52 protein-coding genes, 3 tRNA genes and 1 pseudogene (1 of these 56 only partly in view) are annotated in these 56,913 nt (G+C 56.9%); 27 read left to right on the top strand and 29 right to left on the bottom strand.

From position 1 onward, the window contains the following. The 9 genes from G5315_RS18860 to G5315_RS18820 all read right to left on the bottom strand — a co-directional run. On the bottom strand, positions 1–251 hold the 5' portion of the coding sequence (locus tag G5315_RS18860) for a glycine zipper 2TM domain-containing protein (protein ID WP_201952827.1). It extends 217 nt beyond the left edge of the window; the window shows 251 of its 468 coding nt (coding positions 1–251); it begins with the start codon at positions 249–251; the stop codon falls past the left edge of the window. Positions 252–370: 119 nt separating this feature from the next. After that, complete coding sequence (locus G5315_RS18855; protein WP_139405189.1) at positions 371–847, bottom strand: GNAT family N-acetyltransferase; 477 nt, start codon at positions 845–847, stop codon at positions 371–373. 112 nt (positions 848–959) lie between these two features. Then, the gene (locus tag G5315_RS18850) at positions 960–1,364 is read right to left on the bottom strand and encodes a nitrous oxide-stimulated promoter family protein (protein ID WP_216952788.1); all 405 of its coding nucleotides are present in this window, start codon (positions 1,362–1,364) and stop codon (positions 960–962) included. Between the two features lie 87 nt (positions 1,365–1,451). After that, complete coding sequence (locus tag G5315_RS18845) at positions 1,452–3,254, bottom strand: aminopeptidase P family protein (protein ID WP_421312870.1); 1,803 nt, start codon at positions 3,252–3,254, stop codon at positions 1,452–1,454. A 33-nt stretch (positions 3,255–3,287) separates the two neighbouring features. Further along, positions 3,288–3,953 (bottom strand): GntR family transcriptional regulator, encoded by a 666-nt coding sequence (locus tag G5315_RS18840; protein ID WP_005340138.1) that lies wholly within the window; start codon positions 3,951–3,953, stop codon positions 3,288–3,290. Positions 3,954–4,146: 193 nt separating this feature from the next. After that, complete coding sequence (pckA, locus tag G5315_RS18835) at positions 4,147–5,772, bottom strand: phosphoenolpyruvate carboxykinase (ATP) (protein WP_005340139.1); 1,626 nt, start codon at positions 5,770–5,772, stop codon at positions 4,147–4,149. Between the two features lie 149 nt (positions 5,773–5,921). Further along, entirely contained in the window at positions 5,922–6,806 is an 885-nt protein-coding gene (gene hslO / locus G5315_RS18830; RefSeq protein WP_019445177.1) for an Hsp33 family molecular chaperone HslO, read from the bottom strand. A gap of 77 nt (positions 6,807–6,883) precedes the next feature. Further along, the gene (gene hslR, locus G5315_RS18825; RefSeq protein ID WP_421333703.1) at positions 6,884–7,282 is read right to left on the bottom strand and encodes a ribosome-associated heat shock protein Hsp15; all 399 of its coding nucleotides are present in this window, start codon (positions 7,280–7,282) and stop codon (positions 6,884–6,886) included. 256 nt (positions 7,283–7,538) lie between these two features. Continuing rightward, complete coding sequence (locus tag G5315_RS18820; RefSeq protein WP_005340143.1) at positions 7,539–7,919, bottom strand: hypothetical protein; 381 nt, start codon at positions 7,917–7,919, stop codon at positions 7,539–7,541. Positions 7,920–8,104: 185 nt separating this feature from the next. Between G5315_RS18820 and G5315_RS18815 the strand changes: the two genes are divergently transcribed. Together G5315_RS18815 and ydiK are read left to right on the top strand one after the other, a co-directional pair. Beyond that, positions 8,105–9,493 (top strand): bifunctional NUDIX hydrolase/phosphatase PAP2 family protein, encoded by a 1,389-nt coding sequence (locus G5315_RS18815; protein WP_216979586.1) that lies wholly within the window; start codon positions 8,105–8,107, stop codon positions 9,491–9,493. Further along, positions 9,490–10,581, top strand: coding sequence for an AI-2E family transporter YdiK (gene ydiK, locus G5315_RS18810; protein ID WP_216952793.1), 1,092 nt, complete (start codon positions 9,490–9,492; stop codon positions 10,579–10,581). The genes G5315_RS18815 and ydiK overlap by 4 nt, the downstream gene beginning before the upstream one ends. A gap of 104 nt (positions 10,582–10,685) precedes the next feature. Here the strand turns inward: ydiK and mutS are convergent, their stop codons facing one another. Continuing rightward, positions 10,686–13,241 carry a DNA mismatch repair protein MutS gene (gene mutS, locus G5315_RS18805; protein ID WP_421333701.1) on the bottom strand — a complete coding sequence of 852 codons (2,556 nt, stop codon included), beginning with the start codon at positions 13,239–13,241 and terminating at the stop codon, positions 10,686–10,688. A gap of 202 nt (positions 13,242–13,443) precedes the next feature. Here mutS and G5315_RS18800 point away from each other — a divergent pair, with 202 nt between their 5' ends. Then, a complete protein-coding gene (locus G5315_RS18800; RefSeq protein ID WP_231720623.1) occupies positions 13,444–14,727 on the top strand; it encodes a tyrosine-type recombinase/integrase in 1,284 nt (427 codons plus the stop codon). A 93-nt stretch (positions 14,728–14,820) separates the two neighbouring features. Here G5315_RS18800 and G5315_RS18795 read toward each other — a convergent pair whose 3' ends face one another. After that, complete coding sequence (locus tag G5315_RS18795; protein WP_231720622.1) at positions 14,821–15,864, bottom strand: hypothetical protein; 1,044 nt, start codon at positions 15,862–15,864, stop codon at positions 14,821–14,823. Positions 15,865–16,269: 405 nt separating this feature from the next. On the opposite strand from G5315_RS18795, the gene G5315_RS18790 reads away from it, so the two are divergent. The 3 genes and pseudogenes from G5315_RS18790 to G5315_RS18780 all read left to right on the top strand — a co-directional run. Next, positions 16,270–16,452 carry a helix-turn-helix transcriptional regulator gene (locus G5315_RS18790; protein WP_162517042.1) on the top strand — a complete coding sequence of 61 codons (183 nt, stop codon included), beginning with the start codon at positions 16,270–16,272 and terminating at the stop codon, positions 16,450–16,452. A gap of 632 nt (positions 16,453–17,084) precedes the next feature. Continuing rightward, a complete protein-coding gene (locus tag G5315_RS18785) occupies positions 17,085–17,768 on the top strand; it encodes an inovirus Gp2 family protein (protein ID WP_231720621.1) in 684 nt (227 codons plus the stop codon). A 693-nt stretch (positions 17,769–18,461) separates the two neighbouring features. Then, positions 18,462–18,689: pseudogene (locus G5315_RS18780) on the top strand (transposase); the annotation flags it as partial. A 325-nt stretch (positions 18,690–19,014) separates the two neighbouring features. On the opposite strand, the gene galK reads toward G5315_RS18780, so the two are convergent. Genes galK through galE form a run of 3 tightly spaced genes read right to left on the bottom strand, consistent with a single transcriptional unit; the run spans position 19,015 to position 22,268 of the window. Further along, positions 19,015–20,172 carry a galactokinase gene (gene galK / locus G5315_RS18775; RefSeq protein ID WP_231720620.1) on the bottom strand — a complete coding sequence of 386 codons (1,158 nt, stop codon included), beginning with the start codon at positions 20,170–20,172 and terminating at the stop codon, positions 19,015–19,017. 9 nt (positions 20,173–20,181) lie between these two features. Then, a complete protein-coding gene (gene galT / locus G5315_RS18770; RefSeq protein WP_041213008.1) occupies positions 20,182–21,222 on the bottom strand; it encodes a galactose-1-phosphate uridylyltransferase in 1,041 nt (346 codons plus the stop codon). Positions 21,223–21,248: 26 nt separating this feature from the next. After that, entirely contained in the window at positions 21,249–22,268 is a 1,020-nt protein-coding gene (galE, locus tag G5315_RS18765) for a UDP-glucose 4-epimerase GalE (RefSeq protein WP_041215920.1), read from the bottom strand. A 312-nt stretch (positions 22,269–22,580) separates the two neighbouring features. Between galE and galR the strand changes: the two genes are divergently transcribed. Together galR and G5315_RS18755 are read left to right on the top strand one after the other, a co-directional pair. Then, positions 22,581–23,582: an HTH-type transcriptional regulator GalR gene (gene galR, locus G5315_RS18760; RefSeq protein WP_231720619.1), complete on the top strand. Its 1,002-nt coding sequence runs from the start codon at positions 22,581–22,583 to the stop codon at positions 23,580–23,582. Positions 23,583–24,046: 464 nt separating this feature from the next. Continuing rightward, positions 24,047–25,333 (top strand): maltoporin, encoded by a 1,287-nt coding sequence (locus G5315_RS18755; protein ID WP_100654853.1) that lies wholly within the window; start codon positions 24,047–24,049, stop codon positions 25,331–25,333. Between the two features lie 310 nt (positions 25,334–25,643). Here the strand turns inward: G5315_RS18755 and G5315_RS18750 are convergent, their stop codons facing one another. From G5315_RS18750 to G5315_RS18735, 4 genes are all read right to left on the bottom strand, one after another. Further along, positions 25,644–26,648: a glycoside hydrolase family 53 protein gene (locus G5315_RS18750; protein ID WP_231720618.1), complete on the bottom strand. Its 1,005-nt coding sequence runs from the start codon at positions 26,646–26,648 to the stop codon at positions 25,644–25,646. Positions 26,649–26,771: 123 nt separating this feature from the next. Continuing rightward, positions 26,772–27,191, bottom strand: coding sequence for a hypothetical protein (locus G5315_RS18745; protein ID WP_231720617.1), 420 nt, complete (start codon positions 27,189–27,191; stop codon positions 26,772–26,774). A 25-nt stretch (positions 27,192–27,216) separates the two neighbouring features. Continuing rightward, positions 27,217–29,259, bottom strand: coding sequence for a methyl-accepting chemotaxis protein (locus G5315_RS18740; protein ID WP_042016005.1), 2,043 nt, complete (start codon positions 29,257–29,259; stop codon positions 27,217–27,219). A gap of 297 nt (positions 29,260–29,556) precedes the next feature. After that, positions 29,557–30,639 (bottom strand): ABC transporter ATP-binding protein, encoded by a 1,083-nt coding sequence (locus G5315_RS18735; RefSeq protein WP_041212956.1) that lies wholly within the window; start codon positions 30,637–30,639, stop codon positions 29,557–29,559. A gap of 560 nt (positions 30,640–31,199) precedes the next feature. On the opposite strand from G5315_RS18735, the gene G5315_RS18730 reads away from it, so the two are divergent. The 9 genes from G5315_RS18730 to G5315_RS18690 all read left to right on the top strand — a co-directional run bounded on the left by G5315_RS18730 (position 31,200) and on the right by G5315_RS18690 (position 42,014). Next, positions 31,200–32,429: an extracellular solute-binding protein gene (locus G5315_RS18730; protein WP_041212957.1), complete on the top strand. Its 1,230-nt coding sequence runs from the start codon at positions 31,200–31,202 to the stop codon at positions 32,427–32,429. A gap of 78 nt (positions 32,430–32,507) precedes the next feature. Further along, positions 32,508–33,812 carry a carbohydrate ABC transporter permease gene (locus G5315_RS18725; RefSeq protein ID WP_041212958.1) on the top strand — a complete coding sequence of 435 codons (1,305 nt, stop codon included), beginning with the start codon at positions 32,508–32,510 and terminating at the stop codon, positions 33,810–33,812. Between the two features lie 12 nt (positions 33,813–33,824). Continuing rightward, the gene (locus G5315_RS18720; protein WP_041212959.1) at positions 33,825–34,676 is read left to right on the top strand and encodes a sugar ABC transporter permease; all 852 of its coding nucleotides are present in this window, start codon (positions 33,825–33,827) and stop codon (positions 34,674–34,676) included. Positions 34,677–34,698: 22 nt separating this feature from the next. Continuing rightward, on the top strand, positions 34,699–35,898 hold the full coding sequence (locus G5315_RS18715; RefSeq protein WP_231720616.1) for a glycoside hydrolase family 53 protein: 1,200 nt from the start codon (positions 34,699–34,701) through the stop codon (positions 35,896–35,898). 63 nt (positions 35,899–35,961) lie between these two features. Next, entirely contained in the window at positions 35,962–38,016 is a 2,055-nt protein-coding gene (locus G5315_RS18710) for a beta-galactosidase (RefSeq protein ID WP_042016006.1), read from the top strand. A 54-nt stretch (positions 38,017–38,070) separates the two neighbouring features. Next, positions 38,071–38,418, top strand: coding sequence for a glucose PTS transporter subunit EIIB (locus G5315_RS18705; protein WP_041211339.1), 348 nt, complete (start codon positions 38,071–38,073; stop codon positions 38,416–38,418). Between the two features lies 1 nt (position 38,419). Continuing rightward, the gene (locus G5315_RS18700; protein WP_042863745.1) at positions 38,420–39,598 is read left to right on the top strand and encodes a glycoside hydrolase family 53 protein; all 1,179 of its coding nucleotides are present in this window, start codon (positions 38,420–38,422) and stop codon (positions 39,596–39,598) included. Between the two features lie 44 nt (positions 39,599–39,642). Continuing rightward, positions 39,643–41,055: a pyruvate kinase PykF gene (gene pykF, locus G5315_RS18695; protein WP_231720615.1), complete on the top strand. Its 1,413-nt coding sequence runs from the start codon at positions 39,643–39,645 to the stop codon at positions 41,053–41,055. A gap of 548 nt (positions 41,056–41,603) precedes the next feature. Continuing rightward, positions 41,604–42,014: a S16 family serine protease gene (locus G5315_RS18690; protein WP_266134617.1), complete on the top strand. Its 411-nt coding sequence runs from the start codon at positions 41,604–41,606 to the stop codon at positions 42,012–42,014. Between the two features lie 59 nt (positions 42,015–42,073). Here the strand turns inward: G5315_RS18690 and G5315_RS18685 are convergent, their stop codons facing one another. The 8 genes from G5315_RS18685 to G5315_RS18650 form a co-directional block, all read right to left on the bottom strand. Continuing rightward, a complete protein-coding gene (locus G5315_RS18685) occupies positions 42,074–42,418 on the bottom strand; it encodes a type IV toxin-antitoxin system YeeU family antitoxin (protein WP_076362321.1) in 345 nt (114 codons plus the stop codon). Positions 42,419–42,509: 91 nt separating this feature from the next. Then, the gene (gene radC / locus G5315_RS18680; RefSeq protein WP_231720614.1) at positions 42,510–43,007 is read right to left on the bottom strand and encodes a RadC family protein; all 498 of its coding nucleotides are present in this window, start codon (positions 43,005–43,007) and stop codon (positions 42,510–42,512) included. Between the two features lie 111 nt (positions 43,008–43,118). Next, the gene (locus tag G5315_RS18675; RefSeq protein ID WP_231720613.1) at positions 43,119–43,376 is read right to left on the bottom strand and encodes a hypothetical protein; all 258 of its coding nucleotides are present in this window, start codon (positions 43,374–43,376) and stop codon (positions 43,119–43,121) included. Beyond that, entirely contained in the window at positions 43,369–43,779 is a 411-nt protein-coding gene (locus G5315_RS18670; RefSeq protein ID WP_231720612.1) for a hypothetical protein, read from the bottom strand. The genes G5315_RS18675 and G5315_RS18670 overlap by 8 nt, the downstream gene beginning before the upstream one ends. 9 nt (positions 43,780–43,788) lie before the next feature. Beyond that, positions 43,789–44,214, bottom strand: coding sequence for a DUF2787 domain-containing protein (locus G5315_RS18665; protein WP_100654380.1), 426 nt, complete (start codon positions 44,212–44,214; stop codon positions 43,789–43,791). Between the two features lie 19 nt (positions 44,215–44,233). Next, on the bottom strand, positions 44,234–44,581 hold the full coding sequence (locus tag G5315_RS18660) for a YkvA family protein (RefSeq protein ID WP_100654379.1): 348 nt from the start codon (positions 44,579–44,581) through the stop codon (positions 44,234–44,236). A gap of 83 nt (positions 44,582–44,664) precedes the next feature. Continuing rightward, on the bottom strand, positions 44,665–45,114 hold the full coding sequence (locus G5315_RS18655) for a hypothetical protein (RefSeq protein ID WP_231720611.1): 450 nt from the start codon (positions 45,112–45,114) through the stop codon (positions 44,665–44,667). 48 nt (positions 45,115–45,162) lie between these two features. Continuing rightward, positions 45,163–45,498 (bottom strand): hypothetical protein, encoded by a 336-nt coding sequence (locus tag G5315_RS18650; RefSeq protein ID WP_042658366.1) that lies wholly within the window; start codon positions 45,496–45,498, stop codon positions 45,163–45,165. A gap of 207 nt (positions 45,499–45,705) precedes the next feature. On the opposite strand from G5315_RS18650, the gene G5315_RS18645 reads away from it, so the two are divergent. Then, positions 45,706–46,056 carry a helix-turn-helix domain-containing protein gene (locus G5315_RS18645; protein ID WP_101530889.1) on the top strand — a complete coding sequence of 117 codons (351 nt, stop codon included), beginning with the start codon at positions 45,706–45,708 and terminating at the stop codon, positions 46,054–46,056. Positions 46,057–46,067: 11 nt separating this feature from the next. Here G5315_RS18645 and G5315_RS18640 read toward each other — a convergent pair whose 3' ends face one another. The 3 genes from G5315_RS18640 to G5315_RS18630 all read right to left on the bottom strand — a co-directional run bounded on the left by G5315_RS18640 (position 46,068) and on the right by G5315_RS18630 (position 49,079). Beyond that, positions 46,068–47,048, bottom strand: a complete 981-nt coding sequence (locus tag G5315_RS18640) for a hypothetical protein (protein ID WP_100654376.1) — start codon at positions 47,046–47,048, stop codon at positions 46,068–46,070. Next, complete coding sequence (locus G5315_RS18635; RefSeq protein ID WP_231720610.1) at positions 47,045–48,034, bottom strand: YqaJ viral recombinase family protein; 990 nt, start codon at positions 48,032–48,034, stop codon at positions 47,045–47,047. The genes G5315_RS18640 and G5315_RS18635 overlap by 4 nt, the downstream gene beginning before the upstream one ends. 94 nt (positions 48,035–48,128) lie before the next feature. After that, positions 48,129–49,079 (bottom strand): DUF932 domain-containing protein, encoded by a 951-nt coding sequence (locus G5315_RS18630; protein WP_236358347.1) that lies wholly within the window; start codon positions 49,077–49,079, stop codon positions 48,129–48,131. 612 nt (positions 49,080–49,691) lie between these two features. Between G5315_RS18630 and pncC the strand changes: the two genes are divergently transcribed. The 9 genes from pncC (at position 49,692) to G5315_RS18585 (ending at position 56,912) form a co-directional block, all read left to right on the top strand. After that, the gene (gene pncC / locus G5315_RS18625; RefSeq protein ID WP_139434987.1) at positions 49,692–50,183 is read left to right on the top strand and encodes a nicotinamide-nucleotide amidase; all 492 of its coding nucleotides are present in this window, start codon (positions 49,692–49,694) and stop codon (positions 50,181–50,183) included. Positions 50,184–50,263: 80 nt separating this feature from the next. Continuing rightward, positions 50,264–51,328 (top strand): recombinase RecA, encoded by a 1,065-nt coding sequence (recA, locus tag G5315_RS18620; protein WP_005348744.1) that lies wholly within the window; start codon positions 50,264–50,266, stop codon positions 51,326–51,328. A 44-nt stretch (positions 51,329–51,372) separates the two neighbouring features. Further along, positions 51,373–51,882 carry a regulatory protein RecX gene (locus G5315_RS18615; protein WP_043822097.1) on the top strand — a complete coding sequence of 170 codons (510 nt, stop codon included), beginning with the start codon at positions 51,373–51,375 and terminating at the stop codon, positions 51,880–51,882. A gap of 295 nt (positions 51,883–52,177) precedes the next feature. Beyond that, positions 52,178–54,802, top strand: coding sequence for an alanine--tRNA ligase (gene alaS / locus G5315_RS18610; RefSeq protein WP_005336056.1), 2,625 nt, complete (start codon positions 52,178–52,180; stop codon positions 54,800–54,802). Positions 54,803–54,818: 16 nt separating this feature from the next. Next, a complete protein-coding gene (locus tag G5315_RS18605; protein WP_005336054.1) occupies positions 54,819–56,057 on the top strand; it encodes an aspartate kinase in 1,239 nt (412 codons plus the stop codon). Positions 56,058–56,160: 103 nt separating this feature from the next. Beyond that, the gene (csrA, locus tag G5315_RS18600; protein WP_005336053.1) at positions 56,161–56,349 is read left to right on the top strand and encodes a carbon storage regulator CsrA; all 189 of its coding nucleotides are present in this window, start codon (positions 56,161–56,163) and stop codon (positions 56,347–56,349) included. 213 nt (positions 56,350–56,562) lie between these two features. Beyond that, positions 56,563–56,655, top strand: a tRNA-Ser gene (locus G5315_RS18595). Between the two features lie 3 nt (positions 56,656–56,658). Continuing rightward, a tRNA-Arg gene (locus tag G5315_RS18590) sits at positions 56,659–56,735 on the top strand. 100 nt (positions 56,736–56,835) lie between these two features. After that, positions 56,836–56,912, top strand: a tRNA-Arg gene (locus G5315_RS18585). Position 56,913: the final 1 nt, after the last annotated feature.

The raw sequence follows: 56,913 nt of genomic DNA, 5'->3' as shown, positions 1-56,913 counted from the left end.
CGGCCGGTGCCGCCGCCTATGGTGCTGCCTAGCAGGCCGCCGACCACGGCGCCGCCAATAGTGCCGAGCAGGGAGTTTTCATCAGCCTGGATCTTCACCGGGCGGGTGGAGATGATGGTGCCATAGCTTACGGTTTGTACCTGTTTGGCACGGTCTTTGGTGTAGACATCGCCAGAGTAGACATCGCTGTTGGCGCAACCGGTGACGGTAGTGGCGGCCAGCAGGGCAATAAGGGTCATACGTTTCAACATGATGGGCCTCCAAGGCTGAATAGAATTCAAACAATCAGTTTGATGAATTGAACTTTACTCCAAGCAAGCGGGACATGAAATCGGCAAAATGTAACCAATTATGCGTTCTGTAACCGGTTTTATCCTTGAATCGCAGCTGTACCGGAGAGGGTTTTAACCAGCACAAGCCGATCCTCGCCGGGGCCGAAGTAGTCGGCGACCTCTTCAACCAGTTGATAGCCAAGACGGTAGTAGAGGCGCTGGGCCGGATTGGCCGGATCGACCGTGAGCCGCAGTTCGCTGATCTGCAGCGCCTGCTGGTTGGCCTCCATCTGGCGCATCATCCGCTCCGCGAGGCCGAAACCGCGCGCCTCGGGCAGCACCGCCAGCGAGAGCACCCAGCCTTGCGACCGCTCCTGACCAAAGCCACCCAGCACATAACCCACCAGTTGCCCCTCGTATTCGGCCACCAGCAACAACTCGGGCCATAAATCCATCGCCTGACGGAAGAAGAAGGCGGGATAGACATCTTCACCAAAGACTTTGGCATCGATCTGCCAGATGGCGTGCATGTCATTGTGGGTGGCGGTGCGTAGCAGGGGCGGGTTGTGGTGCATCAGGACTCCATCGGCAGCAAACGGATCGGCAACGCCGCTGACCTTGGGGCCAACGGCAGAAAAGGAGTCATAGGGTAGTGGTCATCCCCTGCCGGATGCAAGGGATTGGCGGTTATGGCGGCAGCGGTCTGCTGTGGGGCAGTTTGGGAGCCTTGCGCAAGCCGTCGAGCAGATGGCGGAGGGTGAGCCAGGGGTGGCGCAGCAACATGCGCGGGCCGCTCCACTTCATCACCTGCTGGATCTGTTTGCGCATCGCCGGTGCGTAGCAGTGGATATTGCAGTTGGCGCAGGTGGGTTTGTGGCCGTGGCCATAACGGCAGCGACGAAGGCGCTGATGGGCGAAATCCCGCAACTGGCGACAGTGGCGGCAATGGGGATCCTGATGATGGTGCTGGCAGTAGAGGCGGATCATGGCGCTGACCGTCTGCTGCTCGCGCATGAGTCTGGGATGGTCACTCGCCTTTTTGCTGGCTGCGGCGTGTGAGCCCCGGGCTGGGTGGGCATGATGACTTTTCATGGCCGCCATTCTCCTGACCCGCTCGCATGGGGTGTTGATACAGGTCAAAAGGGGGGATAAAAAACAGGGCCCGCAGGCCCTGTGTCATCAGATGAGGCTGGTTGCCTGCTCCAGCCAGGCGAGATCCTCGCCCTCGAGCAGCGGGCTCAGGCGGCGGAACACCTCGACGTGGTATTCGTTGATCCAGCGGAATTCGGCCGGGCTCAGCAGGCTGCGGTCGATCAGGCGGGTATCGAACGGCACGTAGGTCAGACGCTCGAAGCCCAGCATCGGCAGCTCGCCAACCTGTTCCAGCTCGGTCACGACTACCAGGTTCTCGCAACGGATGCCGAAGCCATCTTCACGGTAGTAGCCCGGCTCGTTGGAGAGCACCATGCCCGGTTGCAGGGCGACCATGCTCCCTTTCGGCGCGATGCGCTGGGGCCCTTCGTGGACACTCAGGAAGTGGCCGACGCCGTGGCCGGTGCCGTGGTCGTAGTTGTAACCGGCTTGCCACAGCGGCATGCGGGCCAGCACGTCGAGCTGGATACCGGCGGTGCCGCGGGGGAAGCGGGCCTGATCCAGCGCGATATGGCCCTGCAATACGCGGGTAAACATCGCTTTCTGCTCGTCGCTCACCTCACCCACCTTGATGGTGCGGGTGATGTCGGTGGTGCCATCCATGTATTGGCCACCGGAGTCCAGCAGATAGAGGCTGTCCTGACCAAACGCACGGGGAGTGCCGTTGGTGTGGTGGTAGTGGCACATGGCGGCGTTGGGGCCGAGTGCCGAGATGGTGTCGAAGCTCGGCTCGACGTAGTGCTCCTGCTCGCGGCGGAACGCTTCCACCTGATCGGCCAGGGTGCCTTCATCCACTCCCTCGAACTCGCCGGAGGCAACCAGCCGATCCAGCCAGGCGAGGAAGCGGGTCATGGCCACGCCATCGCGCAGGTGAGCGGCACGCATGCCGGTCAGCTCGATCTCGTTCTTGCACGCTTTCGGCAGCATGGTGGGGTCTTGCCCTGCCACCAGAATGGCGCCCGCCTCTTCCATGACGAGCTGGGTCCAGGCGTTGGCGCTGTCCGGATCGGCCAGCACCTTCTGCTGATCTTCACCGATGCGCTGCAACACGTCGCCCAGCTTGTCGATGGGGTAGACGGAGACATCCTGCCCCACGTGTTGGGTGAAGGCGAAGCAGTCAATTTTGTCGGTATCGACGAAGAAATCCATGCTGGTGTTGGCGTAGAGCACCGCAAAGCCCAGCACCACCGGCAGCCGGTCGATGTCGCGGCCGCGCAGGTTGAGCAGCCAGTTGATGGGCTCGGCCTGGGTCAGCAGCACGGCATCCAGCCCGCGCTTGCGCAGGTCGGCCGCCAGCTGTTCACGTTTGGACTGGCTGGACTGGCCCGCCAGCTCCTCGCTGTAGAGGATGACCGGGCTCTTGGTCGGCTCCGGGCGATCGCTCCAGTTCAGGTCGATGGGGTTCTGCTCGACGCGGATCAGCTCGATACCGCGGTCGGCCAGCATGGCCTTGGCATTCTTGTACCAGGTCAGGCTGTGCAGACGGGCATCGAAGCCAACTCGGGAGCCTGACGGCAGCTGCTCGGCCAGCCACTGCACATGGGGATTTTCAATGAGGTGGAGGAATTCGAACAGTTCGGCGGGGGTTTGCATCCGCGCCTGCACCGTATAGCGACCATCGACAAAGAGGGCTGCCCGCTGGGCCATGATGATGGCGACGCCGGCAGAGCCGTTGAAACCGGTGATCCAGTCAAGCCGCTCGGCGTAGGCGGGGATGTACTCGCCGAGGTGCTCATCATCGTGGGGGACGATAAAGGCGTCCAACTCCTGCATGGCCAGCTCGGCCCTGACTTGGGCGACGCGGGTTTCAATTATCTCGAAATTATTCATGTCGTTAGTGCCAGATGGTTGCTATATGAGTGTTCAGTTTTTATGGCCGCTGGCCAGGATCCGCTTGATCGACTGACCCGCCGCTTCGATATGCTGCCTGAGCAGCACCACCGCCTCGTGCTTGCGCCGGGCGCGGCACAGTTCCAGCAATTGGGCGTGTTCACGCTCCGCCTTGTCCACGCCGTCGCTGGCAAACAGCAGCTCGAAGCGGACATAGCGGTCACAGCTCAGATTGATCTGGGCGATCAGTTCAAGTGCCTGGGGGCGACCGGCTGCCTGATAGAGGGTGGCGTGAAAGCTGTGGTTCAACTCGGCCCAATGTTCGATCTGGGTGCCTGACTCCAGGGCGTGATCAAACTGGGCGAGGATCGCCTCCGCTTGCGCGAAGGTGGCTTCCGTCATCTTGTCGACGGCGTGAAACAGGGTATCGGCTTCCAGCAGCGCTCGCAAATAAAAGAGCTCTTCAATGGCCGAGGCGTCCAGCATGGTGACCACGGCGCCGCGATGGGCTTCGAACTTCACCAGCCCCTGCGCTTCCAGCTGCATCAGGGCTTCGCGCACCGGAATGCGGCTCACTGCCAGCTCTTTGGCAATGGCATCCTGACGCAAGGGGGCGCCAGCGGGGAACTCCCCACGGAGGATCCGGCCACGGAGGTTTTCCATCACCATCTGGGTTCGGGTCTTGTAGGGTGGGGTCATGGCCGGGTCACGATTGGGCGTTACAGAATTGTATATTGTATAAAGTTTGGCTGAATCTAACCTGTCACAACAGGCAAAGGCAAGGTTTTGGCCCCTTTAACGGGGGCGATGGCGGCGTTCGGGGCTCCACAAAAACAAAAATGCCGGTCAGCGTGGCTGACCGGCATGATGTCACTGATACGAAGCGAGCCTGTTACAGCTGCGGGCCTGCCGCAACCAGACGTTTGCCTTCATCGTTATCGGTGAAGCGCTCGAAGTTCTTGATGAAGCGCCCTGCCAGATCGACGGCCTTGGCATCCCACTCGGCCTTGTCGGCGTAAGTGTCGCGCGGGTCGAGGATCGCCGGGTTCACATCGTGCAGCGCGGTCGGGATCTCCAGATTGAAGATCGGCAGCACCTTGGTCTCGGCCTTCTCGATGGAGCCATCCAGGATGGCATCGATGATGGCGCGGGTATCCTTGATGGAGATGCGCTTGCCGGTGCCGTTCCAGCCGGTGTTGACCAGATAGGCCTCTGCACCTGCCGCTTCCATCCGTTTTACCAGCTCCTGACCGTACTTGGTCGGATGCAGGGAGAGGAAGGCTGCGCCGAAGCAGGAGGAGAAGGTCGGGGTCGGCTCTGTGATGCCGCGCTCGGTACCGGCCAGTTTGGCGGTGAAGCCAGACAGGAAGTGGTACTTGGTCTGCTCCTTGGTCAGCTTGGAGACCGGGGGCAGCACGCCGAAGGCGTCGGCAGTCAGGAAGATCACCTTGGTGGCGTGACCAGCCTTGGAGACCGGCTTGACGATGTTGTCGATGTGATAGATGGGGTAGGAAACGCGGGTGTTCTCGGTCTTGGAGCCATCATCGAAGTCGATGGTGCCATCGGCAGCAACGGTCACGTTCTCCAGCAGCGCATCGCGGCGGATGGCGTGGTAGATATCCGGCTCGGCCTCTTCGGAGAGCTTGATGGTCTTGGCGTAGCAGCCCCCTTCGAAGTTGAACACGCCGTGGTCATCCCAGCCGTGCTCGTCATCGCCGATCAGCTGGCGCTTCGGATCGGTGGATAGGGTGGTCTTGCCGGTGCCGGAGAGGCCGAAGAAGATGGCAACGTCGCCGTCCTGACCCACGTTGGCGGAACAGTGCATGGAGGCAATGCCGCGCAGGGGCAGGAAGTAGTTCATCATGGAGAACATGCCCTTCTTCATCTCGCCACCGTACCAGGTGCCACCGATGAGCTGCATTTTCTCGGTCATGTTGAAGGCAACAAAGTTCTCGGAGTTGAGACCCTGCTCCTTCCAGTTCGGGTTGGTGCACTTGGCACCGTTCATCACCACGAAGTCAGGCTTGAAGGTTTTCAGCTCTTCATCGCTCGGGCGGATGAACATGTTTTTCACGAAGTGTGCCTGCCAGGCTACCTCGGTGATGATGCGTACGGCCAGGCGGGTATCCGGGTTGGCACCGCAGAAACCGTCGACCACAAACAGGCGCTTGCCGGAGAGCTGTTTGGTGACCAGCCCTTTCAGATGTGACCACACTTCCGGGGTAATCGCTTTGTTATCGTTTTTACCCTGGTCAGACCACCACACAGTATCCTGGGTAGTGGCATCTTTGACGATATATTTATCTTTCGGGGAGCGACCGGTGAAGATACCGGTGTTTACGTTGACGGCGCCCAGCTCGGTCACCACACCGCGCTCGAACCCTTCCAGGTCAGGGCGTGTCTCTTCCGCGAAAAGCTGCTCGTAAGAGGGGTTGCGAACGATTTCTTGGCTGTTTTTGATGCCGTACTGGTCCAGTCCTAATTGTTGGGCCAGGGTGGGTTCTGCCACGATTGTCATTGTATTCTCCTGGGTTCAGAGGTTGGTAGGGTTCTATCTGACGGTCATCCTATCACTTAGGTGGTAGAGTTTAGCGATCGCCATCAAACTTTATAAAATAGGGTATTTTTTTGTTATTAAAGTTAAAGGCGGGTTTTGCCCGCCTTTAATTAGTGTAACTGGTTTGCATCATTGCCGGGAGCCCTGCTGAACAGGGTTTCGACATCGATCCCATTAAATTGGTACTGGGCGCCGCAATAATCACAGTGCATGTCGATCTTGCCGAGCTCCTGCACCATCTCCATGACCTCTTCCTTTTCTATCTGCAGCAGGGCCCCTTCGCAGCGCTCGCGGGAGCAGGTGCAGCGGAACTCGACCGCCTGCGGATCGAACACCCGCACCTTGTCCTGATGGTAGAGACGGTAGAGGATCTCTTCTGCCTGCAGGCCGAACAGCTCTTCATCCTTGATGGTGCTGGTGAGCTGGGTCAGGTGATCGAAATCGTTGCTGTGATCCTCGCTCTGGGCGGGCAGCTCCTGCAGCATGATGCCGGCGGCGCGCGGTTCGCCCTCGTGGTAACCAGTGCGGATCCACAGCTTGGTGGCCAGCTGTTCGGAGCGGGCAAAGTAGTGCTCCAGGCAGCCCGCCAGAGTGTCGGCGTCCAGCGCGATGATGCCCTGATAGCGCTCGCCCTGCTCCGGGGTGATGGTGATGATCAGCTGGCCGTTGCCAATCAGGCTCTGCAGCTTGCCATCGCTCGGCAGCTCGCCTTCATAGCGGGCCACGCCGCGCAGCTGCTGGTTGTTGTCACCGTTGATCACGGCCAGACGCACCGGGCCATCGCCCTGCAGTTGCACTGTGATGGAGCCTTCAAACTTGAGGGTGGCGGTCAGCAGGCTGGTGGCGACCAGCAGCTCGCCCAGCAGTTTTTGCACCTGCACCGGGTAGTTCTGGGCTTCCACCACGTGGCGGTAGGTGTGATCCAGCTGGACCAGCTCGCCACGCACTTCGTACTCTTCAAACAGATAGCGATACAGCAGATCTTGGTTGCTCATCATGTATTCCTGGCTTTTCGGTGAGGTAAATCGGGCGGGCTGGAGTTGATGCCAGCCCGGTATCAAATCGGGGTCGGTCAGTACTGTTTGACCTTGAGCAACTGGCGTCGCTCCTGCTTGTCGGGGCGGCGCTCGGGGCTGGGGGCAAACTGGCTGTTGAAGCGGTGCGCCTCGCTGTTCTCGGCCCGTTTTTTCAGGCTCTCGGCGGTCTCTTCATAGAGCTGCTGGGCCAGCGGGGCCGATTTGCGCTGCTCGCTCAAGGCCAGCACCCGCACTTCGCGTTCGTCCTGCCCCTGCCAGAAGCGGATCAGTGCTCCCACTTCCACCTGTTTGCCCGGTTTGCTGCGCTGACCATTGTAGTGCACCTTGCCCCCGTCTATCTGATCCCGCGCAATGGAGCGGGTCTTGTAGAAACGGGCCGCCCACAACCACTTGTCGAGACGAACCTCGAGGGCACTTTCTGCATGATTGGGCATGAACAGGCTCCATAACGGGGAAAAGAGGTGGTCGATTATACCAGAGCACGGGGTCGGGATAGAAACCGGGCAGCCGCTGCGCGGGGCGCAAACCATGTCAAGGTGATGCAACATATGGGCAGTTTGCTGATTCACAAGGGAAAGCCGCTGCTTTATCGGGTATTCATGGGGGCTGGGAAGGGCCTTCATACCGCGCATATAACACTGCCGCCCCGGTTGGGGGCGGCAGTGTTCACATCCATCGACCATGTCAGAGTCAGAAGTGATCGTGCTGATCCGGCTTCTTCTGGTCGTGCGGCCCTTCGCTGTGGGCGATGGCGGTGCGGATCAGATCAACCCCGGCGCGGATAATCAGCACCCCCATGTTGACCAGCTTGACGCAGACCCACATGAAGGTGATGAGCAGGATCAGCTTGAGCACGGTCTGGAAGGCTTCTAGGAAGTTCTGCTCCAGCTGGGCGGTCAGGCCGTTGGCGCTGGTCATCAGCCAGGTGTAGACCTCGCGCACGAACGGGATGCGGCTTGGCATCTCCAGCACATCCAGTGCGGCAGGGAGCGCCTGGAAGATGACGATGCTGCCGAACAGGATCAAAATGACACCGATGGCGATGCCGAGGAAAAAGCCGAACTGTCTCATGGAGGGCTCCAGCGTTTGCTGCATGAAATTGAAGATAGCCGCCAATAGTAGGGAGTGCCCTGCTTCATCGCAATCTTCCGTGCACCTCCATTGCGGCGGGAACGACGGCGATCCGGCCGCCACCATTGCTCAACTATCTGATTTCTGGGAGGCTTGTCGCCATTGTGCATAGGGAAAGCAAATTGATGTCGAGAACCCTCTTTTTACTGTTGCTGGCGTTGTTTGCCGCTCTGCCAGCCCTGAGTGCCGAACCGGCTGGCCCAACGGCAGCCGCCTGCGCCATCCGCCATCAGGATCAACTGCTGCTGGTGCAGGATCGCATCTCCTCCCGCTACAGCCTGAGCGGTGGCTATATCGATGGCGGCGAGAGCCCCGAGCAGGCGGCGCTGCGCGAGCTGTATGAAGAGACCGGTCTGCGCGGCGAAGTCGTCGCGGATCTTGGCCGCTGGCAGAAAGCGCAGGTCTTTGCCTGTCGCACTCTTGAGCCTATCGTCGCCCAGCAAGATTCCGATTTTGTCTCGCTGCTGCAGGCCCCCAATCTGGGTGGCGAGATCCTCAACGCCCGCTTGATCGCGGTGGACAAGCTCCCCCGCGCACAGCGCCGCTTCCCGGAGCAGCTCGACTGGCTGCAATCCCGACTGGATAAGGTGCCCGAGAGCGAGGTGCGCTGGCAGGCCGATTTTGTGGCGCAGGGCAATGCGCTGCATCAGGCCGAGATCCCGCTGATGCTGCGGCTGCAACAGTGGCTGGGGCCCGATGTCTGGTGGCTGTCGGTCAGCAATCTGTTTGGTTCAGGCGGCTTTCAGCTTGCCCTGATACCTTTGCTGCTCCCGCTGCTGGGGTGGCCGCGACTGCGCCAGCTGCTGTTCGCCATGCTCTGGCTCGGCTTGCTGGTGCAGGCGAGCAAGGAGGGGATCGGCTGGCCGCGTCCCTTCCATCTGCAACCTGAACTGGCGACTCACAGTGCCCAGGGCTTTGGCATGCCGAGCGGTCACACCGCATCGGCCCTGCTGTTCTGGGGCGCGCTGCTTGGCTGGCTCTGGCCTGCCCGGCGCGGACAGGCCTACTCGCTGGCGCTGCTGCTGGCCCTTACCACCGGTCTGGCGCGGGTCTGGCTTGGGGCACACTTTATCTCTGACGTAGTGGCGGGGCTGCTGATGGGCGCCATACTGCTGGCTGCTCGTCCCTGCTGGCGTACGGATGGGCTTGTGGCAGGCTGGTTGCTGCTGATTGCCGCGGCGCTGGCGCTCGGGGGACTGACCCAATCGGCCCATCTGACCGGTATCGGGCTGGTAGCGCTGGGCCTCTGGCTAGGGGGAAATGCGGCCCTCGTTCGAGCTGGTTATCCCCCGCTGCTTACAGGGGGCGTTGTGCTGGCGGGCTGCTTGCTGATCGGTGCCGGCCTGTGGCTGTTGCCGCTGCTGACCAGTAGCTCGTTGATCATACTGCTTGGACAGTTTGTGCTCTTTTTCGGGCTGGGGCTCTGGTTGAGCGTCGGCCTCTGGTGGATACTCTCTCTCTTGAAACAAGACTCACGACCCAGGGGCGGACGCCCTGCAAGGGGAACTCTATGAATATGAAAAAAGTGGATTTGGCCAAGATAACCTTGGGGGTGCTGTTTCTCAGCCTCCTGATCATCTCCTGCTTTATGGTGCTGCGCCCCTTCCTGCCCGCACTGGTGTGGGCCACCATGATCACCATCGCTACCTGGCCACTGATGTTGATGGTGCAGCGGTTGCTGTGGGGCAAGCGTGCGCTGGCCGCTCTCTTTATGAGCCTGGTGCTATTGCTGATGTTTGTCATTCCGCTCTTTATGACACTGGCCAATGTGGCGGAGAAAGCCCCCATGCTGATCGAACTGGGGACCAATATCAGCCAGTCGCCTCCGCCCGAGCTGCTCTGGTTGCAGCAGATCCCGCTGGTGGGCGGCAAGCTCTATGACTTCTGGCAGCAAATTCTGGCGAGCGGTGGTCAGGTGCTGTTTGCCAAGCTGGCGCCCTACTTCGGTCAGACGGCGCGCTGGCTGGCTGCTCAGGCCGGTAATCTGGGCATGCTGCTGGTCCACTTCCTGCTGACGGTCGGTATCTGTGGTCTGCTCTATCACTCCGGTGAAGTGGTGGCGACCGGCATTCGCCGCTTTGCCCACCGGCTGGCCGGGGATCGCGGTGACAATGCGACCGTGCTGGCTTCCCAGGCGATCCGCGCCGTGGCCATGGGGGTGGTGGTTACTGCGCTGGTGCAATCCTCGGTGGCCGGGGTGGGGCTGTGGATCGCTGGCATCCCCTACACCATGGTTCTGGTGGTGGTAATGTTCCTGCTCATCGTCGCCCAGATAGGTCCCTTTCCGGTGCTGATCTCCTGTGTCGGTTATCTCTACTGGAGCGGTGATACTACCTGGGGCACCTTCCTGCTGGTCTGGTCGCTGATCGCCGGCACAATGGACAACTTCCTGCGTCCCTTCCTGATCAAACGCGGTGCCAATCTGCCCCTCATTCTCATTCTGGTGGGGGTTATCGGCGGCCTGCTGGCGATGGGGATCATCGGTCTGTTTATCGGCCCCGTGGTGCTGGCTGTGGCTTATACCTTGCTGGATGCCTGGATCAAGGAGGGTGACCACCAGTCAGAGGCGACCCATATCGCGGCAGCGCCCAGTATAGATTGACGGTTCTATAAAAAGACGATGCAAAGAGCCGCCCGATGGGCGGCTCTTTTGTTGATGATGACAGCGTCAGGCCAGTTGTTTCATACCTGAGCCGCAGCGGTTGTTCACAGCATCTGCTTGAGGCGATAGAGCAGGTCCAGTGCCTGGCGCGGAGTGAGCTCGTCCGGGCGCACTGCTTCCAGCTCTTCCACCACCGGATGAGGCTGCGGGGCGAGGGTCACCGGAGCCGGGCGGCTTTCACCGGCGGCGGCCGGAGTGGCGCTCTCCAGCTCATGCAGTTTGTGACGGGCCTGCTGGATCACCGATTTGGGTACCCCCGCCAGTGCCGCTACTTGCAGGCCGTAGGAGCGGCTGGCCGCCCCTTCCTGCACCGCGTGCATAAAGGCAATGGTGTCGCCGTGCTCCACCGCATCGAGGTGGACGTTGGCCAGCCCACTCATCAGCTCCGGCAAGCGGGTCAGCTCGAAGTAGTGGGTGGCAAACAGGGTGTAGGCGCCAATCTTGCTCGCCAGCTGTTCGGCACAGGCCCACGCCAGCGAGAGGCCGTCGTAGGTGCTGGTGCCGCGGCCAATCTCGTCCATCAGCACCAGACTGCGGGCGGTGGCGTTGTTGAGGATGTTGGCGGTCTCGGTCATCTCCACCATAAAGGTGGAGCGGCCGGAGGCGAGATCGTCCGACGCTCCGATGCGGGTGAAGATACGGTCGATGGGGCCGATGCGGGCGCTGTCGGCGGGCACGAAGGCGCCGATGTGGGCCAGCAGCACGATCAGCGCGGTCTGGCGCATGTAGGTGGATTTACCGCCCATGTTGGGACCCGTGATGATCAGCATCCGCCGCTCCCGCTCCAGCCGGATGGGGTTGGCGATAAAGGGGTCTGTCATCACCTGCTCCACCACCGGATGGCGGCCCGCCTCGATGATGATCTGATCTTCGTCGATGAGGGTCGGGCAGCGGTAGTCGAGGGTCTCGGCCCGCTCGGCCAGGTTGGCCAGCACGTCCAGCTCTGCCAGTGCGGCTGCGGAATCCTGCAGATCGCCGAGGTGGGGCAGCAGGGCGTCGAGCAGCTCTTCGTAGAGCCGTTTCTCCAGCGCCAGCGCCTGGGACTGGGCGGTGAGTACCTTGTCCTCGTACTTCTTCAGCTCATCGATGATGTAGCGTTCGTTGTTCTTGAGGGTCTGGCGGCGGATGTAGTGGGCCGGCACCAGATGGCTGTTGGCGCGGCTCACCTCGATATAGAAGCCGTGCACCTTGTTGTAACCCACCTTGAGGGTGTTGATGCCGGTCAGCAGCTTCTCCCGCTCCTCGATGCGGGTGAGGCTGGCGGTGGCACCGTTGGCCAGATCCCGTAGCTCGTCCAGCTCCTGATTGAAGCCGTCACGGATGACGCCACCATCGCGGATCAGCACCGGCGGCACCTCCATCACCGCGCGCTCCAGCAGGTCGAGCAGCTCGGGGAAGGTGCTGGCCCGCTCGGCCAGCTGTTGCACCGCTTCGTGCTCGTTGTCCGCTAGCAGGCGCTGTAGCTCGGGCAACTGGGCGAAGGCCTGACGCAGGCGGGTGAGGTCGCGCGGACGGGCCGAGCGCAGGGCGAGGCGCGCCAGCACCCGCTCCACATCGCCGACCTGACGTAGCAGACCACCCAACTCGTCGTAGAGGTTCTGCTCGATAAGCGTATGGATGGTGCTCTGGCGACCTTTCAGGATCACCCGATCGCGGATCGGCTGGTGGATCCAGCGCTTGAGCAGGCGGCTGCCCATGGGGGTGGCGGTGCGATCCAGCACCTCGGCCAGGGTATTTTCATAGCCACCGGCCAGATTCTGGGTCAGCTCCAGATTGCGGCGGGTGGCGGCATCCATGATGACCGCATGATCTGGCTGTTCAAGGCGCACGTTGCGGATGTGGGGCAGGGCGGTGCGCTGGGTATCTTTGACGTACTGCATCAGGCAGCCAGCGGCGCACAGGGCGGTCTCGCTCTTGTCTACGCCAAAGCCCACCAGATCCTGGGTGCCGAATTGTTGGCAGAGCAGCTTACGAGCTGTGCCCAGCTCAAACTCCCACTCCGGACGGCGGCGCAGGCCGCGGCGACCCTCGATATGGTGCAGGAATTCGAAGGATTCCGGGTAGAGCAGTTCGGCCGGATTGGTGCGCTGCAGCTCAGCCAGCAGGGTCTCTTCTTTCTCGAACTGGTTGATGAAGAAGCGGCCGGAGCCGATGTCCATGGTGCCATAGCCGAAGCGGCGGCCATCGTGATAGACGGCGGCGATCAGGTTGTCCTGCCGCTCGCTGAGCAGCGCCTCGTCGGAAACGGTGCCCGGGGTGATGATGCGAATGACCTTGCGCTCCACCGGCCCCTTGCTGGTGGCGGGATCCCCCACCTGTTCGCAGATGGCGGCAGATTCGCCGAGCTGCACCAGCTTGGCCAGATAGCCCTCGATGGCGTGATAGGGCACCCCCGCCATCGGGATGGGGCTGCCAGCCGACTGGCCACGTTTGGTCAAGGAGATATCGAGCAGCTGGGAGGCCTTGCGGGCATCGTCATAGAACAGCTCGTAGAAGTCGCCCATCCGGTAGAACAGCAGGATCTCCGGGTTCTCGGCCTTGAGGCCAAGGTACTGCTGCATCATAGGTGTGTGTTGCTGTAGATTTTCTATTGTTATCAATGTCTGCTCGTCGTTAAGTTACTGTTCTTAAACTGTCTTTATTCTTTGTTAAAGCTCAGCATGGTTCAGTTTGTCTCACCTAAGCTCACTGAATCTTGCTTCAAAGCGTAGGCTAAAGCGTAGGTTTGTGTGATGATGAACGTGATTAGAATGAAAACCTACGCTTTTCTCTCATAAAAAACGATATGAAAGGATGTAAGTGATGGCTGCGCCCCAGAATAGCAAACCGCTTTCTTACAAGGCAATTGAGTCGATGAAGCCAGGAGACAAAGATAAAGTCGACATCGGTGATTACCGAGGATTGCGAGTAGCGTGCGGGAAAACGGGAAAGAAAAGCTTTTACTACCGCTACAATGACCCTTTGAATCCGCGTAAACAAAAGCAAGTCACCTTAGGTGTCTTTCCTGCCATGTCATTGGAGGAGGCAAGGACCAAGTTCAAGGAATTGAAGCTCATGAGGCATCAAGGTGTCTGTCCGGCTACAGAGCTGAGCGCAGTTAAAGTCAAGCTCGAGCAGGAACCTGAAGTCGTTGCACCGTTTACCATCACTGACATGATCGAGCTTTACCTTACTGAGCACATCGAAGATCGGCACGCCAAGGAAGGAGGAATTTTACCTGGAGCCCGTAAACCCAAAGGGCAAGCAGAAACACGAAGGACTCTCTATAACGATCCTGTGCGTGTATTCGGAGAGAGTTTAGCCACGGAGGTGCTAGCTAACGATATCGTGGCTTTGATCATGGAGATTGTTGCGCGGGGAGCGAATGTTCAAGCTGGTAGTGTTCTGCGTGAGCTATCAGCTGCTTTCGATTATGCAATTGGAACGGGTAAACTGGATGAGCACTTTGTAAACCCAGTTACAAACGCAAAGAAAAGATTAAAATTAGCGAAAGTGCGTTTAACATGTCAAAAAGGAACTCGAATTCTTAGTGATGAAGAGCTAAAAAAATTTCTTCTCTGGTTACCAAGTTCTGGTTTTACTATTCCACAGAAAAACGTGCTCAGAATGACGCTATGGACAGGATGCCGTACCGGAGAAATATGTGGTGCTTATTGGCGAGATATTGATCTAAGTAATGGTACATTCCATTTAAAAGAAACAAAAACTGATACCGAGCGATATGTTCAGTTGCCAAGACAAGCTATCGAATTTCTTCATTCACTGAAATTAATCACAGGTGATTGTTTATTCCCATCTATTTTGACTAAAAAACCGATACCTCAAAAATTGTTAACTGAAACAGCATGGCGACTGCGCAAAGACAATGTAATGATTGATATACCTTCTTGGACACCACATGACCTTAGGCGTACCGTTAGAACGGGGCTTGCAAAGCTGAAATGCCCCAGTGATATTGCAGAGGCAATACTAGGTCATGCCCCGAAAGGCATAGAAGGAACATACAACCTACACAGATACAATGATGAGTGCAAAGAGTGGTTGCAAAAGTGGGCGGATCATTTAGAAAGGTTAATTGCGATATAGAAAATTCTCATCGGTCAAATATATTTATTTGTGGGGGCGTAAGTGCCCCCATGTAACATGTGATTTTTATAGCTAGCTTAAATATTGATGAAACTACCCATCAGGATTGATGTTGCAGTACGCATCGTTGATTAGTTTTTCTATGACTTCATTTCTTTTTAGTCCCTTCGACTTTGTAATTTCTTTTAATTTACCTTCAATGTCTACACTCATGATGAAATTATATTGCTTGCTGTCTGGGTTGCTTTTTCTGTAATTTTTTTGGGTTAGGGATTTTTTGATTCTATCAACTTTGACTATGCAGTCACTTTCTTTAAATACGAATAGTAAGTCAAAGTAGGTTTTAATGGTCTCGAAAACATCTTTGTTACTATTACCGTCAATTATTTTTAAAAAAAGCTCATCTTGATCTATCTGGTTTTTTATCCATAACAAATCTTCATTTTTTAATTTTTCAAAGTTTGACCAGCTTTTAGGTTTTTGGCTTTTAACTATTTTATTCCAAAACAATTCAATAAGCTGAAGGTGCTTGGCCTTTATAGCTATTTCATCATCTAAGTGATCAAAATACTCTATTATCCTTTCTTTTTTTTGACGAGGAGTTTTGGCTCTGGGGGGCGTATTGGTAAAACGCATGTGGCTGAATGATATTGCGTCTTCAAATGAATTGTTTCTAAAATAATTTGGCCCTGGCTGACTAAAGTTTTGGATAGGCTTCTTGTAAAGGTCACTATCTTTGTCAAAAAAATAACCCCAATTATTAGTTATGGCAAATGCAAAATTACACACTCTTTGGTTCGCTTCCTGTATCCAGCAAAAGTGTTCTATTTCTAGACAGTTTCTACTAAACTGTTTGAATAGAAATTCTGCGATGGTATCGATATTCTCTAGCTGTATGGAGTTATCTATTTTTCGAATATAGTTTGCGACAACATAATCGGGATTGGTTTTTAAATAGTCATTAAAAGTTAATAAAATTGAGTCGGAATCAATATTGATGGTATCAACTTGTAGTTGATGCAGAATATATCCTGCAAATCTTATCATTTCCTCTGTAGCTTTAAGTCTATTGAATTTATCCTTCCACGGGTATTTTGAATCACTTGTTTTTGGTAATTCATAATTGGCTGGCGTCATATGAACTAATTCCATTTAAAAGTTATTTAAGTTTTATACTAGGGTTTTCCTAGTGTCGGTCAAGTGTTTTTTTAGGGTTTTTATTGAATTTTTGTAGTCTGTTTATAGTGTTTTTATGTGAGCTAAAAACCCTGGAATCCATGGCTTTTCATTGATTTTTATTAGCTTTTATGGGCGATTGCGTTGTGTCTCGTGGTTGGTGTGAGGTTTCTCATCACTGGTTTTACAGAGAGCTGGTATGTGAATACCTATAGTAGCATCGGTGAGTTGTTGATGATTTGGTATTGGCTGTGGATCAGTGAGTATAAATAGTGGGGTAATAGATCCGAGTGTGATGATGGCGTCTGGGCTATGTAAAAATGAACGCAACGAACCTTAGGTATGAAAAAATCTAAGGAGTGTAAGATGGGTCTCATTAAAATAAATGAATTAATAGCAATGACTAAGCTGTCTCGCCCTACAATCTACCGGCTAATCAAGGCTGGAAAGTTCCCTTCACAACTCAAAACATCGCCCAAGACGGTGGCATGGGAAAAATCAGAAATAGAGGACTGGATTCGCAAATTGATAATGGAGCGAGAAGGCTAACAACTAACAATTTACTTGGCTCCCCTTTGGGGAGCCTTTTTAGCTTGGTGGTTTCATTTTATCTGTTTAGGGGCGGTAACTGTTGGTCGACAACTTTTTGCTGGTTAATTTCATGGCATGGAATAGTTGCTTGTACGTTGAATCTAACTTCAGAGTAACTTTCTTGCCTTAACAACCAGTATTAGTGGAGGTTTATTTAAAATAATCACGTGTACCCCGGTGATTTAGGAGGTCGCTAAGTTCGGTAATAGTAATATATACACCAAGGTGTATACCAAGGTAGAGGGTGTAGGAGATATATCGAAGATGAGAGTGATACACCACCAAAGTGTATCACAGGGTATACCAACGAGCATATGTGATATACACACGAAGTGTATACCAATCAGATACACATCGGGCTTGTACGTCAGATACAAGCCATTAGCCGTATACATCGGCATAGCGCAGCATATGCAAAGCACAGAGTGCTAAACGCAGGTTGGTATATCAACCTACTGGTTTGATAAGAGAGCAGGGTATCAGTTGACCGTAAAGTTTTACGCAGCGGCCCTCATTAATGACGATGAGTGCTGTTACCTGAGCATCTAACCAACTGGCATGGGTATTCCATGTAAATCATAGGGCCGTATATGAAATCAAATGGCGGGTATTGTTTAATAGGCAACGAGCTAGACAATTTGCGAGTTGTGGCTGAGGCCAAGTATGGTGAAATATCCTTTGAGCAGTTAAAAACATCCGTGGAGGTGATCGCCAGCTTTTTGAATAAACATCCGAGAGTGTTTGCTGTACGCGTTGATATGCGTTTCCCTCATATACCAGTTATGGATGATCCGGACATGCCGACAAGCTTTCCACCGGAGGTAGAAGAGGAAAAGGTTATTACGCGATTTATTGCTTCACTAAAAAGCCAGATACATGCGTTACGTCACCGTAAGGGTAAGACTGGTAAACGATTCTTCTTGGGTTATATCTGGGTAAAGGAGCAAGTAACAAGCCAGTACCCTCATTATCACGTGGTGCTACTATTTAACCGAGATGATTACGGTTATCTTGGTGGCTACGCTAATTTTGATGCGGATAACATGGCTACGCGTATTCGTAAAGCTTGGTGCAGAGCATTGAGGCTTGCATACCCTGATTATGCGTCTTTGGTGCATTTCCCTCCTGACGCAGAGTATCGATTTGATCGCAGAGATGCAGATCTGCAGAATGAGAATTTTTATAACTTCTTGGTGAGGATCGGGTATTTATTTAAATTGCGTTCGAAAGTACGAGGTGAGCGTAATTTCGGGCATAGTGAACGGATAAGGTAATGTTCACTCTTAATTCACTGGCCCTAGTGGGGATGCTTGGACATTCAAATTCAATTCGGGAGTTTCTACTCTCGGATCTGTTAAGCTAATCCCTCATTTGTTATCGCATCAGTTGGAGTAACCCATGGCAGCCTATTCCCCTTCCTTCACCCATGACCCATGCCATGTTGAGTCGAGTGGCGGATATCGCTGAGTTGCTGCGGCTGTAGCGGTTTGCTCAGAGCTCTCAGGTTCTTATGTTGCGTCGAGAGAACCGGATCCGCACCATCCAAGCTTCGCTAGCTACTGAGCACAATACTCTGAGTGTTGAGCAGGTGACGGCAGTGACTGAGGGGAAGACGGTACTTGGGCTTCCACGGGAAATCCAAGAGGTCCGTAATGCGTTTGCGGCCTATGAGGCAATGCCTAATAGGGATCCAGCTTCAGCGGAAGATTTACTTGGTGCTCACGGACTACTGATGCGTGGACTCTGTGATGATGCGGGTCACTGGCGTAGGTATTTATCGAGGCGAGCAGTTAGTGCATATGGCTCCCCCTGCGAACCAGGTCCCTCGTCTGATGGGACAGCTATTGACTTGGCTGGCTGAGAACGAGGCTCATCCGCTGCCATATAAAGGGGTTTGGTCGGTGTGAATTGCCCCTAGTTCCCTAGAGACCTAACTGCCTTAAAATGAGGCCAGCATTGGAGGTGCCATGGTCCGTCAGCGTTATCCAGAAACTTTCAAAATCGAAGCTGTTAAACAAGTTACTGAGCGTGAGATGCCTGTGGCTGACGTTGCACGAGCCCTTGGGGTATCCAGCCACATTCTGTATGCCTAGCTCAAGCCGTACGGCAAGCCTGCAGAGCAGCAACACGAAGAGTCTGCCTTGCAAGCCGAGATACACTGCTTGAAAACCGATCTGCGTCAATTAACCGAGGAGAGCGCAACATCTCAAAGGAGGGTGGGATTCAATCGGGTGTGTCACGACCATGTGAAAACATGCAGTTGCGGAGGATTGTTGAATGCAACGAACATTTACAGCAAAGGAAAAGGGGACTGCCGAAGCAGTCCCTGAGTTAGGCTCATTGCGATAACACATGTCTGAAGTTTGGTTCAATTGTATTATCTACATGTTAACCACAGCTGCTCACAGAGAGCGTTGTTTAACTCAACTAAGTCGAGCGTTCACCGTCTAGCAGGGCGGCTATACCATGACCAGTCTGGAAATACGTGACCACTACAATATTGAGGTGTCAGCGAACATATCAGAGTGGGCCGGCTCCGGCGGAGGGCTTACAGATATAGATGCTCGGGGCCAGACCGCTCACTTGGGGATAACGAATATTAACCTGTTCGCACACTGCTGCTGTCAGTGACTGTGGAACCAATGCAACCACACAGCCACCAAACCCGCCACCAGTCATCCTCACACCACCACGACTGCCGATGATCTCTTTGATCATGTCGACCAAGGCGTCGATAGCAGGCACTGTGATGGCAAAATCATCACGCATCGAGGCATGGGACCGCGCCATTAATTCGGCCATCATGACCATGTCTTCATTCGCAAGCGCATCGGCTGCTGCCAGCGTTCGTTCATTCTCGGAGATGACGTGGCGTGCACGGCTCGCGACGACAGGATCCAGTTCGTTGGCTCGCTCGGTGAACTGGGTCATCGTCAGATCGCGCAGTGCCTTGACCCCAAAATGCCGTGCGGCCTCTTCACACTGTGCCCTGCGGGTATTGTATTCGCTATCCACCAGGCCCCGACGTACGTTCGAGTTGATAATGACCACATCAATGTCGGCTGGCATGCTCACAGGACAGGTATCCAGACTGCGGCAATCGATCAGCAGAGCATGATCTTGCTGACCCAGAGCCGAGATGAACTGATCCATGATGCCGCAGTTGCAACCGACGAACCTGTTTTCCGCCAGTTGTCCATTCAGGGCGATATCTGCTTGGCTGATGTCGAGGTGATTCATCTCTTTGAAGATCTGTCCTACTGCCACTTCCAGAGAGGCGGAAGAGCTCAGGCCTGCTCCCTGAGGTACATTGCCACTGATTACCAGGTCTGCCCCTGTCAGTTGACAGCCTCGCAATAGCAAATATTTGACGACGCCTCGCACATAGTTGGCCCACAGGTATTCCGGGCGCGCCTCTATGGGGTGGCGTAAGTCAAATTCATCCAGTTGGTTGTGATAGTCGGCAGCGATAACCCTGATCAGACTATCTTGGCGGGGGGCAGCACTGATCACGGTCTGATAATCGATGGCGCAGGGTAGCACGAAGCCATCGTTATAGTCCGTGTGTTCCCCAATGAGGTTAACACGCCCAGGTGCCTGAATGGCGAGGGTCGGGCGATAACCATACTGAGTGTAAAAGGTATGTTCAGTCACGCTGTGTGGCGATTCAATACTCATATCTCAACCTCAAACCTGTTCACGAAAATGGATATCGCTGACGGAACGCAGGCGTTCGGCCGCCTGTTCTGCCGTCAGGTCACGTTGTGTTTCTGCCAGCATTTCATAGCCCACCATAAACTTGCGTACGCTCGCAGAGCGCAGCAGGGGCGGGTAGAAGTGGGCATGCAACTGCCAGTGATCATTCTCTTCGCCATTGAATGGCGCACCATGCCATCCCATCGAATAGGGGAAGGAGCACTGAAACAGGTTGTCATAGCGGCTGGTTAGTTTTTTGAGCGCCAGTGCGAGGTCTGCACGCTGTTGCGGTGTCAGTGTCGGTAGACGTGTTACCGCAAACTTGGGAAGCAACAGGGTTTCGAAGGGCCAGGCAGCCCAATAAGGCACTACTGCCAGCCAGTGTTCCGTTTCCACTACGGTGCGGCTGCCGTCAGCCTGCTCGCGTTCCGCATAATCGAGCAACATGGCTCGACCATGTTTGGCAAAATACTCCCGTTGGGCGACATCTTCCCGCGCGGCTTCGTTGGGCAAGAAGTCGTTGGCCCATATCTGCCCATGGGGATGGGGATTGGAGCACCCCATCATGGTGCCCTTGTTTTCGAATACTTGGATCCAGCGGTATTCGCGCCCCAGCTCTGCAGTTTGTTCACACCAGGTGTTGACCACGGCAGTGAGGGAGGGGATAGACAACTCGGGCAAGGTCTTGCTGTGATCCGGTGAGAAGCAGATTACCCTGCTGGTGCCGCGTGCACTCTCTAGCTGGAAGAGGGGGTCCTCGCTGGTTGGGGCCATAGGTGTATCAACCATCAGTGCCGCAAAGTCGTTGGTAAAAACGAAGGTCGACGGATAATCCGGATTTTTGTCACCAGTGACGCGAGTATTGCCGGCGCAGAGGAAACAATCCGGATCGTGAGGGGAGCGCTGGGTACGATCGGGTTCATCCTGCTGGCCCTGCCAAGGGCGTTTCGCCCTGTGGGGAGAAACGAGAACCCACTGTTGGATCAATGGGTTGTAACGACGGTGAGGGTGGTCGGTCGGTTCGAATTGCATAGTAAGGTCTGTCTCGTTCTGTATATTCATGGAAGGGGGTAACCGTTTGGATTTTGGGATTGCCAGCGCCAGGTATCAGCCGTCATCTCATCAAGCGTGCGATAAGCCTTCCACCCCAGCTCGTTATAGGCTCGTGTTGGATCTGCCCAACACTGTGCTATGTCCCCAGCGCGGCGCGGCACGATCTCATAAGGCAGTTCGCGGCCACAGGCCTTGGAGAAGGCGGCATGAATGTCCAGGACACTGTAGCCATGCCCAGTGCCCAGGTTGTACACATGGACGCCAGCTTGCCCAAGCGCATGTTTCAAGGCTGCGACGTGGCCATCGGCTAGATCCATGACATGAATGTAATCCCGCACACCGGTACCATCTGGTGTCGGGTAGTCATCACCAAAGATGGCGAGTTTGGCACGGCGGCCCACTGCCACCTGGGCAATATAGGGCATCAGGTTATTGGGAATGCCCTGGGGATCCTCGCCCATCAGGCCGCTGGGATGGGCGCCCACCGGATTGAAATAGCGCAACAGGGTCAATGACCAGTCGGGGGCTGAGTGTGCAAAGTCCTTGATGAGGCGCTCCACCATCAGCTTGCTTTGACCATAAGGGTTGGTGGCGTGAAAGGTGGGCGACTCCTCGGTGATGGGCATGATCTCCGGCTCGCCATAGACGGTGGCAGATGAGCTGAACAGCAGGGTCTTGACCCCGGCGCGTCGCATTGCCTGCAGCAACACCAGGGTGCCGCTGACATTGTTGTCATAGTACTCGAGAGGCTTTTGTACCGATTCCCCTACGGCCTTGAGGCCTGCGAAATGGATCACGGCATCTATCTGCTGGTCTGCAAACACACGATCCAGCAGGTCGGCATCCCGCACATCACCGTGATAGTGCTGGGGGCGCAGTCCGCTGAGGCTGTGGATACGTTCGAGGACGCTCTCTTTGCTGTTAACCAGATTGTCCAACAAGATGGGGGTCATCCCGGCAGCGATAAGCTGCAAGCAGGTATGACTACCTATGTAACCAGTTCCACCTGTCACGAGTATCTTCAACATGAATCGCTCCTTGGCGCTCGTTCTCATTGGGTTTTATTTGGTGTAATCGCTTTCCCTTATTCTGCGCTTGTGAACAAGGTCCTGGAAGATGCATCTCCATTTGATGTGATTTTTGTCACATTTTTCACCGCGATGAGCATGAGAATGGATAAGGGTGTATGTAAATGGATTACACAGCGAGACGCTCGTATTGATAGAATGCTCCCGCTTTTGACATGAAAGCCGTGTCAGGTATTGGAAATGTCGGTAGTATCTTGACCCTATAAAGCACTGGTTTTTATTTATACCGTTCACCGGAAAAGCTAATTCATGGCAACCATCAAAGATGTAGCACTCCTGTCAGGCGTATCCGTCGCCACAGTCTCACGTGTCATCAATAATTCGCCAAAGGCAAGTCAGGCGTCACGCGATGCCGTCTTCAAGGCGATGCATGAACTCAACTACCACCCCAACGCGAATGCGAGAGCCTTGGCCCATCAGAACAACGAAACGCTGGGGTTGATTGTTGCCGATGTGTCTGACCCCTTCTTTGGCACCATGGTTAAAGCAGTTGAGCAGGTGGCGCAGGCTACGGGGAATTTTCTGCTCATCGGAAATGGCTACCACGACGCAGCCAAAGAGAAGCACGTAATAGAGCAGTTGATAGGGCATCGCTGCTCTGGCTTGGTGGTTCATGCCAAAATGCTGCCAGATGAAGAGCTGATCCAGATGATGAGCTATGTTCCCGGCATGGTGCTAATCAACCGTATCGTTCCAGGGTTCGAGTCCCGTTGTGTGGCGCTGGACGATCGCTATGGTTCCTGGCTTGCAACTCGTCACCTGATCCAGGAAGGGCACAAGAAGATAGGGTTTCTGTGTTCAAATCATCTGATCTCTGACTCTCAGGATCGCATGCAGGGGTATCTGGATGCGCTGCAAGAGCACAATATCCCGGTCGATGAGCGCCTGATCTCCCGTGGCAGTCCGGATGAGCTGGGAGGTGAAGCCGCGATGACTGAGTTGTTGAGCCGGGGGCAACAGATGACGGCGGTCGTCTGTTATAACGATTCGATGGCGGCAGGAGCTTTGTCCGTGCTTAGCGACAACGGGATCGAGGTTCCCCAGGAGCTATCTCTGGTGGGGTTTGATGATGTACTGATATCCCGCTACTTGCGCCCTCGTCTGACTACGGTGCGTTATCCCATCATCGCCATGGCGACCCAGGCCGCCGAGCTGGCCATTGCTCTGGCAAAAGGTGGGCCCTTGCCCCAGACGACACATATGTTCAGCCCGACTCTGGTACGCCGTCATTCAGTCCGCAGTATCGATTGATCGACGATTTGGCAACCTGAATTCATCGGCCATCAGGCAAGGTTACCCGTCAGGGGCCTTGCCTTTTTAGTGCCTCATCTTCTTCCTCTCTCTTTTGTCGCTCACTCCTGTGGGGTCGGGAAGGTCTCACGGTGCCTTCCTATGCCCTGCACGAGGAGGTCATGTCTGCTGCGATGAGTCTGGTCGAGTCATGGTTCTCAGGTGTAGATATTATCATTACGAGTGTAATCGATAACACATGATTTTTTATCAAATACCCCTTTAATTTCAATCGCTTGAGTTTTCCCTGTGGCTTTATCAAGTGTTTTTATAGCAGTATTTATGTAATAATTACAGTTTTGTGAGTTTTGTCATGTCAATGATGGCACAGTTATTCCTATAATCTCCATCGGACAGTGAAAGCGCTTTCCCTATGGGTTGGTAAGCGGTTCATCAAGATAACAATGCAACAGTGGATTAAAGGAATAACTATGAAAGTGAAACTACTGACGACATCCGTTGCCCTCGCTCTGTCAATGACTGCATTGAATGCTAATGCTGTTGATTTTACAGGCTATTTCCGCTCTGGCGTAGGTGTATCCCAAGACGGTGATATGCAAACCGGTCGACAGAACTTTGTCGGTCGTTTGGGTAACGAAAGTGATACCTATACCGAAATTGGTATTGGTCAGGAGGTTTACAACAAGGATGGCAAGACTTTCTATGTAGACAGCATGTTCAGCATGCAGAGCGATGGCTCCAATGACTATGAAAGTACCACCACTGTGTGTAACTTCGATCAAAAGGAGTGCAAGGACGATGCAACATTTGCCCTGCGCCAATTCAATGTTAAGGCCAAGGGGCTGATTTCCGCTGCGCCCGATGCTGTGGTGTGGGCTGGCAAGCGCTTCTATCAGCGTCACGACCTTCACATCATCGATACCAAATACTGGAATATCTCGGGAGCCGGTGCCGGTATTGAGAACCTCAAGGCAGGTCCAGGCGCCTTCTCACTGGCGTGGATCCGGTCTGATGGTAACGATATCGATAACTCGATTGTCAACAATGACCTCAACGTTAACTTCCTGGACCTGCGCTATGCCGGCTGGGCTCCTTGGGAAGGGGCTTGGACTGAAGCGGGTGTCAGCTATGCCATGCCCAATCCGACCGATGAGCAGGAGAAAGCTGGTAATCTCTATGATCCCAAAAATGGTGTCATGTTGACCGCAGAAATGAGTCAATACTTTGCCGATAGCCGCATCTACGAGAAGTTGGTGCTGCAATATGCTGATAAAGGGCTGGCCCAGAACATGATCTCCCAAGGGGGCGGTTGGTATGATGTTTGGCATCTGACCGATGATGCCAAGGGATACCGTGTGATTCTGACTGGTGACATTCCCATGGGAGAGAAATTCAGTGTGAACCATGTATTCACTTACGGTAAGGGTGAGAAACTTGAAGCATGGCATGACAACACCGAACTGTTCAGCGCTGTCGCGCGAGGCGGTTATGCGTGGACTGACATCATGAAGACGCTGGTTGAAGCCGGTACTTATGAGAGCACCAAGACCTGGACAAGCGGCTCTGAAGAAAAATCGAGTGGTCAAAAATATACCTTGGCTCAAGCTTGGTCAGCTGGTTCCAGCATGTTTGCCCGCCCGGAGATCCGGGTTTTTGCCAGCTATCTGAAAGATGGCGAAGGCAAATCCTTCAACGGCGGTGAGGATGATAATACTTGGAACTTCGGCGTGCAGGCTGAAGCCTGGTGGTAAATCCCGACTCGTCACCCCGCAGGGAGCCCGCTTGGGCTCCCTTTTTTATTTTGCATTGAACGCGCGCCTTGTCGTGCTGACGTCGTCATCGGGGCTCCATCGTTGCGAATCCCGGCGACGAAGGTGTCGTCCGCGAGTCTGCCTCGGGGAGAGGGTGGCCATGTTTTGGTGATGGTGCCGGAGGGCGCGGAGTGGTGGAGGCGGGATGATAAGCGATGGCGAGAAAGGGCGAAGAGACGGGCTAAGTCATGTCCAGGCGGCAGATGGAAGAGGCGCACGACTCACCGCGCCTCTGTGTAACGTTACATCTTTATTGCAACAGGAAGGCATCCAGCGCATAGGTGGGTTTGCCGCTGTTGTCCATCAGACCCAGGCTGTAGCCCTGCCAGTTCTTGTAGCTCTGTGGTTCCCAGTAGAGCACGCCGAGTCCCTTGCCGTCAGGGATCCACGTCATCTTGTTGAGCAGGTCGGCAATGGTGTCGTAACTGTTTTTCGGGTCATCCCACGGCATGCCCACCTCGACGATCATCACCTCCTTGCCATAGCGGGTCACCATGTCGGAGAGGTTGTCGTAGCAGAGATTGTCTAGGGTGAACCAGTCACCGTTGCCGCTCTGGGTCGGGTAGAGGGAGGCGCCTATCACATCCCACTTGGCCCCGTTGCTCTTCAGCCCGTCAAACATCCAGCGATAGAGGCTGTTGTTCTCGCAGTTGGCCAGATGGACGATCACCTTGGTGCCGCTGTTGACCGCCTTGACCGCGTCATAGCCGCTGTTGATGAGCCAGGCAAAGTTCTTCATGTTGACCGAGGCTCGCCCCTCTTCCCACAGCATGCCATTGTTGGTCTCGTTGCCCACCTGCACCCACTTGGGGGTAATGCCGGCATTTTTCAGGGCCACCAGGGCGTTATAGGTGTGCCACCAGACGTTCGACATCAACTGCTCGAAGGTGTAGCTCTGCCAGGCCGCCGGCTTGGTCTGCTTGCCCGGATCGGCCCAGCTGTCGCTGTAGTGGAAGTCAATCAGCAGATCGAAACCGGCCGCCTTGGCCCGCTTGGCCTTGGCGATGACGTCGCTGATGTTGTTCCAGCCATCGGCAGGATTGACCCATACCCTGAGCCGGATGGTGTTCATACCGTGCTCTTTCAGGGTCTTGAACAGATCCTGCTGCTGGCCGGCGTCGTTATAGAACTTGTACCCGGCTTTCTCCATCTGGGTCAGCCAGCTGACGTCAGCTCCCTTGACCATGGCCTCTCCCTGGCCATGAAACAGCAGGGCGCCGCCAAGCAGCAGGGTGGTAAGCAGATGTCTCTTCATTGTTGTTATCTCCTGTCTGGATGTGTGTAGGGTGGCGACAAGGAGGCAGTCCCGCGCCGGGATGGCGTCGCCGTGCGGCGCCATCCCGGCGGAGGCTGGGGCCGCCTTGCGGCGGCCCTAGGATCACCCGGCGGGGGAGACGGTGACCTGGATGTGTTGGGGATCGCGGCGATCCAGGGTGATGCGATACTTGCCGTCGCTGGGCGGGGTGAACTTCATGTCGCTCCACTGCCAGCCGGCCTTGACTACCACCGGCTTGTCCGACTCGACCTTGGCGGCGGGGTCGAACTGGCCATAGGTGGTGTCGGCCTTCCACTTCTCGTCGGCAATCTTGAACTTGTAGGCGCCGTGACTGGCCTGCAAGGCCACCTGGACCGACAGCAAGTCCCCTTGCTGGGTAACCAGTTGCTGGTCTGCCGGGGCCTCCCAGTTGTTCATCTCGCCGCGCAGGAACAGCGGGCGGGCCAGGGGATCCTCCTCGTTGGCCAGCGCGGGCTGGAGGCAGGCGATCAGGGTAGTCAGCAACAGTGTCTTCTTGAACATGGATGGTCCTCTCTGTGGTGTGTGATCAGGCGCTCTGCAGGGTGAAGCGGCGGGTCAGCGACAGTTGCTGCTGCGATAGCTGCTGCAACTGGTCGCTGGTCTGTGCCACCTTGGCCAGGGCGCCCTGGTTGTCGTCGGCAATCCGGGCGATGTTGGTAATGTTGCGGGCGATCTCGGCGCTGGTCTGCTGTTGCTGCAGGGTCGCGCTGGCGATACGGCTGCTCTGCTCGGCCACCTGCTGCAGCGCCTGGGATAGCTCGGCTAGGGTGGCGCAACCCGCGTCGCTGTCGGTGCGACTCTGGGCCATGGCGTCGTGGCAGCGCAGCATGGTGGCGACCGCACCGCGGGTGCTTTGCTGCAGATCGTCGATGATCCCCTGGATGCGGGTGGTGGAGTCTGCTGTGTGGTGCGCCAACTGACGCACCTCGTCGGCCACCACGGCAAAGCCACGCCCCTGTTCGCCGGCGCGGGCCGCCTCGATGGCGGCGTTGAGGGCCAGCAGATTGGTCTGCTCCGTGATGCGCTCGATCAGGGCGAGGATGTCACCGATGCTGACGCTCAATGTCTGCACCTGTTCCACGCTGCGGCGCGACTCCGCCAACTCGTCAGCCAGTTGCTGCAGCCGTTGACCGGTCGCCGCCCCACGCAGGCTGGCGGCGTGGGCCGCCGCGGCTATGTTGCCGAGGGTCTGCTCGGTCTGGCCTATGCTGCCGGCGACCTCGCGCACCGAGTAGTCCATCTCTTCCATGGCGCTGCAGACCCCTGTGGTTTCGTTGCGCTGCTCGCCGATGGCAAGTTGGGCGTGATGCTGGGCGTGCTGGTTCTGGCCGGCCATGCGGCCGAGGGCATCGGCGGCCTGAACTATCTGACCGAGCATGCCGCTCATCTCGTCGGCCAGGGCGTTGATGCCGGTCGCAAGCTGGCCGAACTCGTCGTTGCGCAGTAGCGGCACGCGTTGGCGCATGTCTCCCTGACTCAGGGCCTTGAGGGTGGTGAGGATGTGGTGCAGTGGCTGGCGGATGGCGCGCACCAGGTGCCACAGCACCAGGGCGCCGAGACCGAGGGAGAGCAACAGGCCGGCGCACAGCCCGAGGCGCAGCCAGAGCAGGATGGCGCCGCTGCCGGCGGTGCTGTGGCGAAGCTGAGCGTCGATCGCGGCGTCAAGCTCGCTCAGATCGCCTAGCAGGCTGTCGATAAGGCGGCTGGCCTGCACACTCTGGTTGCGCAACATGATGCTCTGTTCGACCAGCGCCAGGTGGCGTGCCGGCAGGCTCTCGGGGCCGGCCAGCAGGGTGGCGAGGGTATCGAACCTGGCACCCGTGCCGCGTTCCAGGCTCAGGGGCACGCCGAAGGCATCCTCCTGGCCGGCGAGCTGGCGTGCCAGCTCCTGGCGCAGTGCCGCCGCCTGTTCGCTGGCGCGTGCATTGGCAGCCAGACGTGCGGCAACGGGGGCCGGATCCTGCTGCTTGAGGATCTCCTGTGTGGCGCTGACCTGCTGTTCCAGGTTTGCCAGCAGGCGGCTCTTGAGCAGCACGGCGGGGTGGCTGCCCAGAGGGGCGAGCAGCACATCGAGGGCGCTGGCAAGCTGGCGCGCCGTTTCGCCAAGGCGGGTGTCGGCCGCCAGCTTGCTCTGTTCGAGGCGGTTGTGGGCATAGTCATCGACCAACTGCTGGGCCAGTTGCCAGTAGGCGGCCTGTTGCTCGCGCAGGCTCTCGACGCGCGCACTCTGTTGCGGCTCCCCCGCTATCTGTCGAGCCAAGGTGGCCAGATCCTGGTCGAAACGGGCCTGCCATTGCTGCATCTGCTCGCGGGCGGCGCCCAGCTCCTCCTCTCCGGTCTGCAACAATGCGTTGCCCAGATGTCGGTCGAGGGTGAAGAGATCGCGGGTCACGGCGCGGCTCTGCACCAGGGTCGGCGCGGTATGGCTGGCGAGCAGCCCCACCTGGTCGGCCAGCCGTTGGCCGGCGTAGAGAGAGAGGGCCACCGAGAGCAGCAGCAGCAACAGGATGACGGCAAAGCCCAGCGCCAGGCGCTGGATGATGGAAAGGTGACGAGTGCGCAAGTTCATGGTATCGATTACATATGGTGTTGAGTCAACCCAGCCTGATGACACAAGTGATAAGTCATGTTTTATCAGTGTCTTACCTCGTTAAAAGATAAGGCGGCGATAAGGGAGGGCACCTGATTCTGATTTTTAGTGTAACGTTTTCATTGTTTTGTGAATCTTTTACACTCTTTCTCGGCACCCTTGTACGGGATTTGTCCAGGGTTGCGAGCCCGCTCTCATTTTGTGTCCCGCGCCCGGGGATAAAAAAAGCCCCCGACTGGCGGGGGCAAAATGGATCGGGGCATGCAGTAGCCGCGTTCAGCGGCTGATCCTGAGCCCTTCGGCATTGAACACAAGGCAATTTTGCGGGGCAAAGAAGACATCCATCTTCTGGTACGGATGAAACTCCCCATCCCCTGCCAGCAGCAGCTTGAAGCCGTCGGTGCCGCAGCACTGACCGAACAGGTAGGTGCTGTTGCCAAGACGTTCCACCACCTCGCAGGTAAAGGCGAGGTGGATCCCCTCTGCGCCCGGCACCACATGCTCGGGACGCAGGCCAAGGGAGATCTCGCTGCCCGGCTCGAGTCGCTCGGTGAGGATGGGCAGGGTGAGCTCCTGCTGGCCGGCTACCTTGACCCGGATCTGCTCCGGGCTCCAGGCCAGTACGCGGGCCGGCAGGAAGTTCATCTTGGGTGAGCCGATAAAACCGGCCACGAAGCGGTTGCAGGGTTTGTAGTAGAGCTCCATCGGCGAGCCGACCTGTTCCACCTTGCCATAGTTCATCACCACTATCTTGTCGGCCAGGGTCATGGCCTCCACCTGATCGTGGGTCACGTAGATCATGGTGGTCTTGAGTTCCTGATGCAGCTTGGCGATGTGCAGGCGCATCTCGACACGCAGCTCGGCATCGAGGTTGGAGAGCGGCTCGTCAAACAGGAACACCTTGGGGTTGCGCACGATGGCACGGCCGATGGCTACCCGCTGGCGCTGGCCGCCGGAGAGCTGCTTGGGCTTGCGATCGAGCAGGTGGGAGAGCTGCAGCGTCTTGGCCACCATGCTGACCTGGTGGGTTATCTCCTCTTTCGGCACGCCATTGACCCGCAGGCCATAGCCCATGTTCTCGGCCACCGTCATGTGGGGATAGAGGGCATAGGACTGGAACACCATGGCCACCCCGCGATGAGCCGGGGCTACATCGTTGACCACCTGCTCATCAATCGCAATGTGGCCGTCCGAAATCTCTTCCAGACCGGCGATCATGCGCAGCAGAGTGGATTTACCACAACCGGAAGGACCGACAAAGACGGTGAACTCACCATCTTCTACATCCAGATTCACATTATGTAGGGTCACATTGCTGCCAAAACGCTTGATCACATTGTTCAGCCTGATACTCGCCATGAGCTTTAACTCCTTGATAATAAATGCCTTAGCTGCAAATGCTGGGGGCAGTCATGCCCCTGCTGCGGCTTCTTTGCCCTGGGAGGGAGAAGGCGTTTCACACCGTTTCACTCTGTGGCTTTGGGAGGACTATATCAGTCAGGTGTAATCGGTTGCACAAAATGCTGTTTCTTTTGTGCATGAGATCACAGCCTTGGTACGTGCTACTGGCAGGCTGGGCAAGCACCGCTTACCGTAGAGCCATTCGGTGTAATCGTTACCTTTTTTGCTGTTCCAGTGCACTCGAAGAGCTGTGTAAAGCAAAAATCAAGTGATAGAGCGTATTGCTCCGGATCTGATGTATGGGATTAAACCATTTATTTTTCATTGCATTAGGTGGTAGTGAGGTTGTGTCATAGAGGCCAGACCAGTCCGGCGTGTAATGTGGTTGTGCTTTGTTTTACACCCGAATTGGTAACAAGCTTCAGAAGTTACACCGACTGGATGGAATCGTAACACTCACTTTGCCTACGTGGTCTGAGAAGACCTGCTTTTACCTGAGTTAGGGACACGGAAATCATATGAAAATCAACAAATTGACTGCTGCAATGTTGTTGTCTTTGGGCGTTATGGGGTTGGGCCAGGTAGCCCGTGCCGCTGACGGTGAACTTCTGGTGTGGGAAGACATCAAGAAATCAAACGGCATTGAGGAGGCTGTCAAAGCGTTCGAAGCCAAGCACAACGTCAAGGTGAAGATCCTCGAAACTCCCTATGCCCAGCAGATCGAGAAGCTGCGCCTGGATGGCCCGGCCGGTATCGGTCCGGATGTGCTGGTACTGCCGCATGATCAGGTTGGTACTGCCGTGGTACAGGGGCTGATCAGCGAGATCAAGCCGGGGGCCGACTATCTGGCTGGTTTCACCAAACCTGCGGTGGATGCCCAGACTTATGAAGGCAAGCTCTATGGCCTGCCCAAGGCGGTGGAGACCATCGTCATGGTTTACAACAAGGACCTGTTACCCAAGGCTCCCGAGAGCTTTGACGAGCTGATCAAGGCTTCACAGACCCTGCGCGGGGAGAACAAATACGGCCTGCTCGCCAAGTTTGACGAGATTTATTACTCCTACGGTGTAGTCGCAGCCATGGGGGGTTATATCTTCGGCCAGAACCCCAACGGTTCGCTCAACGTCAAGGACGTGGGCCTGGCCAACCAGGGCTCGGTCGATGCAGTGAGTTTCCTCAAGCGTTTCTACAGTGAAGGACTTTTCCCGGCCGGTATCGTGGGTGAGACCGGTGCCAACGCCATCGATTCCCTGTTCACCGAGAAGAAGGCTGCTGCCGTCATTACTGGACCCTGGTCGTTCCAGCCCTACAAGGATGCGGGGGTGAACTACGGTGTCGCACCGCTGCCGACATTGCCCAATGGCGAGCATATGCGCTCCTTCCTCGGCGTGAAAGGGTACAGCATCTCTACCTATTCCAAGCAGAAAGAGTTGGCGCAGCAGTTCATCGAGTTCATCAACCAGCCTGAGTACGCCAAAGTCCGCTTCGAGAAGACCGGCGAGATCCCGCCGCTCAAGGCGCTGATTGACGATCCGCTCATCAAAGATGACGAGAAATCCCGTGCCGTGGCCATTCAGGCCGGTTTCGCCACTCCGATGCCGAGCGTGCCCGAGATGCAAGAGGTGTGGACCCCTGCCAACAGTGCACTGCAGCTTGGCGTGACTGGCAAGCAGGATGTGAAGGCGGCACTGGAAGGTGCAGTCAAGAACATCAACATGCAGATCGAAGTCAACCACGCGCAGCAATAACACAAGTTGGGCGCAGGCCCAATTCGGGCCGGGCGGCATTCGTGGCCGCCCGGGCTCTTAATGGAAAGGAGGTACATTGTGGTTGTCGATTCCGGATCGCTTACCCAGATCGGTACAAGAACCCATCATGCCAAGGTGGCCGCCCTGCTCTCGCTGATCCCGGGACTCGGTCAGTGGTATAACCGGCAATGGGTCAAGGGCACCCTGTTTTTCACCGTCATGGCCTGCTTCTTCGGCGTATTCCATGATTTTCTATCTCAAGGGTTCTGGGGGCTGTTTACCCTCGGCACCGAGTTGCCCCGGGACAACTCCGTCTTCCTCCTGGCCAAGGGGGTTATCAGCGTACTGGTGGCCATCTTTGGTTGCGCCATCTACTACTGGAGCGTCCGCGACGCCTATGTTAACGGCGATCGCCGGGATCGTGGCGTAGCGCTGACCAGTGTGCGCAAGCAATACCAGTTGCTGCTGAGCGAAGGGTTCCCGTATCTGATGATCACCCCGGGCTTCATCCTGCTGGTGTTCGTGGTGGTGTTCCCCATCATCTTTGGTTTCTCCATCGCCTTCACCAACTACGATCTCTACCACACGCCGCCGGCCAAGCTGGTGGACTGGGTGGGGATGAAGAACTTCATCAACATCTTCAAGCTCGATCTGTGGCGTTCGACCTTGCTCGACGTGCTGCAGTGGACCGTGATCTGGACGCTGATCGCCACCACGTTGCAATGCTCGGTCGGGGTGCTGCTGGCGATCCTGGTCAATCAGAAGGATCTGCGCTTCAAGCCGCTCATCCGCACCATCCTGATCCTGCCGTGGGCAGTGCCCGGTTTTGTCACCATTCTGGTGTTCGCCGGCATGTTCAACGAGACCTTTGGCGTCATCAACAACGGTATTCTGGCTTCTCTGGGTATCGACCCCAAGGCATGGATGACAGATCCCTTCTGGACCAAGACGGCCCTCATCCTGATGCAGACCTGGCTTGGCTTCCCGTTCGTCTTCGCCATGACCACTGGGGTGTTGCAGGCTATCCCGGATGATCTCTACGAGGCGGCCACCATCGACGGTGCCAGTACATGGCACAAGCTGACCACCATTACGCTGCCCCTGGTGCTGTATTCGATCGCTCCGATCCTCATCACCCAGTACACCTTCAACTTCAACAACTTCAATATTATTTACCTGTTCAACAACGGTGGACCTGCGGTGGCTGGTTCCAATGCCGGCGGCACCGACATCCTGGTCTCCTGGATCTACAAGCTGACCATGTCGTCATCCCAGTATGCGATTGCAGCGAGCATCACCATTCTGCTCTCCATCTTCGTGGTCGGCATTGCCCTGTGGCAGTTCCGTGCGACCAATTCGTTCAAGCAAGACGACATGGTGTAAGGAGATCCAGCCATGAGTGCCAAACACAGTCTGAAAAAGAGTAATGCCATCCGTCTGACCCTAAGCTATTTGCTGCTGGCTATGGTTGCGGTGATCATCATCTATCCCCTGATCTGGACGGTTGGAGCCTCTCTCAATCCGGGCAGCAGCCTGCTCAACACCTCGATCATCCCGGAAAACTTCTCCTTTATTCATTATCAGGAGCTGTTTGACGGTCGCATCGATTATGCCGCCTGGTACTGGAACTCGATGAAGATCAGTTTCCTGACCATGGTGTTGACCCTCATCAGCGTCAGCTTCACTGCCTATGCCTTCTCGCGCTTTCGTTTCCGTGGGCGGCAAAATGGCCTGATGTTGTTCCTGTTGTTGCAGATGGTGCCCCAGTTCTCGGCCCTCATCGCCATCTTCGTGCTGGCCCAGATGCTGGGTCTGGTCAACAGCCATCTGGCGCTGGTGCTGGTCTATGTGGGCGGCATGATCCCGATGAACACCTATCTGATGAAGGGTTACCTCGATGCCATCCCCAAGGATCTCGACGAGTCGGCGCGCATGGACGGGGCGGGCAACTTCCGCATCTTTATCGAGATCATCATGCCGCTCTCCAAGCCCATCATTGCGGTGGTTGCACTGTTCTCCTTCACCGGCCCGCTTGGCGACTTCATCCTGGCCAGCACCATATTGCGCACCCCGGATCAGTTCACCCTGCCCATTGGTCTCTACAACCTGGTCGCCCAGAAGATGGGGGCCAGCTACACCACCTATGCGGCGGGAGCTGTGCTCATCGCGGTGCCGGTGGCCATCTTGTACCTCTCCTTGCAGAAGTACTTCGTTTCCGGTCTTACCGCAGGTGGGACCAAAGGTTAATCCGTTAAACAGGACGTTCGACATGAAAATCAAGAAGACGCTGGTGATGGCGGCGCTGCTCGCCACCGGCATGTTGGGTATGCATGCCCCCGCCGTGGCTGCCGAAAATGTGGTGGTGCAACCAGTTGTTGTACCGCAGGAGTTCATCAAGGGGGCTGATGTCTCCATGTTGGCCGAAGTAGAGAAATTTGGTGGCAAGTTCTTTGATGCCAGTGGCAAGCAACAGGACGCCATGGCAATCCTCAAGGAGAACGGCTTTAACTACATTCGCCTGCGCCTGTGGGTAGACCCCAAGGATGCGGACGGCAAGCCTTACGGCGGTGGTAACAACGATCTGGCTGCAACGATAGCGCTTGCCAAGCGTGCCAAGGCCCTTGGTATGAAGTTCCTGCTCGATTTCCACTACAGTGATTTCTGGACGGATCCGGGCCGCCAGAACAAGCCCAAGGCGTGGCGTACGATGTCAGTCGAGCAGTTGGCGGATGCCGTTTACGCCCATACCAAGGAAAGCATGGATGCCCTGGCAAAAGCCGGTGTGATGCCTGACATGGTGCAGGTCGGCAACGAGATCAACGGTGGCATGTTATGGCCAGAGGGCAAGAGCTGGGGGCAAAACGGTGGGGAGTTTGATCGCCTGGCCACACTGCTCAAGGCTGGTGTACGTGCTGTGAAAGAGCACGGCAAAGATATCAAGGTGATGCTGCATCTGGCTGAGGGCACCAAAAACGACACCTTCGTCTGGTGGTTTGATGAAGTCGCCAAGCGCGAGGTGCCCTTCGATATCATCGGACTCTCCTTCTACACCTACTGGAATGGCCCCATCAGTGCCCTCAAGGCCAACATGGATGACATCAGCAAGCGCTATGGCAAGGATGTGATCGTGGTCGAGGCCGCCTACGGCTACACCACGGAGAACTGCGACAACGCCGAGAACAACTTCACTGCCAAGGAGGCGAGCGACGGTGGTTACCCGGCCAGCGTACAGGGGCAGGCCGACTTCCTGCGCGATCTGATCAAGAGCGTGGTGGCGGTACCGGACGGGCGTGGCAAGGGAGTCTTCTACTGGGAGCCTGCGTGGCTGCCAACCCATGGTGCCACTTGGGCCACCAAGGCTGGGATGAAGTACAACAACGACGACTGGAAAGAGGGCAATGCCCGGGAGAACCAGGCGCTGTTTGACTGCTCCGGCCATGTGCTCCCCTCGATCAAGGTATTCAACTGACCCGGTTTCAACCGATAGGGCGACCGGCCATGGCCGGCGCCCCCTCGTTTTAGGAGATGTGTGATGTTCAAGTTTCCCCCGCTCAGTGAACGGGTGCCCGCTCTGCTGCATGGTGCTGATTACAACCCGGATCAGTGGCTGGATGATCCCCAGGTGTTCGAGCGCGATCTCGAGATGATGAAGCAGACCCGCTGCAACGTGATGTCGGTCGGCATCTTCAGTTGGTCTTCCCTGGAGCCACAAGAGGGGCGCTATGAATTCGGCTGGCTCGATACGGTGCTCGATCGCTTGCACGAAAACGGTGTGTCAGTTTTCCTCGCCACACCAAGTGGTGCTCGCCCGGCTTGGCTTTCCCAGCGTTATCCCGAGGTGCTGCGGGTCAGCAAGGAACGTGTGAAGGCACTGCACGGTGGCCGTCACAATCACTGTATGAGTTCGCCTGTCTATCGTGACAAGGTGCGCGCTATCAACGGTGCCCTGGCCGAACGCTACGGCCATCATCCAGGTGTCATCGCCTGGCACATCTCCAACGAGTACGGCGGCGAGTGCCACTGCGAGCTTTGTCAGGAGCGCTTTCGTGACTGGCTCAAGGCTCGTTATGGCAGCATAGAAGCGCTCAATCACGCCTGGTGGAGCAGCTTCTGGAGCCATACCTACACCGACTGGTCACAGATCGAATCCCCGTCTCCCATCGGCGAGAGCTCGATCCACGGCCTAAACCTCGACTGGAAGCGTTTCAATACCGCCCAGGTGAGCGATTTCTGTGCCGAGGAGATCAAGCCCTTGAAGGCGGCCAACCCGAGCCTGCCGGCCACCACCAACTTCATGGAGTACTTCTACGACTATGACTACTGGCAGTTGGCCAAGGAGATCGATTTCATCTCCTGGGACAGCTACCCCCTCTGGCACAACAGTGGCGATGACTCGACCCTGGCGGCGTACACCGCCATGTATCACGACCTGATGCGCACTCTCAAGGGAGGCAAACCTTTCTTCCTGATGGAGTCGACCCCGAGCCTGACCAACTGGCAGCCCATCAGCAAGCTCAAGAAGCCGGGAATGCATATCCTCTCCTCCTTGCAGGCGGTAGCCCACGGCTCCGACTCGGTGCAGTACTTCCAGTGGCGCAAGAGCCGTGGTTCGGTCGAGAAGTTCCACGGCGCCGTGGTCGATCACGTTGGTCACATCGATACCCGGGTGGGCCGCGAGGTGCAGGCGCTAGGCGAGATCCTGGCCAAGTTGCAAGAGGTCGCTGGCAGTCGCGTCGAGGCCAAAGTGGCCATCATTTTCGACTGGGAGAGCCGTTGGGCCATGGACAATGCCCAGGGGCCGCGCAATGCCGGCCTCTTCTACGAGAAGACGGTAGCCGAGCACTACCGCCCATTCTGGGAGGCAGGAGTTGCGGTGGATGTCATCAATGCCGACTGCGCGCTGGATGGTTATGACCTGGTTATCGCCCCGATGCTCTACATGGTGCGCGATGGCTTTGCCGAACGGGTTGACGCCTTTGTCAAACGAGGTGGGCAGTTTGTTACCACTTACTGGAGCGGCATCGTCAACGAGACCGATCTCTGTCACCTGGGGGGATTCCCAGGGCCGCTGCGCCCGGTCCTTGGGATCTGGGCAGAGGAGATAGACGGTCTCTATGACGAGGAACGTAACGCCGTCTCGGGTCTTGCTGGCAACGAAGCCGGACTCTGCGGCCCTTACGAAGTCACTCACCTTTGCGATCTCATCCACCTGGAAGGCGCGAGGGCCCTGGCCAGCTATGACGGTGACTTTTATGCCGGACGTCCGGCGGTGACGGTCAACGAGCACGGGACAGGTCGCGCCTATTATGTCGCCTCGCGAAATGATCTGGCGTTCCAACGCGACTTCTTTGGCCATCTCATCGAGACCCTGGCCCTGCCGCGTGCTTTGCCAGCCTTGCCGGAGGGGGTCACAGCTCAGTGTCGCAGCGATGGTGAGCAGGAGTTCGTGTTCGTGCAAAACTTCGCCAACGCCGAGCGCCTGGTCACTCTGCCGGGTGGTCACAGTGACATGGTGAGCGGTGAGGCGCTGAGCGATTCGCTGGTGCTGCCTCCATTCGGCTGCCGAGTGCTGCGTCGCGCCCGTTGATTGCGGGGCGGAGCCAGTGGCTTCGCCCTCTTTTTTTATGTTTAGGAGATTCAAATGGTCAAGATGCAGGACTTCAAGCGGCTGTTCGCCGCCGCCCTCGGCCACAAGGAGGAAAAATCGACCGAGGCGCCGCTCTCCGGGCTGGACGAGGCGGCCATCACCGCGCTCATCGCTGCCTTTGGTGGGCACGACAACATAGTGAGCTTTGACGCCTGCCTGACCCGGCTGCGGGTCAAGGTCAATGCCTTGCAGCAGGTCGACAGCGAGGCGCTGCAAGGTCTCGGTGCCATCGGCGTCATCATCATCGGTGACGAGGTGCAGGCCATCTTCGGCAAGCGCTCGGACAACCTGCGCCGCGAGCTCGGTCAGTGGTTCGAGCTGCACGAGCCGGAGCAACACTAGCATGTACCTCCCGCTGAGCTGGCCACTGTTGGTCATGCTGGGAGCGATCAGTGCAGGGGCTGGAGCCGCTCCTCACAACCTGGCCATCCGAGGGGCGGATGTCTCCACCCTGGCCGAACTCGAGCACTTGGGCGTTCACTATCAGGACGAAACGCGACAGGGGGATTTGCTAACCCTGATGCGCGAGCGTGGCCTCAACCTGGTGCGCCTGAGGCTGTGGGTCGATCCCCGCTCGGCCAAGGGGGAACCCTTTGGTGGTGGCAACAATGATCTGGAAAAGGTGATTGCACTGGCGCAGCGAAGCCGGGCTCTCAACTTGCCCTGGTTGCTCGATCTTCATTACAGCGACTTCTGGGCCGATCCGGGCAAGCAGTACACGCCACGGACCTGGCGAGGCAAGTCGGAAGCAGAACTGGCGGCGATGTTGCACGATTACAGCGCCGCCGTGATGCAGCGCCTGCGCGAGGCTGGGGTGCCGCCGCAAATGGTACAGGTCGGCAACGAACTCAATAACGGCATGCTGTGGCCGCTGGGGCAACTACACCGGCAGGAAGAAGAGGAGGGGTTCGATCGACTGGCCCAGCTGCTCAAGGCGGCCATCGCCGGGATCCGCGCTGGCAGCGAGGGGGGGATCACCCCACGACTGATGCTGCATCTTGCTGAAGGAGGGGATGAGGCTCAGTGCCTGCGCTGGTTCAAGGCGATGCAGGCGCGCGATGTGCCGTTCGATCTGGTGGGTCTCTCCTTCTACCCCTATTGGCACGGATCCTTGGGTGACCTCTCGCGCACCATGAACAGCCTTGCCACCCAAATCAGACTCCCGCTGCTGGTGGTTGAGACCGCCTATGGGCACGATACCGTCAACCAGGACGCGGTTCGCAATGCCTTCGGTGAGCAGGAGGCCGTGCGCGGCGGGTTTGCTGCGACGCCCGAGGGGCAACTGGCGTTTCTCGATGCCTTGCGTGCCGCTATTGCCGCAGTGCCGGATCGGCTCGGGCTCGGGTTTGTCTACTGGGAGCCGGGCTGGATCCGGGTCACCGGTGACAGCTGGGCCAGTCAGGCTGGCATGGCGTTCCTCGGGATAGACGAACCCCTCGGTAATGGTTGGGAGAACCAGGCCCTGTTTGATCGGGAGGGCAGAGGACTGCCGGCGTTGGCCGCCTTTGCCCCGACCCGCTGACTATTTCACATTGAAGAGATGACAACAGCACCATGAAGACTGACATGAAAAAGACCAAAATCGTCTGCACCATCGGTCCCAAGACCGAATCCAAAGAAATGCTGGGTAAGATGCTGGATGCCGGCATGAACGTCATGCGCCTGAACTTCTCCCACGGCGACTACGCCGAACACGGTGGTCGCATCAGCAACCTGCGCGCTGTCATGGCCGAAACCGGCAAGCACGCAGCCATCCTGCTGGACACCAAGGGTCCGGAAATCCGCACCATCAAGCTCGAAGGCGGCAACGACGTCTCCCTGGTCGCCGGCCAGACCTTCACCTTCACCACCGACCAGACCGTGGTGGGCAACAAAGACAAAGTCGCCGTCACCTATGCCGGCTTTGCCAGCGACCTGCGCGTCGGCAACCGCATCCTGGTTGACGACGGCCTGATCGGCCTGGACGTCATCGAAATCACCGAGCGCGAAGTGATCTGTAAAGTGCTCAACAACGGTGACCTGGGCGAGAACAAGGGCATCAACCTGCCGGGCGTCTCCATCAAGCTGCCGGCCCTGGCCGAGAAAGACAAGCGCGACCTCATCTTCGGTTGCGAGCAAGGCGTTGATTTCGTTGCCGCCTCCTTCATTCGCAAGAAAGAAGACGTGCTGGAAATCCGTGAGCACCTGAAAGCCCACGGCGGCGAGAACATCCAGATCATCTCCAAGATCGAAAACCAGGAAGGCCTGGACAACTTCGACGAGATCCTGGCTGTCTCCGACGGCATCATGGTTGCCCGTGGCGACATGGGTGTCGAGATCCCGGTTGAAGAGGTTATCTTCGCCCAGAAGATGATCATCGAGAAGTGCAACAAAGCCCGCAAAGTGGTCATCACCGCCACCCAGATGCTGGACTCCATGATCAAGAACCCGCGTCCGACCCGCGCCGAAGCTGGCGACGTGGCCAACGCCATCCTGGACGGTACCGACGCAGTCATGCTGTCCGGTGAGTCCGCCAAGGGCAAGTACCCGCTGGAAGCCGTGACCATCATGGCCACCATCTGCGAGCGTACCGATGCCGTGATGCCGTCCAACCTGTCTGCTGTCAACGACAGCAACAAGCTGCGCATCACCGAAGCGGTCTGCAAAGGCGCGGTCGAGACCTCCGAGAAGCTGGACGCCCCGCTGATCGTGGTTGCCACCGAAGGCGGCAAATCTGCCAAGGCCATTCGCAAGTACTTCCCGAAAGCCTGGATCCTGGCCATCACCACCAACAAGAAGACCGCTGCCCAGCTGGTACTGACCAAGGGTGTGGTTGCTCACGTGGTTGACAGCATCGCCTCTACCGACGATTTCTATCGCATCGGTAAAGAAGCCGCGCTGGAAATTGGCATGGGTCTGAAAGGTGACGTGGTTGTGATGGTCTCCGGTGCTCTGGTACCGAGCGGCACAACTAACACCGCCTCCGTGCATATACTCTGAGCGGGAGTCGAGTCTTTTTAGTCCCATACTAGACTTAAACATTCTTAGCTAACTTCTAACTACTCAGAACCCGTGATGCACCATATCACGGGTTCTGTATTTCAAGAGGGGGTACGCATATGTTATAAATATGCGCTATCTTACCGCCTTGATATCACTGCAGAAAACGTGGTTTACCACCTTTCCATCTTCTGCGGGGCACTTCCATTTTACCTATGCTTCTGAAGAGCTCATACATCACAGTCAGTAGCATTTCATCAAATTTGAGCAAATAGTTCAGCACATTATGCAATAGCAGATGACGTTCTTCTAAGTCATCGTGATACACCATGCTAATATCGTATATTCCCTACTCCTCAAACTTATTCCTATACGCATTACAGTTGTAATATGTTCTGGGTGCACTGCTCAGTGATTTCCAGCCTTTGCCTAATCGACGCCAAAGGTTAATATCAGTGACGGCGTATCGTTTGTGGGCACGGATGGCGCCAGATAACGGCAAGCATTAAACCTCAGGCCTAGGTTCCAATACGCCAGCGAAGGAGGCGATCCGGGTCGGTTTCGATTACTTCAAAGGCAACCTGAATCGGGTCAGCGCAACGGCCAAGTTCTCCGAGCATGAGTACCATTTGCATGTGGTCGAGCTACATAACTCCGGCCCCAGCACCAAAACCAGTCTGGCCGCGCTGGTGGCGTTTTGTTCCATTCTGATGGGCAAGCCGGTGCAGGAGCAGATGGTGGTGCTGGGTGACATGACGCTAGGCGGTGTGGTCAATCCGGTTGAGGATTTGGCTGGCAGTCTGCAACTGGCAATGGACAGTGGCGGAAAACGAGTATTACTGCCGATGGCGTCAGCCTCGGATATTCCAACCGTACCGGCGGAGATCTTCTCCAAGTTTCAAATCAGCTTTTATGCTGATCCGGTGGATGCCGTCTACAAGGCATTAGGGGTTCAGTAGTCAGCCAAAAAAAGAAGTCTCAGGTAGGGTGAGCTACATGCTCACCCTCTGCCTCAGATTTATCTTTTTGTGGCTTGAACATTACCGCATTCCTGCCGGTAGACATCCAGATAGAGATATCCGTAGCTGGCTTTGGGATTAGCCAGACATACCCATTCCCCTTGCTGCAACGTCACCAATTTATCTTGGTCACTCAGTAGTTCTCCTTGTTGAAAGAGCTTGCTAAGGCGCTCAATAAAACTCGGTATAACGGTATCAATGTCGGTATGCCATTGCTCGTCAGCATCGCCATAGACGCCGCAGCGATCCCAAAGCAGGGAAACCCTGCTTCGTTCAACAATTGCACGTGCGCCAAAACGTGGTTGAACTTGGGTGTGTAATCCCCAACTCCCTATGGTTCCCATTTTCTGTGTACTCCTAATGATGGTAAGTCGTTGTAGAGCTCACTGCTGACCATGCCTTCTTCCTCCATGGGCTCCCTGACCGGCGTGGTAGTTACAAATTCCCTCGTTCTGCCAGCGACACCACACCCTCAGTACCGACGACCAGATGATCCAAAATCCGGATATCCACCAGTGCTAGGGCATTCTGTAGGCGCAGGGTGATCTCGATATCTGCCCGGCTGGGTTCCGGGTATCCCGACGGGTGGTTATGCACCAGCATCAGGGCGGCAGCATTGTGATGCAGTGCTCGCTTGACGACATCGCGGGGGTAGACGGTCGCAGCGGACAGGGTGCCAAGGAACAGCTCCTCGTAGGCCAGTATCCGGTGTTGGTTATCGAGGAACAGTGCCGCAAAAACTTCGCGATCCCGTGTTTGCAGCAGCCCTTGCAGGGCTTGATGGGCCACGTGTTTATCGGTAATAGCTTCCCCCTTGGCCAGTTTCTGCCGGGCAATAGCTTGGGCGATGGTGAGCAGGTCATCGTCGGTGACAAGGTCAGTCACCCAGTAGGTTCCGGGGGGCTCCCCGGCGATTAGTTTGTGATGCAACATGATTAGGCTCCATACGCCATCGCCCCACCGCGTTGGATGCGGCAGGGTAGGCGAGCTATTTGGTTAATGAGTTACTGAATGGGGCGTGACCGCAGGCTTGGTTGGCTGTGTTCAGGCCGCCAGTGTGTGAGTGGTGTAGTCGTGCAGCGGAATGTGGTAACTGGTCGCTAGCAGGGCGCCTAGCTGGGTTAGCCAGCTGTGGTCAGGGTGATCGCACAGCCATTGCGCCAGTACATCGCCCTGTTCGTTTTCATAGCGCAGGTAGAGGGCGTAACCGTCCACCGGCTGGCCCTGTTCATGCACCACTTCAAATTGACCATTGTGCTCAAGGTAAGCCTCCAGCTCGATGGCGATCACGGCGTTAATCATCTTCGGTCTCCTTGTCAGGGATGGGGTCACTCTCCACGGCATAGCCACGATGGATGCAGATGCGCTGCAGGTCTGCCAGAAAGTTGGCCAGCACGCGGGGTTGCTCGCTGAGCGGCACCGGCCCTGCTTGGCATTGCCAGAAACAACGTCGCTTGGGGTCGATGCAGATTTCATCCCTTGGCTGGCTCATGGTGTGCCAGTCCTCGGCATTGCTGATGGAAAGCAGTTGCCACTGCACACCAGACCAGCGCACTTGCAAGGTGACGGTGCTGGCTTGTTGACTTCTTGGGGTCAGATGTAGCAACCAGCGTTGACCACTGCGGGTGGGTGTTAGCTTGGCACTGGTGGAGACGTGTCCCAACCATTGACGTGAGTAGTGGGAGAGTGCTAATTCTTGGCTCATGGTGTCCTCCTAATCTCCTGCGACCGTGACGCTGAAACACTCTAACCGGCAGTAGGCAATGAAGTTGCTCTGCCAGATATCGAACAGCTCCCGCGCTTCGGCCAGCCGCAGCGGTCCCCAGCCCAGCATGGTGTGTTCCCCATCAAGGAAGTTGAAATCGAGCTCCTTGCTGAGCTCGGCATCCGAGCCCAGCCCTTGATAACTGAAGTCGGTGACGTAATCGAACAGCCAGCCATCGAGCCCACGGATCAGCCGGATCTCGACTGGGTGCACGCCGCCTTGAGCGGCACTGTAGCCGGGGTTACGAAAGTTGAAGGTCAGTTGGGTTAAGCGCTCGATGTCGAGCTCGGTTTTAGCGACTTCTTGGTTGAGCAGAACCAGCAAAGCTTGGGCAACGGGCAGGGCAAAGCCCTCCCGGAAAAAGGGAATGGCCATGGTGTACTCCTTGTGGGGGTTAATCTTGGTCGAACAGCTCGCGCATTTTTTTGGCCACACGGGCACGGATCTGTTCATCAATAAAGGCGGCAATGCTGGCGAGAGCTGCACTCAGTACCGCGATGTCATCGGTGAGTCCCATCGGCAACACATCCGGGATCGCATCAATGGGCGATATAAAGTAGGCCAGCGCACTGTAAATCAGGAGCTTGGCCCAAAGCGGCAGATCATCCTTTTGGCTGGTGTAGTAGAGCAACAGGCAGGTCTCGATAAAGGGCCGACCGGCACGTTTGGCAAAGGCCCAGAGTTTGTGCCAAAAGCCTTGGTGATCGAACGGCTCGCATTCAGGGGGAATGCAGGGGGGCATAGTGCGTCTCCTTCAAGAGTGGGTGAATGGCAGAAATAAAAAGAGGAGGCAAATGCCTCCTCTTGGATGGGAATGGGTGTGACCTATTGGTCCCACATCAAGCAGTCAAACTCGGGGGTATTGGTGGCGGGCAGAACTGATGCCACCTCTTGGGTCGGCAGTGCGAGCTGCTTGCCGTCAGCCGTCAAAATTCTGATCGACTTGGCCTTGCGTAGCTTGCCCCACATGTCGAAGAAATTGTTCTCACCGACACGGGACTCGGTCTCATAGGGCGCATCGTATTGGCTGCCATCGACGACGATGGAGAAAGCCTGCCCAGCATAAGAGCCGTACTCCTTGCCCTGCACGGTGGCCGTCATGCTGACCTTGCGGGTGTCATTACAGGCGATATAGAGGTTGTTTTGCTCGTTGACCACCGCCGTGTATTCGCTGGTGCCCTGACCCCAGCCGCTGCTCCAGCGTCCGGCCTCGCCATACGCCATGGCGTTGCCGCACAGCAGCAGTACTGTTGAGGTAATGAAGAGTTTTTTCATCCCTGTGACTCCTAAAGGCTCAAGGATTTAGATGAGCCATTAACGTGGTTATTTTTTGTAAAGCACGCTGAGTGAGTTATCCACCAAGTGCTTAACGATTTCATAGTCTGGATTGTAAGTGGCGAGATTATGTGCCGCGATGGTGACGGCAGATGCGATCCCGGCTAGACCGGTAATACCGCCAAAGACGCTGGCCCCTGCTGCGGCGATCCGGCCCTTGGTATACACCCGGCATTTCAGCCCGGCAGGTTCGATGCTGTTTTCAAGTTTTGTCACAGCGGCGCTCATACGCCCAGATAGCCCCACGACTTCGAAAGATTTTCGTGCACGGATCAGTGAGGCCAGCTTGTCAGTACCTAGATCTTCATAAGTCAGTCTTTCCATGTTTTGTTTCCTTGGTCGTTTAGTAAAAGGGTCTTATGGAGCCCACCTGTTGCGAGTTGGTCACGCTGGTTTATTGGTTGAGGGCCTCGCATCTGTGTCAAATCAGCACCAATTGCCGTTTATGGACTCATTAAGTCTTTAGTCTACCTTTTGAGTCCTTATCGTCAATGGGTCCATGGTCAACCATAGAGGTTGACTGGAGGACCCATGACAGATATCAACCTTGAGCTGTTAGCCAAGAGCGTTGGCAAGGCGATCAGCCACAAGCGTACTCAAGCCGGATTCACGCAAGAGCATGTGGCTGAACACCTCAATATCGGGATGGAAGCCGTCTCTCGAATGGAGCGGGGAATTGTGGTGCCGACCGTGGTGCGGCTGGCGGAGCTCGCTCAACTGTTTGGTTGTGAGCTAGCCGACTTTCTGCGTGAGACCAGTAACCGCCCGACCGAGCAGGGCATTGTGCTGAGCCAGCAACTGGCTCGGCTCGATGATGCTGACCGAACCCTGTTGCTGGAAACGGTAGAACGGTTGGTGGAGCGGTTGGCGCGTCCCCGCTGATCACCCGCCATTCACTGGGGAGGGGATGGGTTCCCTTTCCCCAATTTGTTGGTGAGTGGACTCCTTCTTGGTTGCGGCCTCTGCGGCGTTCTGGTTGCTTGGCTTTGCGGTGCGGCATGCGAAGTAGTCGCCTCCACACCAGCGTTACCATTCGCCGTCTCGTCGCTGTTGGTTTCGGGATAGAACTCCTCCAGCAGCATCGGTACCTCTTCATCAATATCCTCAAACTGGCCGTTACGCAGCAGCTCACGAGCGGCTTGCTCCATCTGGTCGATTGCAAGGCCTGCCTCCTGGTCACGCTGGGCCGCCTCCTGTGCGAGCCTGACTGCCTCGGTCAGGTTGGTTTCCTCCCGCAAGGTTAAATCCACGTAGTAGACCGGGGTGCGGTAGGACTGGGTGGTGCTCTTGGCCCGCAGCCGTAGAGTGAGCGGCAGATAGCGGGTATGGCCCCCGCTCACAGCCTCCAGGTACTTCAGTCGAGCCGCCAGAGTGCGCACCGAGTTGTAGCCGGTGGTGCGGAAGATAAAGCTACCCAGCTCATCCCCTTGCCCCTCCACAAACAGGTTCAGTCGACCGTACAGCTTGCAGCCCTGTTGCCCTGCAAAGGCGCAGCGCTCTGGTCCAGGGCAGCTGACTTCCTCCATGCCTTGCGCCCCCACTCGTCTCGCCACCTCCCCATTCCCGACACACAACGGCCTGCCGGTTTGACGGTCAAAGGCGCTATATTCCGCCCGCAGATTCAAGTCGCTATCGTTGAACAGCACCCGTACCGGAATGGCGCGGATCTTGGTCTGCTCCTGCCCTTGGCTACTTTTTTGCGATGAGTAGTGTTGATGCAGGGGATGGAGCAACCATCCCCCTTTTTGTTGTATCTGGGTGGTGAGGGTGAAACTGTCGTCCTTCTCCGGTACCCACTTATCTTGTTTTTGCACCAGCTTGCCGATGCAGACCCGCCCGATCACGGGCGGGGTTATCGCCAGTCCTTTGATCATTGTGTTTGCCTCAAGGGTTGAATGGTGAAACGGCGCACGCCGGGCACCGGTTTGACGTAACGAGTGAGCAGGTCGGGATGATCCTGACCGAGCTTATCGAGATCCGGCGCCAGCCGGTCTTTACTGCGTTTCCAGGTGATCTTGCCGTCGGCAAACAGCCCGGCTGTCGCTTCACCCAAAGTGGCTTGCAGCCGCTGTTTGAGTTGTGACTCCTGCAGCTCGACGGCTTCCTTTTGCTCGCGCAATCTCAATAGCTCGCCAAACAGCTGGTTGAACTCGGGGGAATCGGAGAGATCCACCGTCTGGCCATCGTCACGCGGAAACAGCCAGCTCAGGGCATTGGCGGCATCACTGGATCCATCAGGCTCAGGCTGTTGGTCTTGTTGCACCATTTGCCAGAACTGTGCTTCCCGCTCGGTGAGATCCTGGATCTTCTCTTCATCGCGCTCGATGCGGTAAATCCGGAAATCCTGGCCGCCGATGAGCACTGCCACCTCAGCCCAGGCATGGCCGGTGACGGCCAGTTGATGCAGCACCTGACACTGGTAAGCCACCGGCACCCCTTCCTCCCACTGTGGGGCGCTGTGATAGCTGGCGGTCTTGATCTCCAGAATGCCCGGCCCATCGGGATGGCCGATTACCTCCCGGTCGAGGTTGGCGAGCATGAAGGGTTGCTCGGGGTGCTGCAGTACCGCATTGACCCGGCGCACCTTATAGCCGGTGCGTTTGGCGTAGACCTGCGCCAGCACCGGTTCCAGCTCAATGCCCCACAGCACCGCGTCCTTGTGGGAAATATCTTCCGGTTCCTTGCGGCCGGTTTTCTCCAGCCACAGGCTGAGCGGGCATTTGTAGGGGGAGAGCCCCACTGCCACGGCGGCATCGGAGGAGCCAATGCCGAGTTTGCGGATAGCGAGCCACTGCTCGCGGGTTAACTGGGTCGTGGAGGCCAGCCGCAGGGCTTGGCCGTATTTGGTTTTTGCTTTCATGACGACTCCTTGTTAACGGCATAAACGCCTACGCCCGGATTGGCTTGCGCCAATCCGGGTGAGGTCGTTATGCGGTTTGAATGGGGAAACGGAATTACTGCAGTAGGGTGAGAGCTTGATTCAAGGCTTGGGATTTGAGTTGGGCGCCCTGACCAAACCAGGCGGAATCGAGCCGGTGATCTTGGCTGCGAGCACGGCGGTGGTGATCCACGTATTCGGTGACCGCATTGACCAGCCCCCAGGCGGTATTGCGGGAACTGGCAAGCTCTGAGCCCATAGCTGCGCCCTGATAGAGCTCATGCAGTCGTTGCACCGGCTTGGTGAGGATGATGCTCTCCTCATCCAGCGGTTGCGCCAAGAGGTCGCTGAAAAAGCGCAGCGCCTCTTCGGGGGCGACGGGCCGTTGTGCCAATTCCTTAGTCTGGACTTTGAACTCATCCCAATGGGAGAGCCCCAGTCCGAGCGACTCTTTGACGGTCGCCGCATCGAACTGAGTGGAGTGGGGTACCTTGATGGCGCCGGTAGCGCCACGCAGTGCCATCTGCAGGGTGTTATTGCAGACCACCCGCAGCGAGGTGAACTGCGCCGTGGTGCAGAGCGTGCCGTCGCAGCTGGTTGCCAGCAGCAGATAGGATTTTACCAAGTCATTACCTTTGAGTTTTAGATCCTGGCCGGTCTTAGCCAGTGCCCACAGTTTGCGGCCACCTTTGAGCGAGCCTGCTGTTTCTAGCTCAAAGCCACCGGCTTCCACTAGGTCTTGATAGAAGTGCAGCACCTCGTGAGGCTGCACCACGTTGTAGCGGCTTGAGACCACCGACAGAGGGGTGAGGGTATCGGAGCGATACAGCACCTTGCTATCGCTGCAGGAACGGATATGCAGTGCATCGGAGGCGACGTTAAACATCACGTCGCTCTGCTCGATGGTCCAATCCATCCCGGCTGCCTGCAGCCAGATATCGAGAGATTGTTGCGGGGGCAAGACATTGCCAAGGCCATGCCAAGGGGTTTGGCCGGTGTAGGCCATGGTGTCGATCAGGTGAGCCATATCTCCTCCAGGAATTGTGAAATGCAGACATTCAGCCTGCTAACTCATGTAGGTGATATAGGTTTGAAATTTCATTGAATAGGATGTAGTCGTGTTTTTATTTGTGTGCGCTGTTAAGCAGCATACTGGTTGTTATGTTTGGACAATGCCCTTCATTGGGGATGTGGGTGCAGGATTGGTAAAAGAGGCTCAATCATGAAGGGTGTTCATAGCGTAGGTTAAAGCGTAGAAAGATAGATAAATTTCAAAAAAAGCACATTAAAATCAACATGTAAACACCCTTGCATCATGGGCGTGTGGGCGCTCAGATTGGCGCCGGGAGCGGAGCTTGTGGCGCCGCTGGCTTGGTGTTGTGCGGTCATGTTCTGTTCCAGAAGGGGCCTCTGCGGGCCAGTGTCTGCGGTGATGAGCCTTGAGCTTGATGGCGCCATTCTACACATAAGCGCCGCGACGGGGGAGCGGGTGTTCTGGGCGCGGTTGTTCTGCACTATTGAAGGCATGACGCCGGTGCGGCACCTCACATTGCGGCAGGCAAGGGCGGTCTGCCGTGGTTGCGGGCGGCGCTAGCGGGATCGCATAATGTGCCCCTTGAGCGGATCAGAAGGAGTCGTGATGAAACTGGAGGCAGAGATAGAGCACCTTGCCATCGAGCTGGGACGGGCCCTTGGCCAGCGGGGCTGGCTGGCGGCGACCGCCGAATCCTGTACCGGCGGCGGGGTGGCCAGCGCCATCACCGACATCGCGGGCAGCTCCGGCTGGTTCGATCGTGGTTTTGTCACCTACACCAACGAGGCCAAGCAGCAGATGTTGGGGGTGAGCAGCGAGAGCCTTGAACAGCACGGTGCAGTGAGCGAGGCTGTGGTGCTGGAGATGGCCCGTGGCGCGCTGGCGCACTCGTCTGCCTCCATCAGCGTTGCTATCAGTGGCATCGCTGGCCCCGGCGGCGCCACCGAGGGCAAGCCGGTCGGCACCGTCTGGTTCGCCTGGGCCGACCGCAACGGCCGTCACCACTCCCTGCTGGCCCGCTTCGACGGAGATCGCCGACAGGTACGCCAGCAGGCGGTGAGACAGGCCTTGTCGGGTCTGTTGGCCCTGCTCAGATAAATTGGGCTTGATACTGTATGAATAGACAGTATACTTAGCCCAACTTCACTTCTTACTCACGATTTCCAGCGGAGATTGGCATGGATCAGAACAAACAGAAGGCACTGGCGGCTGCGCTGGGTCAGATTGAAAAGCAGTTCGGCAAAGGTTCCATCATGCGTCTGGGCGACAGCAAGACCATGGATATCGAAGCCATCTCTACCGGTTCCCTCTCGCTGGACGTGGCGCTGGGGATCGGCGGTCTGCCGTGTGGCCGTATCGTCGAAATCTACGGCCCGGAATCTTCCGGTAAAACTACCCTCACCCTGCAGGTGATCGCCGAAGCCCAGAAGAAAGGCAAAACCTGTGCCTTCGTCGATGCGGAACACGCCCTCGACCCTATCTACGCTGCCAAGCTGGGCGTCAACGTCGACGACCTGCTCATCTCCCAGCCGGATACCGGCGAACAGGCGCTGGAGATCTGCGACATGCTGGTTCGCTCCAACGCGGTTGACGTCATCATCGTCGACTCCGTGGCGGCCCTGACGCCGAAAGCGGAAATCGAAGGGGAGATGGGTGATTCCCACGTTGGCCTGCAGGCTCGTCTGATGTCCCAGGCGCTGCGCAAACTGACCGCCAACATCAAGAACGCCAACTGCCTGTGCATCTTCATCAACCAGATCCGGATGAAGATTGGCGTTATGTTTGGTAGTCCGGAGACCACCACAGGTGGTAACGCGCTCAAGTTCTACGCCTCCGTGCGTCTGGATATCCGTCGTATCGGCGCCATCAAGGAAGGTGACGAAGTGGTCGGTAACGAGACTCGCGTCAAAGTGGTCAAGAACAAGGTGGCCCCGCCCTTCAAGCAGGCTGAATTCCAGATCTTCTACGGCGCCGGTATCTCCAAAGAGGGCGAGCTGGTGGATCTCGGTGTCAAGCACAAGCTGATCGACAAGGCCGGCGCCTGGTACAGCTACAACGGCGAGAAGATCGGCCAGGGCAAGGCCAACGTGATGAAGCTGTTCGCCGAGAACAAAGTGATGGCTGGCGAAGTGGAAGCCCGCCTGCGCGAGCTGCTGCTCTCCGGCGCAGTGCCTGTCGATGACAAGGCTGCACCGGTTGAGGCAGACGAGTTCGATGCCGAAAGCGAACAAGAGTTCGAATAAGGAACAAAGGAAGGCCGGGTAGATACCCGGCCTTGTTATTTATGATGGTTGATGAATCCGTTACCGAACCGGTCGAGCCTGCCGAACCGACCTTTGCCGAACAGCTGGCCGCTGCCCGTGCTTATGCCATGCGCAGTCTGGCCCGTCGCGAGAGTGCCGAGTCAGAGCTGGCCAACCGGCTGCGCCAGCAGGGCTTCAATGAAGAGGTGATCGAGGCGGTGGTCGACTACTGCCGCGGTTACAACTGGGTCAATGACGAACGTTACGGCGGTATGGCTGTACGGGCCGGTGCCGCCAAGGGCCATGGCCCCATCAAGATCCGCTTCGATCTGCGCCGCAAGGGGCTCGACGATATGCAGATTGATGCCGCATTCGATCAGCCGGAGCTGGACTGGTTCGAACTGGCGTTTGCCCTGCTCGAACGGCGCGCCCGGGTGGCCGATCTGGCAGATTTCAAGCTGAGGATGAAGTGGCTCAAATATCTGCTGGGGCGCGGCTTTACCCAGGATCAGGCACGTTACGCTATCTCTGCCCTGCAGGAGCGGGAAGAGTAACGCCACTGCGTGGCAAACGTCGTTTCAGCTCTCCTTTTTGTATGTTTTTCCTGCCGGCTCAGTAGCTTGCGCGCACAATCCCGAAAAAGCAGCCTTTTGTTCATCTCATCCCTCTTTATGCGCTGCTTTTTTGCCTCTCAACAGTGAAAAAAGCCACTGTGAGCAGTGGCGCTCTTTTCTGGCCCGTTTATGTGCGCTTTTTCGCCCGTGGCGGCCCTGTCCGTTTTACTTTACCCCGCAGAAAACTTACATTAATGCGGTTAAAAGTCCGTATTCGAATCAAGCAGGATTTTCCATGTATATGTCCACGTCAGAGATTCGCGCTGCGTTTCTCGAGTATTTCCGTTCCCAGGGGCACCAGGTTGTCTCCTCCAGCTCGCTGGTACCGCATAACGACCCGACCCTGTTGTTTACCAACGCGGGTATGAACCAGTTCAAGGATGTGTTCCTTGGCGCAGACAAGCGTGCCTACAATCGCGCGACGACTTCCCAGCGTTGCGTGCGTGCCGGTGGTAAGCACAACGATCTGGAAAACGTCGGCTATACCGCTCGTCACCACACCTTCTTCGAAATGCTGGGCAACTTCAGCTTCGGCGACTACTTCAAACAGGATGCCATCAAGTTTGCATGGGGCTTCCTGACCGAGGTGCTGCAGCTGCCGAAAGATCGCCTGCTGGTGACCGTCTACGCGACTGACGATGAAGCTTTCGACATCTGGGAAAAAGAGGTCGGTGTCCCGGCCGATCGCATCGTGCGCATCGGTGACAACAAGGGTGCCCCTTACGCTTCCGACAACTTCTGGGCGATGGGCGATACCGGCCCGTGCGGTCCCTGCACCGAGATCTTCTATGACCACGGCGATCACATCTGGGGTGGCCGTCCCGGCTCACCGGAAGAGGATGGTGACCGTTTCATCGAGATCTGGAACGTGGTCTTCATGCAGTTCAACCGTCAGGCTGACGGCACCATGGAGCCGCTGCCGCGTCCGTCCGTGGATACCGGCATGGGTCTGGAGCGTATCTCCGCCATCATGCAGGGTGTGCACTCCAACTACGAAATCGACATCTTCCAGGCGTTGATCAAGAAAGCGGCCGAGATTGTCGGCACCACCGATCTGAGCAACCAGTCCCTGCGCGTCATCGCTGACCACATCCGCTCCTGCGCCTTCCTGGTGGCTGATGGCGTGATGCCGTCCAACGAAGGTCGTGGCTATGTGCTGCGTCGCATCATCCGCCGTGCTGTGCGTCATGGTCGCAAGCTGGGCGCGACCGATGTCTTCTTCTACAAACTGGCTGCCGAGCTGGCCGTGCAGATGAAAGACGTCGCTGCCGAGCTGATCGCCCAGCTGCCGCTGGTCGAGCGCGTGCTGCGTATCGAGGAAGAGCAGTTTGTCCGCACCCTGGATCGCGGTCTGCTGCTGCTGGAAGACGCTCTGGCCAACCTGGGTGATGCCAAGGTTATTCCGGGCGAGGTGGTGTTCAAGCTCTATGACACTTACGGCTTCCCGGCCGACCTGACTGCCGACGTGGTGCGCGAGCGCGAGATCGGCATCGACGAAGAGGGCTTCAAGGCCGAGATGGAGAAGCAGCGTGCTCGTGCCAAAGAGGCCTCCAGCTTCGGCGTGAACTACAACGAGATGCTCAAGCTCGACTTCGAGACCCCCTTCACCGGTTACAAGACTCTGACCGAGCGTACCCGCGTGGTCGGTATCTACAAGGGTGTGGAAGAGGTGAGCGGTCTTATCGCCGGTGACGAAGCGGTCATCGTGCTGGAAGAGACCCCCTTCTACGCCGAGTCCGGCGGCCAGATCGGCGACAGCGGTACCCTGAAAGTGGACGACGGTATCTTTGCCGTGACCGACACCCTGAAAGCGGGCAAGGCGATCATCCACAAGGGTTACATGGAGCTGGGCACCCTGGAGAAGGGCGCCGAAGTGGAAGCCGTGGTTGACGCTGACCGTCGTCAGGCCATCGCCCTGAACCACTCCGTGACTCACCTGCTGCACGCTGCCCTGCGTCAGGCTCTGGGCGAGCATGTCACCCAGAAAGGTTCTCTGGTTGGGGCCGAGCGCATGCGTTTCGACTTCTCCCACTTCGAGGGGCTGACCATGGCGACCATTCGCCGGGTCGAGGAGCTGGTCAACAACCAGATCCGCGCCAACCACGAAATCACCACCCAGCTGATGGATCTGGAAGCGGCCAAGTCCGCCGGTGCCATGGCGCTGTTTGGTGAAAAATATGAAGACGACGTGCGCGTGGTGCGCATGGGCGATTACTCCACCGAGCTGTGCGGCGGTACTCACGCCAAGCGCACCGGTGATATCGGCTTCTTCAAGATCATCGCCGAGAGCGGTATCGCTGCTGGCGTGCGCCGTATCGAAGCGGTGACCGGCAAAGCTGCCATCGACTTCATGCATCAGGTTGGCGAGCAGATCGAAGAGGCTGCTGCACTGGTGAAAGGTGACCAGTTCTGCATCGCCGACAAGGTTCGCCAGATGCTGGACAAGGCCAAGATGATGGAGCGCGAGCTGGAGCAGCTTAAGGCCAAGCTGGCCGCTCAGGCCGGTAACGACCTGCTGGGTCAGGTGATCGAGATCAACGGTCAGAAGGTGCTGGTTGCAGCGCTGGAAGGGGCCGATCCGAAATCCCTGCGCGGCATGCTGGACGAGCTGAAGAACCAGATGAAGTCCGGTGTTGTACTGCTGGCCACCTGTGCCGACGGCAAGGTCAACCTGATCGCCGGCGTCACCAACGACCTGACCGGCAAGGTCAAGGCCGGTGAGCTGGTCAATCTGGTTGCCCAGCAGGTGGGTGGCAAGGGCGGTGGCCGTCCGGACATGGCACAGGCGGGTGGTACCCAGCCTGAGGCGGTGCCGGCAGCGCTGCAATCCGTTCACTCCTGGCTGGAAGAGCGCCTGTAATCGGGCGAGGTGATCTGTGGCACTCTATGTACAGAAGTACGGCGGCACCTCGGTCGGCACACTGGAGCGGATCGAGGCGGTAGCTGAGCGGGTCGAGCAGACCCGCGCCCAGGGACACGACGTGGTGGTGGTTGTCTCCGCCATGTCGGGCGAAACCAACCGGCTGCTGGGCATGGCCCAGCAACTGGATCCTGATGCCAACCGGCGGGAGATGGATGTACTGGTCTCCACCGGTGAGCAGGTCACCATAGCGCTGCTGGCGATCGCGTTGAACAAACGCGGTTGTCCCGCGGTCTCAATGACCGGTGATCAGGTGCGGATTCATACCGATTCCGCCTATGGCAAGGCGCGCATCACCCACATCGACACCGAGCTGGTTCATGCCGAACTGGCTGCGGGCAAGGTGGTGGTGATCGCCGGTTTCCAGGGCCGTGACGAGCATAACGCTATCACGACGCTGGGCCGCGGCGGTTCGGATACCACGGCGGTTGCTGTGGCGGCGGCCATCAAGGCCGATGAGTGCCAGATCTTTACCGATGTGGATGGGGTATACACCACGGATCCGCGCATCGAGCCCAAGGCGCGTCGTCTCGACACCATCACCTTCGAGGAGATGCTGGAGATGGCCAGTCTCGGCGCCAAGGTGCTGCAGATCCGCTCGGTGGAGTTTGCGGGCAAGTACCGCGTCCCGCTGCGGGTGCTGTCGAGCTTTATCGATGGAGAGGGAACCTTAATCACATATGGAGGTGATAGGATGGAAGCTCCCCTGGTATCCGGGATCGCTTTTAACCGCAACGAGGCCAGCCTGACCATTCTGGGCGTGCCGGACAGACCAACCGTTGCCGCGCAGATCCTGAATCCGATCAGCGACGCCAACATTGATGTCGACATGATTGTGCAGAACACCCTGGGAGATGGCACCGCCGACTTCACCTTCACGGTGAATCGTGACGACTATCGCCGCGCCCGGGCACTGCTGGAGGAGACCGCCACCGAACTTGGCGCCTCCTGTGTGCAGGGAAATGGCGAAATTGCCAAGGTTTCCATTGTCGGTGTCGGCATGTGGAACCATCCCGGTGTTGCGCGCACCATGTTCAAGGTATTGGGCGAGGAGGGGATCAACATGCAGTTGATCTCGACCTCTGAAATCAAAATCTCTGTGGTGATTGACGAGAAGTATCTGGAGCTGGCGGTGCGAGCCCTGCACGCGGCTTTCGGGTTGGATCAGGCACCGCAAGAGCAGCCTTTGGGCTAACAATCTCTGATTGATTTAGTTTCAACCATTTACCATATCGGTATCTTTGTTAGATAATGTCGCATATCGATATAAAAACAAAACAGGATACAGGAGCAAGCGAATGCTTATTTTGACTCGTCGTGTTGGGGAAACCCTGATGATTGGTGATGAAGTGACTGTCACCGTACTGGGCGTTAAAGGCAACCAGGTCCGTATCGGTGTTAACGCGCCGAAAGAGGTCTCCGTACACCGCGAAGAGATCTACCAGCGCATCCAGGCCGAGAAAGTTCCGGGCCAACCGGGCTTCTAAGCCACTTTCATGGCTGTGACAAGGCGACACCTCATGTGTCGCCTTTTGTTTTTCCGGCCCCCTGAAATCGCCCTGCAGGGCGCGAAACTGCGGGATAAGTGCCGATATTGTTTGAATATTCCACGCTTTGGCCAAATGCTGAGCGAACGCACTTTTTTCTCCAAAAAAGTGTTTGACTAAAAATCCCTGTGAAGTATTATCAGCCCCGCAAACGGAGAGGTGGCCGAGAGGCTGAAGGCGCTCCCCTGCTAAGGGAGTATGCGGCTTATACCCGCATCGGGGGTTCGAATCCCCCCTTCTCCGCCATTTGCGCCCGTAGCTCAGCTGGATAGAGTACCTGGCTACGAACCAGGTGGTCAGAGGTTCGAATCCTCTCGGGCGCACCATATTACGACTCAAGCAAGAGTCATGTGTTGACCATCAGCAAGTCGACACTTTGGAAAAGGCTTACTGATAAGTAAGCTTTTTTTATCGTTTTAAAACAGGGCGCCCGTAGCTCAGCTGGATAGAGTACCTGGCTACGAACCAGGTGGTCAGAGGTTCGAATCCTCTCGGGCGCACCAT

Source organism: Aeromonas sp. 603607 (assembly GCF_049171595.1).
Classification (GTDB): domain Bacteria; phylum Pseudomonadota; class Gammaproteobacteria; order Enterobacterales; family Aeromonadaceae; genus Aeromonas; species Aeromonas veronii.
Note: the sequence above shows the minus strand (reverse complement) of the source record. Positions and strands in the feature narration are given on the sequence as shown.

Bases quoted from the DNA above. Each gene is read 5' to 3' on its own strand.
- G5315_RS18815 (WP_216979586.1), top strand. From the start codon at position 8,105: ATGTCGAGAACCCTCTTTTTACTGTTGCTGGCGTTGTTTGCCGCTCTG.
- ydiK (WP_216952793.1), top strand. From the start codon at position 9,490: ATGAATATGAAAAAAGTGGATTTGGCCAAGATAACCTTGGGGGTGCTG.
- pckA (WP_005340139.1), bottom strand. From the start codon at position 5,772: ATGACAATCGTGGCAGAACCCACCCTGGCCCAACAATTAGGACTGGAC.
- G5315_RS18710 (WP_042016006.1), top strand. From the start codon at position 35,962: ATGTTCAAGTTTCCCCCGCTCAGTGAACGGGTGCCCGCTCTGCTGCAT.
- G5315_RS18800 (WP_231720623.1), top strand. From the start codon at position 13,444: ATGGCTGCGCCCCAGAATAGCAAACCGCTTTCTTACAAGGCAATTGAG.
- G5315_RS18720 (WP_041212959.1), top strand. From the start codon at position 33,825: ATGAGTGCCAAACACAGTCTGAAAAAGAGTAATGCCATCCGTCTGACC.
- G5315_RS18820 (WP_005340143.1), bottom strand. From the start codon at position 7,919: ATGAGACAGTTCGGCTTTTTCCTCGGCATCGCCATCGGTGTCATTTTG.
- G5315_RS18685 (WP_076362321.1), bottom strand. From the start codon at position 42,418: ATGGGAACCATAGGGAGTTGGGGATTACACACCCAAGTTCAACCACGT.
- G5315_RS18855 (WP_139405189.1), bottom strand. From the start codon at position 847: ATGCACCACAACCCGCCCCTGCTACGCACCGCCACCCACAATGACATG.
- G5315_RS18840 (WP_005340138.1), bottom strand. From the start codon at position 3,953: ATGACCCCACCCTACAAGACCCGAACCCAGATGGTGATGGAAAACCTC.
- G5315_RS18650 (WP_042658366.1), bottom strand. From the start codon at position 45,498: ATGGAAAGACTGACTTATGAAGATCTAGGTACTGACAAGCTGGCCTCA.
- G5315_RS18665 (WP_100654380.1), bottom strand. From the start codon at position 44,214: ATGGCCATTCCCTTTTTCCGGGAGGGCTTTGCCCTGCCCGTTGCCCAA.
- G5315_RS18785 (WP_231720621.1), top strand. From the start codon at position 17,085: ATGAAATCAAATGGCGGGTATTGTTTAATAGGCAACGAGCTAGACAAT.
- G5315_RS18705 (WP_041211339.1), top strand. From the start codon at position 38,071: ATGGTCAAGATGCAGGACTTCAAGCGGCTGTTCGCCGCCGCCCTCGGC.
- G5315_RS18845 (WP_421312870.1), bottom strand. From the start codon at position 3,254: ATGAATAATTTCGAGATAATTGAAACCCGCGTCGCCCAAGTCAGGGCC.
- hslO (WP_019445177.1), bottom strand. From the start codon at position 6,806: ATGAGCAACCAAGATCTGCTGTATCGCTATCTGTTTGAAGAGTACGAA.
- hslR (WP_421333703.1), bottom strand. From the start codon at position 7,282: ATGCCCAATCATGCAGAAAGTGCCCTCGAGGTTCGTCTCGACAAGTGG.
- G5315_RS18640 (WP_100654376.1), bottom strand. From the start codon at position 47,048: ATGATCAAAGGACTGGCGATAACCCCGCCCGTGATCGGGCGGGTCTGC.
- G5315_RS18655 (WP_231720611.1), bottom strand. From the start codon at position 45,114: ATGAAAAAACTCTTCATTACCTCAACAGTACTGCTGCTGTGCGGCAAC.
- G5315_RS18850 (WP_216952788.1), bottom strand. From the start codon at position 1,364: ATGAAAAGTCATCATGCCCACCCAGCCCGGGGCTCACACGCCGCAGCC.
- G5315_RS18750 (WP_231720618.1), bottom strand. From the start codon at position 26,648: ATGAAGAGACATCTGCTTACCACCCTGCTGCTTGGCGGCGCCCTGCTG.
- G5315_RS18790 (WP_162517042.1), top strand. From the start codon at position 16,270: ATGGGTCTCATTAAAATAAATGAATTAATAGCAATGACTAAGCTGTCT.
- galR (WP_231720619.1), top strand. From the start codon at position 22,581: ATGGCAACCATCAAAGATGTAGCACTCCTGTCAGGCGTATCCGTCGCC.
- alaS (WP_005336056.1), top strand. From the start codon at position 52,178: ATGTATATGTCCACGTCAGAGATTCGCGCTGCGTTTCTCGAGTATTTC.
- G5315_RS18630 (WP_236358347.1), bottom strand. From the start codon at position 49,079: ATGGCTCACCTGATCGACACCATGGCCTACACCGGCCAAACCCCTTGG.
- G5315_RS18670 (WP_231720612.1), bottom strand. From the start codon at position 43,779: ATGAGCCAAGAATTAGCACTCTCCCACTACTCACGTCAATGGTTGGGA.
- recA (WP_005348744.1), top strand. From the start codon at position 50,264: ATGGATCAGAACAAACAGAAGGCACTGGCGGCTGCGCTGGGTCAGATT.
- radC (WP_231720614.1), bottom strand. From the start codon at position 43,007: ATGTTGCATCACAAACTAATCGCCGGGGAGCCCCCCGGAACCTACTGG.
- G5315_RS18795 (WP_231720622.1), bottom strand. From the start codon at position 15,864: ATGACGCCAGCCAATTATGAATTACCAAAAACAAGTGATTCAAAATAC.
- galK (WP_231720620.1), bottom strand. From the start codon at position 20,172: ATGAGTATTGAATCGCCACACAGCGTGACTGAACATACCTTTTACACT.
- galT (WP_041213008.1), bottom strand. From the start codon at position 21,222: ATGCAATTCGAACCGACCGACCACCCTCACCGTCGTTACAACCCATTG.
- G5315_RS18730 (WP_041212957.1), top strand. From the start codon at position 31,200: ATGAAAATCAACAAATTGACTGCTGCAATGTTGTTGTCTTTGGGCGTT.
- G5315_RS18635 (WP_231720610.1), bottom strand. From the start codon at position 48,034: ATGAAAGCAAAAACCAAATACGGCCAAGCCCTGCGGCTGGCCTCCACG.
- csrA (WP_005336053.1), top strand. From the start codon at position 56,161: ATGCTTATTTTGACTCGTCGTGTTGGGGAAACCCTGATGATTGGTGAT.
- pykF (WP_231720615.1), top strand. From the start codon at position 39,643: ATGAAAAAGACCAAAATCGTCTGCACCATCGGTCCCAAGACCGAATCC.
- G5315_RS18675 (WP_231720613.1), bottom strand. From the start codon at position 43,376: ATGATTAACGCCGTGATCGCCATCGAGCTGGAGGCTTACCTTGAGCAC.
- G5315_RS18660 (WP_100654379.1), bottom strand. From the start codon at position 44,581: ATGCCCCCCTGCATTCCCCCTGAATGCGAGCCGTTCGATCACCAAGGC.
- G5315_RS18645 (WP_101530889.1), top strand. From the start codon at position 45,706: ATGACAGATATCAACCTTGAGCTGTTAGCCAAGAGCGTTGGCAAGGCG.
- G5315_RS18740 (WP_042016005.1), bottom strand. From the start codon at position 29,259: ATGAACTTGCGCACTCGTCACCTTTCCATCATCCAGCGCCTGGCGCTG.
- G5315_RS18700 (WP_042863745.1), top strand. From the start codon at position 38,420: ATGTACCTCCCGCTGAGCTGGCCACTGTTGGTCATGCTGGGAGCGATC.
- G5315_RS18735 (WP_041212956.1), bottom strand. From the start codon at position 30,639: ATGGCGAGTATCAGGCTGAACAATGTGATCAAGCGTTTTGGCAGCAAT.
- G5315_RS18745 (WP_231720617.1), bottom strand. From the start codon at position 27,191: ATGTTCAAGAAGACACTGTTGCTGACTACCCTGATCGCCTGCCTCCAG.
- G5315_RS18615 (WP_043822097.1), top strand. From the start codon at position 51,373: ATGGTTGATGAATCCGTTACCGAACCGGTCGAGCCTGCCGAACCGACC.
- pncC (WP_139434987.1), top strand. From the start codon at position 49,692: ATGAAACTGGAGGCAGAGATAGAGCACCTTGCCATCGAGCTGGGACGG.
- G5315_RS18715 (WP_231720616.1), top strand. From the start codon at position 34,699: ATGAAAATCAAGAAGACGCTGGTGATGGCGGCGCTGCTCGCCACCGGC.